This is a genomic window from Xanthomonas sp. LF07-6, from assembly GCF_034105445.1.
GTDB lineage: Bacteria > Pseudomonadota > Gammaproteobacteria > Xanthomonadales > Xanthomonadaceae > Xanthomonas_A > Xanthomonas_A sontii.
The window spans coordinates 1-56853 of sequence record NZ_JAXGGI010000005.1 but is presented as its reverse complement, the minus strand read 5'-3'; the positions used below and the strand labels follow the sequence as shown (position 1 = coordinate 56853).

At 67.9% G+C, this 56853-nt stretch carries 51 protein-coding genes and 1 pseudogene; 3 read left to right on the top strand and 49 right to left on the bottom strand.

The annotated features are described in order from the left end of the window. Positions 1-452: 452 nt before the first annotated feature. The 32 genes and pseudogenes from SLW56_RS10500 to SLW56_RS10345 all read right to left on the bottom strand — a co-directional run bounded on the left by SLW56_RS10500 (position 453) and on the right by SLW56_RS10345 (position 38498). Positions 453-2693, bottom strand: coding sequence for a methyl-accepting chemotaxis protein (locus tag SLW56_RS10500; protein ID WP_320694799.1), 2241 nt, complete (start codon positions 2691-2693; stop codon positions 453-455). A 480-nt stretch (positions 2694-3173) separates the two neighbouring features. Then, positions 3174-5177 carry a chemotaxis protein CheA gene (locus tag SLW56_RS10495; RefSeq protein ID WP_148827701.1) on the bottom strand — a complete coding sequence of 668 codons (2004 nt, stop codon included), beginning with the start codon at positions 5175-5177 and terminating at the stop codon, positions 3174-3176. A gap of 31 nt (positions 5178-5208) precedes the next feature. Beyond that, positions 5209-5574 (bottom strand): response regulator, encoded by a 366-nt coding sequence (locus tag SLW56_RS10490; protein WP_010341778.1) that lies wholly within the window; start codon positions 5572-5574, stop codon positions 5209-5211. After that, complete coding sequence (locus SLW56_RS10485) at positions 5571-5879, bottom strand: STAS domain-containing protein (RefSeq protein WP_010341777.1); 309 nt, start codon at positions 5877-5879, stop codon at positions 5571-5573. The genes SLW56_RS10490 and SLW56_RS10485 overlap by 4 nt, the downstream gene beginning before the upstream one ends. A 109-nt stretch (positions 5880-5988) precedes the next feature. Continuing rightward, positions 5989-7239 carry a chemotaxis protein CheW gene (locus SLW56_RS10480; protein ID WP_320694846.1) on the bottom strand — a complete coding sequence of 417 codons (1251 nt, stop codon included), beginning with the start codon at positions 7237-7239 and terminating at the stop codon, positions 5989-5991. A 224-nt stretch (positions 7240-7463) separates the two neighbouring features. Further along, complete coding sequence (locus tag SLW56_RS10475; protein ID WP_017910758.1) at positions 7464-8246, bottom strand: ParA family protein; 783 nt, start codon at positions 8244-8246, stop codon at positions 7464-7466. A gap of 143 nt (positions 8247-8389) precedes the next feature. Then, positions 8390-9193 (bottom strand): annotated as a pseudogene (gene motD / locus SLW56_RS10470) (flagellar motor protein MotD); the annotation flags it as partial. Between the two features lie 7 nt (positions 9194-9200). Further along, positions 9201-9941 (bottom strand): flagellar motor protein, encoded by a 741-nt coding sequence (locus tag SLW56_RS10465; RefSeq protein WP_010341770.1) that lies wholly within the window; start codon positions 9939-9941, stop codon positions 9201-9203. 358 nt (positions 9942-10299) lie between these two features. Beyond that, positions 10300-12051, bottom strand: coding sequence for a chemotaxis protein CheA (locus SLW56_RS10460; protein ID WP_320694798.1), 1752 nt, complete (start codon positions 12049-12051; stop codon positions 10300-10302). A 4-nt stretch (positions 12052-12055) separates the two neighbouring features. Continuing rightward, on the bottom strand, positions 12056-12667 hold the full coding sequence (locus SLW56_RS10455) for a protein phosphatase CheZ (protein ID WP_010341543.1): 612 nt from the start codon (positions 12665-12667) through the stop codon (positions 12056-12058). Then, positions 12668-13060, bottom strand: a complete 393-nt coding sequence (gene cheY / locus SLW56_RS10450) for a chemotaxis response regulator CheY (protein ID WP_010341542.1) — start codon at positions 13058-13060, stop codon at positions 12668-12670. A 19-nt stretch (positions 13061-13079) separates the two neighbouring features. Continuing rightward, positions 13080-13829: an RNA polymerase sigma factor FliA gene (locus SLW56_RS10445; RefSeq protein WP_010341541.1), complete on the bottom strand. Its 750-nt coding sequence runs from the start codon at positions 13827-13829 to the stop codon at positions 13080-13082. After that, the gene (locus SLW56_RS10440) at positions 13826-14710 is read right to left on the bottom strand and encodes a P-loop NTPase (RefSeq protein WP_010341540.1); all 885 of its coding nucleotides are present in this window, start codon (positions 14708-14710) and stop codon (positions 13826-13828) included. Before SLW56_RS10440 ends, SLW56_RS10445 begins: the two co-directional genes overlap by 4 nt. Beyond that, positions 14697-16322: a flagellar biosynthesis protein FlhF gene (flhF, locus tag SLW56_RS10435; RefSeq protein WP_152236971.1), complete on the bottom strand. Its 1626-nt coding sequence runs from the start codon at positions 16320-16322 to the stop codon at positions 14697-14699. Before flhF ends, SLW56_RS10440 begins: the two co-directional genes overlap by 14 nt. Positions 16323-16492: 170 nt before the next feature. Beyond that, complete coding sequence (gene flhA / locus SLW56_RS10430; protein ID WP_026143395.1) at positions 16493-18553, bottom strand: flagellar biosynthesis protein FlhA; 2061 nt, start codon at positions 18551-18553, stop codon at positions 16493-16495. A gap of 17 nt (positions 18554-18570) precedes the next feature. Beyond that, positions 18571-19701 carry a flagellar biosynthesis protein FlhB gene (gene flhB, locus SLW56_RS10425; RefSeq protein ID WP_017909010.1) on the bottom strand — a complete coding sequence of 377 codons (1131 nt, stop codon included), beginning with the start codon at positions 19699-19701 and terminating at the stop codon, positions 18571-18573. Positions 19702-19806: 105 nt separating this feature from the next. After that, complete coding sequence (locus tag SLW56_RS10420) at positions 19807-22695, bottom strand: diguanylate cyclase (RefSeq protein ID WP_320694797.1); 2889 nt, start codon at positions 22693-22695, stop codon at positions 19807-19809. A gap of 234 nt (positions 22696-22929) precedes the next feature. Next, positions 22930-23721, bottom strand: coding sequence for a flagellar biosynthetic protein FliR (gene fliR / locus SLW56_RS10415; protein WP_017909008.1), 792 nt, complete (start codon positions 23719-23721; stop codon positions 22930-22932). Positions 23722-24205: 484 nt separating this feature from the next. Continuing rightward, positions 24206-24475 carry a flagellar biosynthetic protein FliQ gene (locus SLW56_RS10410; protein WP_010343869.1) on the bottom strand — a complete coding sequence of 90 codons (270 nt, stop codon included), beginning with the start codon at positions 24473-24475 and terminating at the stop codon, positions 24206-24208. 4 nt (positions 24476-24479) lie between these two features. Then, complete coding sequence (fliP, locus tag SLW56_RS10405; protein WP_026144375.1) at positions 24480-25310, bottom strand: flagellar type III secretion system pore protein FliP; 831 nt, start codon at positions 25308-25310, stop codon at positions 24480-24482. Between the two features lie 2 nt (positions 25311-25312). After that, complete coding sequence (gene fliO / locus SLW56_RS10400; RefSeq protein ID WP_295936442.1) at positions 25313-25729, bottom strand: flagellar biosynthetic protein FliO; 417 nt, start codon at positions 25727-25729, stop codon at positions 25313-25315. Next, a complete protein-coding gene (gene fliN / locus SLW56_RS10395; RefSeq protein ID WP_223875781.1) occupies positions 25726-26001 on the bottom strand; it encodes a flagellar motor switch protein FliN in 276 nt (91 codons plus the stop codon). The genes fliO and fliN overlap by 4 nt, the downstream gene beginning before the upstream one ends. Positions 26002-26060: 59 nt before the next feature. Beyond that, on the bottom strand, positions 26061-27068 hold the full coding sequence (gene fliM, locus SLW56_RS10390; RefSeq protein ID WP_017911180.1) for a flagellar motor switch protein FliM: 1008 nt from the start codon (positions 27066-27068) through the stop codon (positions 26061-26063). Positions 27069-27081: 13 nt separating this feature from the next. Beyond that, positions 27082-27600: a flagellar basal body-associated FliL family protein gene (locus SLW56_RS10385; RefSeq protein WP_267085834.1), complete on the bottom strand. Its 519-nt coding sequence runs from the start codon at positions 27598-27600 to the stop codon at positions 27082-27084. A gap of 249 nt (positions 27601-27849) precedes the next feature. Beyond that, the gene (locus SLW56_RS10380) at positions 27850-29166 is read right to left on the bottom strand and encodes a flagellar hook-length control protein FliK (RefSeq protein WP_320694796.1); all 1317 of its coding nucleotides are present in this window, start codon (positions 29164-29166) and stop codon (positions 27850-27852) included. Further along, positions 29163-29624, bottom strand: a complete 462-nt coding sequence (gene fliJ / locus SLW56_RS10375; RefSeq protein ID WP_010341649.1) for a flagellar export protein FliJ — start codon at positions 29622-29624, stop codon at positions 29163-29165. The genes SLW56_RS10380 and fliJ overlap by 4 nt, the downstream gene beginning before the upstream one ends. 3 nt (positions 29625-29627) lie before the next feature. After that, on the bottom strand, positions 29628-31004 hold the full coding sequence (gene fliI, locus SLW56_RS10370; protein WP_017908679.1) for a flagellar protein export ATPase FliI: 1377 nt from the start codon (positions 31002-31004) through the stop codon (positions 29628-29630). Next, a complete protein-coding gene (locus SLW56_RS10365) occupies positions 31001-31624 on the bottom strand; it encodes a FliH/SctL family protein (protein ID WP_017908680.1) in 624 nt (207 codons plus the stop codon). The genes fliI and SLW56_RS10365 overlap by 4 nt, the downstream gene beginning before the upstream one ends. Then, positions 31621-32610 carry a flagellar motor switch protein FliG gene (gene fliG / locus SLW56_RS10360; RefSeq protein ID WP_017912588.1) on the bottom strand — a complete coding sequence of 330 codons (990 nt, stop codon included), beginning with the start codon at positions 32608-32610 and terminating at the stop codon, positions 31621-31623. The genes SLW56_RS10365 and fliG overlap by 4 nt, the downstream gene beginning before the upstream one ends. A 10-nt stretch (positions 32611-32620) precedes the next feature. Continuing rightward, positions 32621-34342, bottom strand: coding sequence for a flagellar basal-body MS-ring/collar protein FliF (gene fliF, locus SLW56_RS10355; RefSeq protein WP_043091960.1), 1722 nt, complete (start codon positions 34340-34342; stop codon positions 32621-32623). Positions 34343-34354: 12 nt separating this feature from the next. Next, complete coding sequence (gene fliE, locus SLW56_RS10350; RefSeq protein WP_010341655.1) at positions 34355-34717, bottom strand: flagellar hook-basal body complex protein FliE; 363 nt, start codon at positions 34715-34717, stop codon at positions 34355-34357. Between the two features lie 256 nt (positions 34718-34973). Then, positions 34974-38498, bottom strand: coding sequence for a glycosyltransferase (locus tag SLW56_RS10345; RefSeq protein WP_320694795.1), 3525 nt, complete (start codon positions 38496-38498; stop codon positions 34974-34976). Between the two features lie 673 nt (positions 38499-39171). Between SLW56_RS10345 and SLW56_RS10340 the strand changes: the two genes are divergently transcribed. From SLW56_RS10340 to SLW56_RS10330, 3 genes are all read left to right on the top strand, one after another. Then, entirely contained in the window at positions 39172-39534 is a 363-nt protein-coding gene (locus SLW56_RS10340) for a hypothetical protein (protein ID WP_148829009.1), read from the top strand. A gap of 191 nt (positions 39535-39725) precedes the next feature. Beyond that, a complete protein-coding gene (locus SLW56_RS10335; RefSeq protein WP_267085282.1) occupies positions 39726-40643 on the top strand; it encodes a hypothetical protein in 918 nt (305 codons plus the stop codon). 357 nt (positions 40644-41000) lie between these two features. After that, positions 41001-41450, top strand: coding sequence for a hypothetical protein (locus SLW56_RS10330; RefSeq protein WP_267099861.1), 450 nt, complete (start codon positions 41001-41003; stop codon positions 41448-41450). A gap of 137 nt (positions 41451-41587) precedes the next feature. On the opposite strand, the gene SLW56_RS10325 is transcribed toward SLW56_RS10330, so the two are convergent. The 17 genes from SLW56_RS10325 to fliD form a co-directional block, all read right to left on the bottom strand. Next, on the bottom strand, positions 41588-42721 hold the full coding sequence (locus SLW56_RS10325; RefSeq protein ID WP_267085284.1) for an FkbM family methyltransferase: 1134 nt from the start codon (positions 42719-42721) through the stop codon (positions 41588-41590). Positions 42722-42991: 270 nt separating this feature from the next. After that, positions 42992-43615: a UDP-3-O-(3-hydroxymyristoyl)glucosamine N-acyltransferase gene (locus SLW56_RS10320; protein ID WP_267085285.1), complete on the bottom strand. Its 624-nt coding sequence runs from the start codon at positions 43613-43615 to the stop codon at positions 42992-42994. Continuing rightward, positions 43605-44750, bottom strand: a complete 1146-nt coding sequence (locus SLW56_RS10315; protein ID WP_267085286.1) for an aromatic ring-hydroxylating dioxygenase subunit alpha — start codon at positions 44748-44750, stop codon at positions 43605-43607. The genes SLW56_RS10320 and SLW56_RS10315 overlap by 11 nt, the downstream gene beginning before the upstream one ends. A 14-nt stretch (positions 44751-44764) precedes the next feature. Next, positions 44765-45409 (bottom strand): acetyltransferase, encoded by a 645-nt coding sequence (locus SLW56_RS10310; protein ID WP_267085287.1) that lies wholly within the window; start codon positions 45407-45409, stop codon positions 44765-44767. Continuing rightward, entirely contained in the window at positions 45406-46143 is a 738-nt protein-coding gene (locus tag SLW56_RS10305) for an SDR family oxidoreductase (RefSeq protein ID WP_267085288.1), read from the bottom strand. Before SLW56_RS10305 ends, SLW56_RS10310 begins: the two co-directional genes overlap by 4 nt. Further along, positions 46140-46904 (bottom strand): SDR family oxidoreductase, encoded by a 765-nt coding sequence (locus SLW56_RS10300; RefSeq protein ID WP_148829016.1) that lies wholly within the window; start codon positions 46902-46904, stop codon positions 46140-46142. Before SLW56_RS10300 ends, SLW56_RS10305 begins: the two co-directional genes overlap by 4 nt. Further along, complete coding sequence (locus SLW56_RS10295; RefSeq protein WP_148829017.1) at positions 46901-47941, bottom strand: ketoacyl-ACP synthase III; 1041 nt, start codon at positions 47939-47941, stop codon at positions 46901-46903. Before SLW56_RS10295 ends, SLW56_RS10300 begins: the two co-directional genes overlap by 4 nt. A 1-nt stretch (position 47942) precedes the next feature. Next, on the bottom strand, positions 47943-48167 hold the full coding sequence (locus SLW56_RS10290) for an acyl carrier protein (protein ID WP_043091966.1): 225 nt from the start codon (positions 48165-48167) through the stop codon (positions 47943-47945). After that, a complete protein-coding gene (locus SLW56_RS10285) occupies positions 48164-49348 on the bottom strand; it encodes a DegT/DnrJ/EryC1/StrS family aminotransferase (RefSeq protein ID WP_295915723.1) in 1185 nt (394 codons plus the stop codon). The genes SLW56_RS10290 and SLW56_RS10285 overlap by 4 nt, the downstream gene beginning before the upstream one ends. Before the next feature lie 277 nt (positions 49349-49625). Beyond that, the gene (locus SLW56_RS10280; protein ID WP_017908532.1) at positions 49626-51110 is read right to left on the bottom strand and encodes a sigma-54 dependent transcriptional regulator; all 1485 of its coding nucleotides are present in this window, start codon (positions 51108-51110) and stop codon (positions 49626-49628) included. Further along, on the bottom strand, positions 51107-51490 hold the full coding sequence (locus SLW56_RS10275) for a response regulator transcription factor (protein ID WP_010341669.1): 384 nt from the start codon (positions 51488-51490) through the stop codon (positions 51107-51109). Before SLW56_RS10275 ends, SLW56_RS10280 begins: the two co-directional genes overlap by 4 nt. Before the next feature lie 15 nt (positions 51491-51505). Then, a complete protein-coding gene (gene rpoN, locus SLW56_RS10270; RefSeq protein WP_017916431.1) occupies positions 51506-52909 on the bottom strand; it encodes an RNA polymerase factor sigma-54 in 1404 nt (467 codons plus the stop codon). A 267-nt stretch (positions 52910-53176) separates the two neighbouring features. Further along, positions 53177-53809 carry a response regulator transcription factor gene (locus SLW56_RS10265; RefSeq protein ID WP_017908534.1) on the bottom strand — a complete coding sequence of 211 codons (633 nt, stop codon included), beginning with the start codon at positions 53807-53809 and terminating at the stop codon, positions 53177-53179. Positions 53810-53900: 91 nt separating this feature from the next. After that, entirely contained in the window at positions 53901-54479 is a 579-nt protein-coding gene (locus SLW56_RS10260; RefSeq protein WP_152236985.1) for a PilZ domain-containing protein, read from the bottom strand. Continuing rightward, positions 54476-54775, bottom strand: coding sequence for a hypothetical protein (locus SLW56_RS10255; RefSeq protein ID WP_150411152.1), 300 nt, complete (start codon positions 54773-54775; stop codon positions 54476-54478). The genes SLW56_RS10260 and SLW56_RS10255 overlap by 4 nt, the downstream gene beginning before the upstream one ends. Then, a complete protein-coding gene (gene fliS, locus SLW56_RS10250) occupies positions 54772-55191 on the bottom strand; it encodes a flagellar export chaperone FliS (protein WP_010341674.1) in 420 nt (139 codons plus the stop codon). The genes SLW56_RS10255 and fliS overlap by 4 nt, the downstream gene beginning before the upstream one ends. Before the next feature lie 148 nt (positions 55192-55339). Next, positions 55340-56662, bottom strand: coding sequence for a flagellar filament capping protein FliD (gene fliD, locus SLW56_RS10245; protein WP_017916434.1), 1323 nt, complete (start codon positions 56660-56662; stop codon positions 55340-55342). Positions 56663-56853 lie beyond the last annotated feature (191 nt).

Here is a 56853-nt window from a genome sequence, read left to right as displayed (position 1 = left end):
GACGCGTGTTGTGGCGCGCCGGAGATCCCGGGTGTAGGCAAGCTGACGAAACGGACCAAGGAACGGCAAGTCGAAGCTGCGCGCGTGCCGAAGGCAGGCGCGAAAAGGAACAGTCGTCAGGGCTGCGGTTTCCCCGTTCGGTTTTGCGACTTCAGCGATCGGCGCATGCACCGAGCGATCCCTCTGAAGCGCCGAAGGACCTCCCCAGGCCCTGTCGGCACGCACCGGTGTAGACAAAAAGCGTGCGCTCGATTTGGTATCGACAGGCGCAGGAGATTCTTGAGCGCCTCAGTGCGGTCGTGCCGGCAGTGGTTGCCGTACGCCGCGTCGATGGAGACGATGCGGGCGCCAGCCAGCCAGCCTGGCTGGCTGCCCCGCACCGACATCGCGGCATCGCCTATCGAGCGGCCGTGCAGTGCACGGCCGCGCATCGACGCGACTGGGGCGAGGACTCAGAACTCCTGCCAGTCGCTGCTGGCCGCCTGGGCAAGCGCAACGGACTGCGGCGCCGGCCGCGGCTTGCGTGGCGGCGCAGACGGCACGCTGCGTGGGGCGGGGCGGGCCGTCGACGCGACCGCGATCGATGCGATTGCCGGCAGGGTATCCAACTTGAACACGGACACCGCATCCTGCAACTGCGTGGCCTGTTCCTCCATCGAGCGCGCGGCGGCGGTGGCCTCTTCCACCAGGGCGGCATTCTGCTGGGTGGTCTCGTCCATCTGGGTGACGGTCTGGTTGACCTGCTCGATCCCCGACGCCTGCTCCTGCGAGGCCGCCGAGATCTCGCTCATGATGTCGGTGACGCGCTGTACCGAGGCCACGATCTCGGCCATGGTCTCGCCGGCCTGGCGTACCAGGGTCGAGCCATTGGCCACCTGGTCCACCGAGTCGTCGATCAAGCTCTTGATCTCCTTGGCCGCATTCGAGGAACGCTGGGCCAGGGTCCGCACCTCGCTGGCGACCACCGCGAAGCCGCGACCTTGTTCGCCGGCACGCGCCGCTTCCACCGCCGCGTTCAAGGCCAGGATATTGGTCTGGAAGGCGATGCCGTCGATCACGCCGATGATGTCGGCGATCTTCTTCGACGAGGCCTCGATGCCGCTCATGGTTTCGACCACCTGGCCGACCACGCTGCCGCCTTGCGAGGCCACCGAGGCGGCACCTGCTGCCAACTGGTTGGCCTGGCGCGCGTGCTCGGCATTCTGCTTCACCGTGGAAGTCAGCTCCTCCATCGACGCAGCGGTTTCTTCCAGGCTGGCCGCCTGCTGCTCGGTGCGGCGCGACAGGTCGTCGTTGCCGGCGGCGATTTCGGTGGCAGCGGCATTGATGCTGACCGCCGCGGTCTGGATGCGACCGACGATGCCGGTCAGTTGTTCGACGGTGGCGTTGGCGTCGTCGCGCATGGTGGCGAACACGCCGTGGAACTCGCCTTCCATGCGCGCGGTGAGGTCGCCTGCGGCGATGGCCTGCAGCAAGGCCGACAGCTTGCCCAGGTTGTGGTCGCTGACCTCCATCATCGCGTTGAGGTCCTGCACCATCAGCCGGAAATCGTGCTGGAAGTGCGCCGCATCGCCGCGGGCGCTGAAGTCGCCGGCCGCCGCCGCGGCGGCCAGACGCTTGATCTCGGTGTTGATCGCCAGCAGGCTGGCCTTGGCCGCATCCATCGACTCGTGCAGGACCGCGCGGCTGCCGGGCAGGCGCCGGGCGTCGCGGCGCAGGTCGCCGTTGGCGTATTCGTTGAGCACGCCGATGGCGTCGACGATGGCGTCCAGGTGCTCGAACATCATGGTGTTGATGCCCTTGCTCAGCTCGCCGTACACGCCCGGGAAGTCCTGCGGCATGCGGTGGGACATGTCCTTGTCGGCATGCAGTTCGATCATCAACGCGGTTTCGCTGGAGAAGCGCTGCAACTGGGTCTGCATGCGGCCCATCGCGACCAGCAGGCGGCCGGGTTCGTCGCGCGCATCGGTGGCCACGTCGTTGTCCAGGCGTCCATCGGCAATGGCTTCGGCGGCGCGGGTGGCCTGGTTCAGCGGTCCGGTCAGGCTGCGGGTGATGGTCCAGGCCAGCAGGCCACTGACGATCAGCACGGCCAGGCCGCCGCCGAGCAGCATGTTGCGGCCATCGGTCATCGCCTCGGTGGCCGTGGCATAGGCCTGCTTCATCTGCGCGTCCTGGATATCGGCGTTTTCCCGAATCTTGGCCTGCCAGGCGGCTGTGGCCGGTCGCGCCTTTTCGTTCAATAGGGCTTGCGCTTCGTCGTTGCGATTGGCCGCGCCGAGCGCAATCACCTGATCGTTGAGCTTGCCTGCGACCGCCCGTTGCGCATCGATCTCCGCACGCAGCGTGCGGATGCGCTCGCTGGTTGAAGGGAACGCATCGAGTTGCTTGCGCATCTCCATGTAGTGCGCGCGATGTTGCTTGATTTCTGCCAGTGCTTCCCGGTTGAGCTGTTCGCTGCTCACCATTGCCAAGGTGCCGAGCGCGACCAGGATGTTGGCGTTGTCGTCGAGCATGCCGTTGCTGATGCGGATCTTCTCGACGTTGATCTTGACGATATGGTCCAGCTCGTTCCGCGCCCGCGACATGGACAGCAGGCCGGCCGCGACCAGCAGGCAGGACAGCAGGATCAATAGGCCGAACGCGCCGCCGAGGCGGCGGCCCACGTTGTAGCGTTGCAAGAGCGACGTCATGTTGGAACCCCCTGAAAATGGACGAGTCACTGCGTGGTCGTTAACAGGGAAAACCGGTCGTAATGCTGGTTTCATCTGTGATGAAGTGCGTAAAACAGGCGAAAGGCATGCGGAAACATGCGTTCAAGCCACGCCAACACGGCACACGATGCGTTTTCCCCACTGCTGCAGCACGGCTTCAGCGACCGGCAGCTCCTCCGATCGCTCCCCTGAAGCGCCGGTTCCACCTCCCCAGGTGTGACCGGCACGCACATGTAGACAAAAACTGTGCGCTCAATTGGCTATCGGCAATCGCGGCGGGTTCTTTAGGGCCGCGTTGCGGTGTTTGCAGGTCGGATGGCGGGCACCTGCGTGCAGCGCGCGCCCTGTCTCTGGCGACCATGTACGCAGAGACGCGGATCTGCAGCGCGCACCGCAAACAAAAAGCCCCGGCATCGCTGCCGGGGCTCGTGTGTGGCGTGGCGCGGGAGGGCGGGGCGGTCAGGCCGCCTGCTGCACCCGCAGCGAGCGGACCAGGCCACCGATGTCCACGATCAGGGCGACGCGGCCGTCGCCGAGGATGGTGGCACCGGAGATGCCGCTGATGCGCCGGTAGTTGTTCTCGATGTTCTTGACCACCACCTGTTGCTGGCCGATCAGTTCGTCCACTTCCAGCGCCAGCTTCTGCCCGTCGGCCTCGACCACCACCACCAGCGGTTCTTCGCTCTGCTCGATGCGGCCGAAGCCGTAGGAGTCGCTGAGCGAGAGGATCGGCAGGTACTCGCCACGGACCCGCAGCACGCGGCCTTCGCCGGCCATGGTGCGGATGTCGTCGGCCTTGGGCTGCAGCGCCTCGATGACGTAGGCCAGCGGCAGGATCAGGGTTTCGCCCGACACCGCCACGGTCATGCCGTCGAGGATCGCCAGGGTCAGCGGCAGGCGGATCAGCACGCGGGTGCCGCGGCCGGATTCGCTTTCCAGCTGCACTTCGCCGCCCAGGCCCTGGATGTTGCGGCGGACCACGTCCATGCCGACGCCACGGCCGGACAGGTCGGTGACCGCGTCGGCGGTGGAGAAGCCCGGGGCGAAGATCAGGTCCCAGACCTGCGCATCGCTCGGGTTGTCCGGCACGGCGATGCCGCGTTCGGCGGCCTTGGCCAGGATGCGGTTGCGGTTGAGGCCGGCGCCGTCGTCGCTGACTTCGATGACGATGTGGCCGCCCTGGTGCGAGGCCGCCAGGGTGATGGTGCCGGTCTCGTCCTTGCCGGCGGCGCGGCGCGCCTCCGGCAGTTCCAGGCCGTGGTCGATCGAGTTGCGCACCAGGTGCACCAGCGGATCGGCGATCTTCTCGATCAGGCCCTTGTCCAGCTCGGTGCCCTCGCCGATCGTGCGCAGGCGCACCTGCTTGCCGAGGCGGGTGGAGAGGTCGCGGACCAGGCGCGGGAAGCGGCGGAACACCGCGTCCACCGGCAGCATGCGCACGCCGATCACCGCTTCCTGCAGGTCGCGGGTGTTGCGTTCGAGCAGGTCCAGGCCGGCGAACAGGCGCTCGGCCACGGCCTGGTCCAGGCCGGTGGAGACCTGCTTGAGCATGGCCTGGGTGATGACCAGTTCGCCGACCAGGTTGATCAGCGCGTCGACCTTGTCGACGCTGACGCGGATCGAGCTTTCCGCTTCGTGCGCGGCGGCGGCGTTGCCGGCCGGCGCATTCGCGGCCACGGCAGCGGCCGGGGCGGCGGTGGCGGCGGTCGGCGGCGCGGTCAGCACCGGCGCCGGCGCGGTGGCCAGGCTCGGCGGCGGCACCGGGCGGATTTCCAGCTCGCAGTCGTCGATGACCCAGGCGAAGGTGTCTTCGATCGCGCTGCGCGGGATCTTGCCGACCAGGCCCAGGTCCCAGGCCAGGTAGGCCTCGAGCGGATCGAGTTCGGCGAAGCCGGGCAGGCGCGTGCTGCGGCAGGCGACCTGCAGCGGGCCGAGGTGTTCGAGTTCGCGGATGATGCGCAGCGGGTCGTTGCCGCTCATGAACAGCGACGGCGCCGGGGTGAAGCCGATCTGCCAGGCTTCCGGCTCGGCCGGCTGGTTCGCCGCCGGGGTGGCGACGGTGGGCGCGGCCGGGCCGCCGTTCAACGCGTGCTGCAGGCGCTCGTGCACGGCCTTGACCGCGGCCGGATCGGCCGGGACGCCGTGTTCGGCTTCGCGCAGCAGGGCGCGCAGCACGTCCACCGAGCCGAGGATGGCGTCGATCGCGTGCGCTTCGACTTCGCGCTTGCCGGCGCGCAGTTCGTCGAGCAGCGTCTCCAGCACGTGGGTGAGGCCGGCCATCGCCTCGAAACCGAAGGTGGCGGCGCCGCCCTTGATCGAGTGCGCGGCGCGGAACACCGAGTTGATGGTCTCGGGGTCGCGATTGCCTTCTTCCAGCGACAGCAATCCGGCTTCCATCGCGTCCAGCCCTTCGCGGCTTTCCTCGAAGAAGGTGGCGTGGAAACGTTGCAGGTCCATGCTCATGGGGCGGGAATCCGGAAAAGGAGGGGAGGGATCAGCCCAGGACTTTCTGGACGGTGGCGATCAGCTGTTCGGGATTGAACGGCTTGACCAGCCAGCCGGTCGCACCGGCCGCCTTGCCCTCGGACTTCTTCTCCGCCGCCGACTCGGTGGTCAGCATCAGCATCGGGGTGAACTTGTAGTCCGGCAGCTGCCGCAGTTCGCGGATCAGGGTGATGCCGTCCATGTTCGGCATGTTGACGTCGGTGACCACCGCGTTGAAGCGCTGGCCCTTGGCGCGGCCCAGCGCGACCGCGCCGTCTTCGGCTTCTTCGACGGCAAAGCCGGCCGAGGTGAGGGCGAAGGAGACCATCTGGCGCATCGACGCCGAATCGTCCACTACCAAGATACGTGCGCTCATGCCGCGTTCTCCACAGATTTCAGATTGTCAGGGGTTGCAGGAAGGCCCAGCGATTCGCTGACCCCTAGCAGGCGTGCCGCGTCGCGAAAGGTGGCGTTGCAGGCCTCGAATTCGGTGCGCTTGCCGTCCTTGCGACGGGCATCGACGAATGCGCACAGCACCTGTACGGATGCGGTATGGATGCGGCGGACTTCGCCGGCGTCCAGCCGCAGCACGTCGTCCGACGCAAGGAACGCGGTCAGGCGTTGTTTCAGGTCGGCGCTGGTCTCGATACCGAGATCTTCGCCAAGGGGGACTGTGCTCATCATTGCTCCGCACCAATGGTTCTATGGCAGATAACGGCCGTGGCCTGAAAAGCTTTAGCGGCGGTTGGAAAGTGCGGCACCGTTCCCAGTTGCCGCCCGCCGGCCCGGGTCAGTGCAGCAGTTGCTCGGCGTCGAGCAGGATCATCGGCTGCTGCGCCAGCCGCGCCACGCCGCGGAACAGATGGTTGGAAATGCGGCAGATGCGGGCGTTGTCCGGCGGCTCGATCTGCTGGTCGCTGAGGCTGGCCACGTCTTCCACCGCGGACACGCGCAGGCCCAGGGTCTCGCCGTTCTCTTCCAGCACCACCACCCGGGTCTGCATGTCCATCTCGATCGGCGCCGCGCCCAGGTGCACGCCGAGGTCGAGCACCGGCACCACCTGGCCGCGCAGGTTCATGATGCCGAGCATGGCCGGCGGCGTGCCGCGCAGCGCCAGCAGCGGCACCGGCAGCACCACTTCCTGCACCTTCAGCAGTTCCAGGGCGTAGGCCTGCTCGCCGCAGCGCAGGCGCAGCCAGCGGGTGCGGCGCTCGGCCAGGCGTTCGGGGGCGATGGCCGAGCCATGCGGCACGGCCGGTGCCATGAAGGCCTGCAGGTTCGGCGGCAGCTTGGCGCCGGCGGCCTGGGCGCGGCTGGCTTCGGCGCGGCGTTCCGGCGGCACCGCCATCGGCGGACGCTTGACCGCGCGCGCGGCGGCGGCATCGTCTTCGGCGGCCAGATCGCGCGGCACGGCGGCACGCTGCCGCTCCATCGCCGCGACCGCATCCAGGTCGGCTTGGCGCTCGGCCTGCTGGGCCGGCGTCAGCGCGGCGGGCGCCGGTGCTGCTTGCGACATGATGCCGGCCAGGGCCGGATCGGAGTCGGCTTCGGCCAGGACCGCGGCGGCGATTTCTTCGGGCGTCGGACCGGCGGGCGCGGGTGCCAGCGCCTGCTGCGACATGATGCCGGCCAGGGCCGGATCGGAATCGGCTTCGGCCAGGACTGCGGCGGCGATTTGTTCGGGGGTCGGGCCGGTCGGGGCAGGCGCCAGCGCCTGCTGCGACATGATGCCGGCCAGGGCCGGATCGGAATCGGCTTCGGCCAGGACCGCGGCGGCAATCTGTTCGGGCGTCGGACCAGCCGGCGCGGGCGCCAGCGCCTGCTGCGACATGATGCCGGCCAGGGCCGGATCGGCATCGGCTTCGGCCAGGACCGCGGCGGCGATCTGTTCGGGCGTCGGACCGGCCGGTGCGGGCGCCAGCGCCTGCTGCGACATGATGCCGGCCAGGGCCGGATCGGAATCGGCTTCGGCCAGGACCGCGGCGGCGATCTGTTCGGGGGTCGGGCCGGCCGGTGCGGGCGCGAGCGCCTGCTGCGACATGATGCCGGCCAGGGCCGGATCGGAGTCGGCTTCGGCCAGGACCGCGGCAGCGATCTGCTCCGGGGTCGGTCCGGCAGCGGCCGGGGCGGGCGCCGTCGTCGCGGCGTCCGCTTGCACGTCGGCGACCGCGACCGGCGCGGGGCTCGGCGGCACGGCCTTCTGCTCCTCGGCGATCACGTCGTGGAGCAGGCCTTCCAGATAATCGTCGATGATCCCGGGGGTGCTCATGCGGCTTGCTCCATCGGCGTGGCGTCGCTGGCGATCAGCCATTCCAGCGCGCGGCGGTAGGCGGCCAGGCCGCGGCCCGGGTAGTCGCCCGGCACGCCGGCCACCGTCAGCGCCTTGACGTTGCAGATCTTGGTGTCGACCGGGATGGCGTCTTCCCACACCCGCTCGCCGTAGCTGTCCTGCATCTGCCGCAAGGTCTCGTTGCCGGCGCGGGTGCGCTTGTCGAACAGGGTCGGCAGGATCGACGCGGGCAGCGGCCGGCGCCGCGAGCGCTCGACCATGTCCACGGTGCGGACCATGCTGGCCAGGCCGTGCAGGGCCAGGGGCTCGGCCTGGGTCGGGATGATCACGCGGTCGGCCGCCGCCAGCGCGTTGATCATCAGCAGGCCCAGGGTCGGCGGGCAGTCGAGCAGGATGTAGTCGTGCTGGCCGGCGTGGCGGGCCATGGCCTGCTGCAGCGCCAGGCCCAGGCCGGGCTGGTTGGCGCTGCGCCGTTCCAGCGTGGCCAGCGCGGTCTGCCCGCAGACGAAGCTCAGACGCTCGACCGCGGTGTCGCGGGCCAGCGCGGCGAGTTCGCCCGGCGGGGTCGCGAACAGGTCGAGCACGCCCGGCGGCTGCGGTTCCTGCGGCACGTCGAAGGCCCGGGTCAGCGAGGCGTGCGGATCGAGATCGAGCATCAGCACGCGGTGCCCGAGCATGGCCAGCCCACGGCCCAGGGCCAGCGTGGTGGTGGTCTTGCCCACGCCACCTTTCTGGTTGGCGATCGCCCAGATGCGCATCAGTTGACTCCTTCAATGGCAGGTACTGCGCGGGGGCCGCCGGCGTTGCCGGGGGCCGCCGCGGCGGGGGGTGTCGGGGTGGCCGGTGCGGCGCCGGCGCTCAAACGATCGGAGGCCGACGGCGTCGCATCGCCGCTGTCGCCGGAGTCGGCCAGGATCACCAGCACCACGCGGCGGTTGGCGTTGCGGCCTGCCGGCGTGTCGTTGCTGGCGCGCGGGCGGAACTGGCCGTAGCCGATCATCGACAGCCGCGAGGGCTGCAGGCCCTGGTCGGCGAACAGGTGGACCACGCTGGCCGCGCGCGCCGCCGACAGTTCCCAGTTCGAGGGGAACTGCGCGGTGGCGATCGGGGTGTTGTCGGTGTAGCCCTCCACGCGCACCCCGTTGGGCACGCCGGACAGCACCTGCGCCAGTTCGGACAGGGTGGCGCGCGCGCTCTGGTCGAGCGCGGCCGAGCCGGAGCCGAACAGGATGTCGCTGTTGATCTCCACTTCGATCCACAGCCCGGCGCGGCGCACGGTGATCAGCTTCTTCTGGATCAGCGGCGCCAGCGCGGCGCCGAGGCGATCGGCGATGCTGTCGAGCTGGCGCTGCGCGCGTCGCAGCTGCTGCGCGTCGCGCAGGTCGTCGCCGCGCTGCGCGTTGCCCGAGGGCAGGCGGTTGGGATCGGGCAGGGTCAGCGCCGGGCTGGACTTGATCGGGGTCGGCCGCTCGCCGCCCTGGCCCTGCAGCGCGTGGTCGCCGACCTGCACCGGACGCAGGGTCGTCGGGGTGCCGCCGAACGCGGCGCTCATCGCGTCGGCCATGACCCGGTACTTGGCTTCGTTGATCGTGGACAGCGCGTACATCACCACGAAGAAGGCGAGCAGCAACGTCATCAGGTCGGCATAGGGGATGGCCCATGCCTCGTGGTTGGCGTGCTCGTCGTGGGAGTGCTTGCGGGCCATTCGGAACTCAATGCAAGAATCCGGCCAGTTTCGATTCGATGTTGCGCGGGTTCTCGCCCTGGGCGATGGCGATCAACCCTTCGATGATCATTTCGCGCTCGCCGCAGCTGTGCTTGATCACGCTCTTGAGCTTGGCGGCCATCGGCAGGAACAGCAGGTTGGCCGAGGCGATGCCGTAGATGGTGGCGGTGAACGCGGCGGCGATGCCGTGGCCGAGCTTGCTCGGGTCGGCCAGGTTCTTCATCACCGCGATCAGGCCCAGCACTGCGCCGATGATGCCCAGGGTCGGTGCGTAGATGCCCATGCCCTCGAACACCTTGGCCGCGGCCAGGTCGCAATGTTCCTGGCCTTCCAGGTCGATCTCCAGCATGTGCCGGATCGCTTCCGGCTCCACGCCGTCCACCAGCATCTGCAGGCCCTTGCGCACGAACGGATCCTGCTGCTGCGGCACCTGGTTCTCCAGCCCGAGCAGGCCCTGGCGGCGCGCGATGTTGCTCCATTCCACGATCTGCTTGAGCAACGCCTGGCGGTCGCTCGGCGGCGGCCACAGGATCCACTTGGCGATCTGGAACGCACGGCGGAACACGGACGGCGGGGTGTGCACCAGGATCGCCGCGACGGTGCCGACGATCACGATGACGAACGCAGCCGGCGACCACAGCGCCGAAATGCCGGCGCCCTTGAGGATGCTGCCGCCGATGAGCGACAGAATCGCCAACAGCAGGCCGATGAGACTGAGCTTGTCCATGCAGGAGGTATCGGCCAGGGGGCTTGGGACTTGATGGGTTGGCGGCCGGGAATGGGGAATGGGGAATGGGGAATCGATGAAGCCGGGATTCGGGAATGGGGATTCGGGAATCGCAAAAGCGCGCGCACGCCAACCGCTCATCCCGGCTCTATCGCGTCGCGGCTGAAGCCGCTCCCACATTGGGGAGTGAGGTACACGGGAGCTGCTGTTGCGATTCCCGAATCCCCATTCCCGAATCCCAGCCTCACCGCGTCGCGGCTAAAGCCGCTTCTACGGCGGAATCAGGGGAAAACGAAGCGCCAGGGAACCCGCTCTTACGATTCCCCATTCCCCATTCCCCATTCCCCAATCCCGGCCTTCAGGCCTTCAAGCCATCCACATCCAGGATCAGCGCCAGGCGGCCGTCGCCGATGAGGGTGGCGCCGGCGTAGCCGGGCAGGCCGCGCAGCGAGCGCGGCAGCGGCTTGATCACCACTTCCTCGCGGCCGCGGACCTGGTCCACGACCAGGCCCATGCGCGATTCGCCGGCCTGCAGCACCACCACGGTGAGCAGCGGCAGTTGCGGGGCGTCGATGTTGAGCCACTGGCGCAGGTCCACCAGCGGCAGGGTGTGCGACTGCCGGTCGAGCACGGCGCGGCCGTCGAACCAGCCCAGCGAGCGGCGCGGGGCGTGCAGCACTTCCACCACGCGCGCCAGCGGCAGCGCGTAGACGGTATCGCCGGCCTGCACCAGCAGGGTCGGCAGGATCGCCAGGGTCAGCGGCACGCGGATCAGGAAGCGGCTGCCGCGGCCCAGTTCCGACTGGATCTGGATCTGCCCGCTGAGTTCGCGGATGCGCGACTGCACCACGTCCATGCCGACGCCGCGGCCGGAGATGTCGGTGACTTCGGATTTGGTCGAGAAGCCGGGCAGGAACACCAGGTGCAGGCATTCCTCGGTGGTCAGGCGGGCGGCGGCCTCGGGGTCGATCAGGCCCTTCTCGCGGGCCTTGGCGCGCAGCCGTTCCGGGTCGATGCCGGCGCCGTCGTCCTGCACCTCGATGCTGACGTAGTCGCCTTCCTGCTGCGCCGATAGGCGCACGTGGCCGCCGCGCGGCTTGCCGGTGGCTTCGCGCAGCGCCGGGGCCTCGATGCCGTGGTCGATCGCGTTGCGCACCAGGTGCACCAGCGGATCGGCCAGCGCCTCGACCAGGTTGCGGTCCAGTTCGGTGTCGGCGCCGATCAGTTCCAGCTCCACTTCCTTGTTGAGCGAGCGGGCGACGTCGCGCGCCACCTTGGGGAAGCGCGAGAACACCTTGCCGACCGGCTGCATGCGCGTGCGCATCACCGCCGACTGCAGGCGCGCGGTGGCGATGTCCAGGCTGCTGACCGCGCGGTCCAGTTCCTCGTCGCGCAGGCGCACGCGTAGGGTCTTGAGGCGGTTGCGCGAGAGCACCAGTTCGCCGATCAGGTTGACGATCGCGTCCAGGCGCTTGGTGTCCACGCGCACGGTGTGCTCGGGCTCGGCGGCCTTGACCGGGGCGGCCGCGGCCTTGGGCGCGGCGCTGGGCGCGCGCGGCGCCGGCTGCAGCGCCTGCGGCGTGGCCGTCGGCGGCGCATCGCCGTGCAACTGGTCCAGCAGCGCCTCGAATTCGTCGTCGCTGATCAGGTCTCCCGCGGCCGCCGCGGTGGCCGGGACGGCGGCGGGCGCAGGCGCGGCGCTCTTCGCGGGTGCCGGTGCCGGCGCGTCGTCGCCGTGCGCGTCGAACTGCGCGATCAGCTCCGGCGGCGCGCGCGGCGGCTCCTGGCCGCTGCCGAAGGCATCGAGCATCGACTGCAGGTAGTCCAGCGACTGCTGCGCGGCGTCGAAGTGTCGCGCCTGCAGGGTGGCCTGGCCGGCGCGGGCCATGCCCAGGGTTTCCTCCGCGGCGTGGCACAGCTCCACCATGGCGTTGATCGCCAGGAAGCCGGCGCCGCCCTTGAGCGTGTGGAAGCCGCGGAACACGGCGTTGAGCTGGCCGCTGTCCTCGGGCGCCTGCTCCAGCGACACCAGTTGCTCGCCGAGCCGGTCCAGGATCTCCTGGGCCTCGATGATGAAGTCGGCAGCGATGTCGTCGGGTACGGCGCTCATAGCGTTACAGTCCCAGGCCCGAGAGCAGGTCGTCGGCGTCGTGCTGCGACACGCCGTGGCGGTCCAGGCCGGGCAGGGCCGGGCCGGCCAGGCTGCCGTCGGCCTTCTTGTTTTCTTCCTTCGGCGGCAGACCCAGCGCGCCGAAGCCTTCGTGCACGCGGCGCACGATGCCGGCGACGCGACGGATGATCTGCCCGGTCAGGTCCTGGAAGCTCTGCGCCAGGGCCATTTCGGTGAGGTTGTGGCGGATCTTGTCGAGGATCTCGCTCTGGTCGCCGCTGAGGCCGCCGGCGGCGAGCTGGTCGGCCAGCGCACGGCATTCCTCGGCCAGGTCCAGGGTGCGGTGGCTGGCCTGTTCGGTCATCTCCACCACGTGGTCCAGGCGCGAGCAGGCGTCGTCCAGCTCGCCGGCCTCGCTGGGCACCACCGGCAGTTCGCCGAGCGCCTGCCCCAGGTCGCGTGCGAGCCGGCTCAGGCCCTGCATCATCGGCCGCGTGCGCCAGGCGGCGAGGGTGTCGATCTCCCTGCGCCAGCCGGCCTCGTCGCCGTTTTCCAGCGCGTCCAGCGCGCCTTGCAGGCGTTCGATCAGGGCGGTACGTTCGGCGGTGGCTTCCATTTAGGCGGTCGCTCCCAGGCGTTCGAAGATCTTGCCCAGCTTCTCCTGCAGCGTCTGCGCGGTGAACGGCTTGATGATGTAGCCGTTCACGCCGCACTGCGCGGCCTCGATGATCTGCTCGCGCTTGGCCTCTGCCGTGACCATCAGCACCGGCAGGTGCTTGAGCTTGTCGTCGGCGCGGATGTTGCGCAGCAGATCGATGCCGGTCATGCCCGGCATGTTCCAGTCGGTGACCACGAACTCGAACGGCGCCGAGCGCAGCGCGGCCAGGGCGCTGTTGCCGTCTTCGGCCTCGGCGGTATTGGTGAAGCCCAGATCGCCGAGCAGATTCTTGACGATGCGTCGCATCGTCGAGAAATCGTCCACGATCAAAATCCGCATGTTCTTGTTCACCACTGACTCCTAAGGGTTCCTATTCTTCGTCTTCCAGACCGGCATCGGCGACCTCGAACGCCTTCAGGCGTCCGCGCAACCGTACCGTGGCCTGGCCATGGATCTGACACACGCGCGACTCGCTGACCCCGAGCACCGCGCCGATTTCCTTGAGGTTCAATTCCTGCTCGTAGTACAGCGACAGCACCAACTGCTCGCGTTCGGGCAACTGCGCGATGGCCTTGCCCAGCTCGCGGCCGAATTCGCTGCGCTCGAGCATCTGCTGCGGATTGGGTCCGCCCTTGGCGATGGTATCCAGCTCGCCATGGTCCTCGATGCGCGACTCCAGGCTCAGCACCTGGCCGCGGGCGGCATCTTCCATCAAACGCAGGTATTCGGGAAGCGGCATGTCCATCGCCGCGGCCACTTCGTTGGCGGCGGCGGCGCGGCCGGTGCTCTGTTCGATCTTGCGGATCGCCGAGGCGGCGTCGCGGGCGCGGCGGTGCACCGAGCGCGGCACCCAGTCGCCGCGGCGGATCTCGTCGATCATCGCGCCGCGGATGCGGATCGAGGCGTAGGTCTCGAACGAGGCGCCCTGTTCGGCGTCGTAGCTGCGCGAGGCCTCGATCAGGCCGATCATGCCGGCCTGGATCAGGTCGTCGATCTCGACGCTGGCCGGCAGCCGCGCCGCCAGGTGGTGGGCGATGCGCCGGACCAGGTCCGAGTGCTGGGTGATGTAGTCGTTGGCGCTGTTGCGCTGGACGGCGCGGTAGTGGGCGGCGGCGTTCATGCGGCCACCCCGCGCTGGATGATGCGCTCGACGAAGAACTCGACGTTGCCGCGCGGGGCGGTCGGCGCCTGCCAGCGTGCGGTGCGCCGGGCGATCTCGCTGATCGCCTGCGCCGACGGGCTGGACGGGTAGGCCTTGACCACCGGCTGCTGGCGCTGCACCGACAGGCGCAGCCAGTCGTCCTGCGGCACGCAGCCCAGGTAGTTCAGCGACACGTCGCCGAGGAACTTCTCGCAGACCCGGCTGAGCTTGTCGTACAGCAGGCGGCCTTCGTTGAGGTCGCGGACCATGTTGGCGACGATCTGCACCCGGTCCACGCCGCGCTCGCGCGAGAGGACCTTGATCAGGGCGTAGGCGTCGGTGATCGAGGCCGGCTCGTCGCAGACCACCACCACCGCGTCCTGCGCGGCCTGGCAGAAGGTCAGCACGCTGTCGGTGATGCCGGCGGCGGTGTCGACGATCATCACGTCCAGCTCGCGCTGCAGCTCGGAGAACACGTTGACCAGGCCCACGTGCTGGGCCGGCGGCAGCTCGGCCATGTAGCGGCGGCCGGAGGCGGCGGGCACCACCATGAGCCCGTTGGGCATGTCGATCAGCACCTCTTCCAGGGTGCAGCGCCCGGCGACCAGGTCGGCCACGGTGAACTTGGGGGTCAGCCCGAGCAGCACGTCGACGTTGGCCAGGCCCAGGTCGGCGTCCAGCAGCAGGGTGCGCTTGCCCATGTCGGCCAGCGCCATGGACAGGTTCACCGAGATGTTGGTCTTGCCCACGCCGCCCTTGCCGCCGGTCACGGCGATGGTGCGCACCGGACCCAGCGGTTCGCTGCGCGTCGCCGACAGGGGGAAGGCATTGGTCAGATTGACGTAGTCACGCGACGGCATGGGTCTGCTCCGGAGTACAGGGCTTATCGGCAGCGCGCCGCAAATCTTCAAGGCGCAATACCAGGCTGGCGGCGTTGGCGCGGTGCAGGTCGTCCGGCACACGCTGTCCATCGGTCACCCAGGTGATGGGGAGGCGGTGGTCCACGACCACCGACAAGGCACTGCCGAACCGCCCGGTCTCGTCCAACTTGGTCAGGATGACCCCCTGTGGGTCGGCGCCGGCGAACCGGCGCACCACCTCGTCCAGGTCGGAGAAATGGGCGTTGGCGGGGAGGACCAGCAAGGATCGGACCACCCGCGAGGCGCGCAGCCAGTGCAGCTGGGCGGCCAGGGCGCGGTCGCGCTGGCCCATGCCGGCGGTGTCGATCAGCACCAGCTTGTAGTCGGCCAGGCGCTCCAGCAGCTGCTGCAGCGCGGCGTCGCTGTCGGCCTCGTGCACGGCGATGCCGAGCTGGCGGCCGTAGCTGTGCAGCTGTTCGCGGCCGCCGACGCGGATGGTGTCGGTGGTGACCAGGGCCACGTCGCGGGCGGCATGGCGCTCCAGGAAGCGCGAGGCCAGCTTGGCGATGGTGGTGGTCTTGCCGGCGCCGGTCGGGCCGATCAGGGCGATCACGCCGCCTTCCTCGAGCGGGTCCAGCGCGGCGATCGGCAGGCGCTTGGACAGCAGGCCCAGCATCAGCCCGCGGCCGCGGTGCAGCTCCAGGTCGGCGGGGATCTGCATGACCACGTCGCGGGTGATGCCGCTGTCGAAGCCGTAGTCGTCCATCAGCTCCAGCGCCTGGGCGCGGACCGGCGAGCCGCGCAGGCGCTCGTCGGTGAGGCGGTTCATCTCGCGCTCGATCATCTGCCGCATCAGCGACAGTTCGTCGCGCAGCTGCGTCAATTGTTCGTCGTTCTGCGGGGCGGGGAAGGTCGGCACTGCCGCCAGCGCCGCGGCCGCCGGGATCCCGGCAGCGGCCGGCGCATCGGCGGTCGCGACGGGCGCGGCCGGGGCCGGGCTCGCCACCGGGGTCAGCGCCACCGCGGGCACGTCGTCGCGCCAGGCCGGCACGGCCTCGGCGGCCGGCGCCGCGGTGGCGGCGGCGAACGGACTGGGCATGGGCACGCTGATCGGGGCGTTGCGGAACACGTCCTCGGGGATGCTGAACTCGGCGCGGCCGGTGACCGGCGCTGCGGCCTTGGCCGGGGCGGCCTGGCGTGCGGCGGCAGCAGGGGCGGCCGCGGCGGGCATCGCCGAGGCGGCCAGCGCCGCCGGCTGGGTCAGCGGCCGTGCCGGGGAAGCGGCCGGGGCGGCCGGCGCGGCACTGCCGCGGCGCTCGCTGATCGCGGCCATCATCGCCATCGCCGGGCTGGCGGCGGCGTCGCCGCGTGCGGCACGCGGGGCCGCAGCGGCCGGCGCCTGGCTCGCCGCGGCGGCGCGCGGCGCCTCGTCCGGGCGCACCGCATCCAGCGCCCGCTGCACCAGGGCCTCGTCGTAGTTGCTGGCGGCCACGATCTCGATGCCCTCGTCGGTACGCCGGTTGGACAGGATCACCGCATCCGGCCCGTGCTCGTCGCGCACCATCCGGAAGGCGGTGCGCATGTCGGGGGCGACAAAGCGTTTGATCTTCATGGGTGGGAGCCGGGAATGGGGAATGGGGAATGGGGAATGGATGCGTGATCGGTGCCGATACGTGGCGGGCCGCGGTGTCGTGTCCGGTTTTTCGTGATCGTGTTCATTGCTCTCTCCGCTGCCGGGGCAAGGGTGCGATTCCCCATTCCCTGTTCCCGTTTCCCGTCATCTCAACTGATCGTGCCCACCAGCTTCAGCCGCTTGTCCTCCGGCACTTCGCTGTAGGACAGGACCGACAGCGCGGGGACGCTGTGGCGGACCAGGCGGGCGAGGGCGGCGCGGACCTGCGCCGGCACCAGCACCACCGCCGGTTCGTTGCGCGCCTCCTGCTTGCTCACGCAGTCCGCCAGACTTTGGTGCAAGCGTTCGGCCAGTCCGGGTTCCAGCGCCGCGCCGTTGCCCTGGGTAGAGTCCTGCAAGACGCGTTCCAATTGCGGGGCCAGGGTGAACACCGGCAGTTCCGGGGCCATGCCGGCGATCTCCTGGACGATGAACCGGCCCAGGGCGTTGCGCACCGCGGCGGTGAGCGCGCCGGGTTCCTGACTCTGCGGGGCGTGCTCGACCAGGGCCTCGACGATCTTGCGCAACTGCCGCACCGGGATCTTCTCGATGAGCAGGTTCTGCAGCACCCGCACCACCACCGACAGCGGCAGCGCCTTGGGGGTGAGGTCCTCGACCAGCTTGGGCGCGCTCTTGGCCAGGGTCGCCAGCAGCTGCTGCACTTCCTCGTGGCCGAGCAGTTCCGGGGCGTGCTCGCGGATCAGGTGCGAGAGGTGGGTGGCGATCACCGTGGCCGGGTCGACCACGGTATAGCCCATGGTCTCGGCCTGGGCGCGCAGATGCGGCTGGATCCAGATCGCATCCAGGCCGAACGCGGGGTCCTTGCCGGGGATGCCGTCGATCTTGCCGAGCGCGCCGCCCGGGTCCAGCGCCAGTTCGCGGTCCGGGTGGATGTCGGCGGTGGCCACCGGCACGCCGTGCACCAGCAGGCGGTAGGCGTTGGCCGGCAGTTCCAGGTTGTCGCGGATGTGCACCGGCGGCACCAGGAAACCGATGTCCTGGGTCAGCTTGCGGCGCACGCCCTTGATCCGCGCCATCAACTCGCCGCCCTGGGTCTTGTCCACCAGCGGGATCAACCGGTAGCCGACCTCCAGGCCCAGCGGGTCGATCGGACGCAGTTCGTCCCAGCCCAGTTCGGCATTGGCCTGAGCGGCGGCCGCGGCCTGCGGCGCCGCCTCGGCCGCGGCCGGCGGCGGCAGCAGGCTGCGCTTCCACATCTTCCAGGCCAGCAGGCCCAGGATCAGCGCCAGCGTCAAGAAAGCGACGTTGGGCATGCCCGGGATCAGGCCGACCAGGCCCAGGATCGCCGCCGCCACCGCCAGCGCCTTATGCTGGCCGAACACCTGGCCCATCATCGAGGCGCCCATGTCCTGCGAGCGCGAGGCGCGGGTGACCAGCATCGCCACCGCCGAGGACACCAGCAGCGCCGGCAGCTGCGCGACCAGGCCGTCGCCGATCGACAGCAGGGTGTAGGTGGAGGCGGCCTGCGCCACCGGCATGCCGTGCTGCAGCACGCCGACCGCCATGCCGCCGATCAGGTTGATGAACAGGATCAGGATGCCGGCGATGGCGTCGCCGCGGATGAACTTGCTGGCGCCGTCCATCGAGCCGTAGAAGTCCGCTTCCTCGCGCACTTCCTCGCGGCGGGCCTTGGCTTCCTCGCGGGTCAGCAGACCGGCGTTGAGGTCGGCGTCGATCGCCATCTGCTTGCCGGGCATGGCGTCGAGGATGAAGCGCGCGGTCACTTCCGACACGCGCCCGGCGCCCTTGGTGATGACCACGAAGTTGATGATGGTCAGGATCGCGAACACCACGATGCCGACCGCATAGTTGCCGCCGATCACGAATTCGCCGAAGGCCTCGATCACCTTGCCGGCGGCGCCGTGGCCGCCCTGGCCGTTGATCAGGATCACGCGGGTGGAGGCCACGTTCAGCGCCAGGCGCAGCATCGTGGTCATCAGCAGCACGATCGGGAAGATGCTGAACTCCAGCGGCCGCTTCACGTACACCACCGCCAGCAGCACCATCAGCGAGATGGCGATGTTGAAGGTGAACAGGGCGTCCAGCACCGGTGCGGCCAGCGGCACCACCACCATCGCCAGCATCAGCAACACGATCACCGGGGCGCCGAGCCCGTGCTTGATCATGTCCATGACTTTGCGCGTGTTCATCTGCGCGGCAGGCTGACTCATGGCTGGCTCCCCGGGGCGAATTCATCCACTTCCAGCGGCGGCAACGGCGGCATCGGCCCGCTGCGCCAGGCGCGCAGCGTGTAGACGTACGAGAGGACCTGCGCCACCGCGGAATACAGTCTCACGGGAATTTCCTTGCCGAGTTGGCCTTCCCTATACAAGGCGCGTGCCAAAGGCGGCGCCGAGATCACCGCCACGCGATGCTGCTCGCCGACCTCGCGGATGCGGAAGGCGATCTCGTCCACGCCCTTGGCCACCACGGTGGGGGCGCGCATGCGCCCGCTCTCGTACTTCAGCGCCACCGCATAGTGGGTGGGGTTGACCACCACCACGTCGGCCTTGGGCACGGCTTCCATCATCCGCCGCTGCGACATCTGCATCTGCATCTGGCGGATGCGGCCCTTCACCTCGGGGCTGCCGTCGTTTTCCTTCATTTCCCGGCGCACTTCCTCGCGGGTCATCTTCAGTTTGCGGATGTAATTCCACTTCTGATAGGGCGCGTCGATCGCCGCCAGCAGCGCCAGCGCGCCGGCGGTGTACAGCAGCAGCCGCAGGGTGAAGCCCAGGCCGTGGCCGATGGCCTGCTCCAGCGGCTGCAGCAGCAGGCCGCGCAGGAAGTCGGTGCTGCCCCACAGGCACAGCATCGCGGCGCCGCCGACGAAGCCCATGCGCAGGATCGACTTGAGCAGTTCGACGATGGTCTCGGCGCCGTACATGCGGCTCAGCCCGTTCATCGGGTTGAGCCGGTCGAACTTGGGCATCAGCGCCTGGCCGGAGAAGCGCAGGGTGCCCATCAGCACCGGCGCGGCGAAGCTGGCCGCCAGGCAGATGCCGACCAGCGGCAGCACCACCCAGAGCAGGTTCAGCAGCAAGTCGCCGAAATGGCCGAACATCGCCTGCGGATGCTCGCGCAGCGACAGGTCCGGGCGCAGCGCCTGTTTCAGCCAGGCCACCGCACCGGCGGCCATGGAGGTGGACAGGCCCATCAGGGCGAAGACGCCGGCGCTGAACACCGCGGCGGTCGCCAGTTCGCGCGAATGCGGGATGTTGCCCTGTTCGCGGGCTTCGCGCAGACGTTTGTCTGTTGGCTGTTCTGTGCGCTCTGCGCCTTCTTCGCTCTCGGACATCGGGGGTGCGCTCGGCCAGGATCGACCCTGCGCACTGCAAGGACCGTGCCGGTCCCTGGCCCGGATTCCGGGCGCTGCCGCCGCGCCCCTCGGCCGCGGCGGCGGCTAGGCGAGTTGCAGCTCGACCCGGTCGCGGCCCAGCCGCTTGGCCTGGTACAGCGCCGCGTCGGCGCGCGCCAGCAGGTGCTGCAGCGGTTCGCCCGGTCGATACCAGGCCACGCCGATCGAGGCGGTGATCGCCAACTGCCGCTCGCCGATGCGCAGCGGCTGCCCGGCGATGGTGGCGCGCAGGGCCTGCAGCCGCTCGCCGCAGCTAGGCGGCAAGCCGGGCAGCACGGCCAGCAGTTCCTCGCCGCCGTAGCGGCCGACCAGGTCGGCGTCGCGCAGGTTGGCGCCCAGGCGCCGCGCCACCTCGATCAGCACCGCGTCGCCCGCCAGGTGGCCGTGTTCGTCGTTGATCCGCTTGAAGTGGTCGAGGTCGATCATCGCCACTGCCAGCGGGGTCTGCTCGGCGTCGCTGCGGCGCATCTGCGCCGCCAGCGCCTCGAGGATGCCGGCGCGGTTGAGCAGGCCGGTGAGGGCGTCGTGCGAGGCCTTCACCGCCAGTGCGGCGCGGGCGATCTCCAGTTCGCGCTTGTCGTGTTCCAGCTCCTCGGTGCGCAGCGCCACCAGTTCGGCCAGTTCGCGCTGGCGCTGGTGCAGGCGGCGTTCGCGCCAGTGCAGCAGGGCCACCGCCAGGCCGCCGCCGAGCACCAGGTACAGCGCGATCATCGGCTGGCTGCGCCACCACACCGGCGCCACCGAGAACGCCACCCGCAGCGGCGCCGAGGCGCTGCGCCGGTAGGCGTCCAGCAACTGCACCTCCAGCACGTAGTGACCCGGCGCCAGCGGCGGTTGCTCGAACTCGAAGTTGGGCGTGTGCAGCCAGCGGGTGTGTGCGCCCTCGAAGCGATAGCGGAAGCTGATGCGGTTGCGCTCGTCGTACAGGTCCGGCGAGCCGACCGCGATATGCAGCGGATCCTCGCTCCAGCGCAGGCGCGCGCCCGCGGCGATGGCGGCGCCGGCACGGCTGAACTCCTTGAGCGCCAGCCTTGGCGCCTGCGCCGGGAACAGCCGCGCCGGATCCAGCAGGTGGGTGACGCCACGGCTGCTGCCCAGCCATACCGAGCCGTCGTGGTCTTCCAGGAAGGCCGATTCGGACATGTCGTTCCAGAGCAGCCCCTGCGCCTGCGTCAGCCGCGACCAGGCGCGTCCGTCGTAGACGTCCACGCCCTGGTTGTGGCTGATCCAGATCCATCCGTTGCGGGTGCGGCGCAGGCTGTACAGCTGCAGGCCGCTCAACTGCGCATCGGCCGGCTGCAGGTACAGGGTGTCGCCGTCGAGCCGCCCTTGCCAGGCACCGGGGCCATACAGGCTGGCCCAGGCCTGGCCATCGTCCAGGACCAGCAGCTTGCTGAGCACGGGTTGCGCCGGCGCACCATCCACGACCAGCCGGATCGGCGTCCAGGTCTCGCCACGCAGTCGGAACACGCCGGTCATGCCCACCGCCAGCACGCTGCCGTCGCCACGCTGCTGGATGTCCGAATATTCGCCACCGGGCAGCGCCTGCACCTTCTGCGGCACCGCGTCGGCGTCGGCCGCCGCCAGCAGATACACCCCGCGGTTGCTGAGGATCCACACCCGGCCGCTCGCATCCACGAACAGCTGTTTGGCGATGCCGTCCAGCGGCGGGTAGGCGCGCAGCAGCCGGCCCTGCGCGTCGTATCGGCGCAGCGCACCGACCGAGCCGATGCTCCACAGCGTGCCGTCCGCGGCGCGTTGCAGGCCGATCATCTGCGTGCCGTGGTCGCTGGGCCAGCGCTGGAAGCGGCCATCCTCGCGCAGGCGGTCGATGCCGCCCTCGTTACCGACCAGCAGGTCGCCGCGCTGGGTGCGCTGGATGCTCCAGGTCGGCGCCCGACTGATGCCCTGCGACACATCCCAGTTCTCGATCCAGCCGTAGCCGTTCCAGCGCAGCACGCCTTCGCCATCCATGCTCAGCCACAGGTCGCCGGCCTGGTCGAAGTGCATGGCGACGATGCTGCCCTCGGGCAGGCCGTTGCGACGGTCGAAACTGCGCCAGCGCCCCTGTTCCCAGCGCGCCAGGCCCTGGTTGGTCCGCACCAGCACCCGGTGCTGCGGGTCCAGCAGGATCGGCGTGCGCCAGGTCACCAGGGCCGGTCCGTCCAGCCCGGGGGGTGTCTGCTCCTGGAAGCGCGTCGCGCCGGCCTGCAGCCGCATCACCTTACGGCTGCCGACGACCCACAGGTTCCCGTCGCGGTCGCGCACCGCATTGCGCCAGAATTCTGCGGGCAGGCCCTGGGCCTGGTCGTAGCGGGTGGCGCGACCGTCGGCATCGATCCGGCACAAGGCCTTGGCGCAGCCCAGCCACAGTGTGTCGTCGACGACGAACAGGTCGTGGATGTCGGCCAGCTCCGGTTGCCGCGCCAGCGTCGCCGCATCGAACAGGGGCTGCAGTTCCCATCCCTTCGCATCGGCCTTGCGCACCGCGCGCAACAGGCGGCGGTCGTCCAGCACCACCGTGCCCCAGGCCGGCGCGGCCAGGCGCGGGCGGTTGAGCGGGCGATGCGAGGGCAGGCTGCCGTGCTCCAGCGGCATCCAGCCGGCCGGCGAGCCATCGTCCACGTAGATCGCATCGAAGGTGGCCACCCACAGCCGCCGCTGGGCGTCCTCGGCGGCATCGGAGATGTAATGGCCGCCGTGGCCCTGCAGCTTCACTTGCTGGAACTGGTCGCCGTCGAAGGCATACAGGCCGCTTTCGCTGCAGACCAGCAGGCTGCCGTCGCGACGCTGCAGCAGACAGGTGCCGGCCAGGCCGAGCAGGCCCTGGTCCTGCGCATAGTGCCGCAACGGGATCACCTGGGCCTGTGTCGCCCCGGTGCAGGTCAGTGCCGACAGCAGCAGCCACAGCGGCCCCCACAGGCATCGACCCATGACCGTGCGCATGCGCGCTCAGCCGCCGCCGCACCGCCGTGGGACACGGCGATGGCAGGCACGAGCGGGCGCTGGCAGGCGATAGGGCATGGCGTACGGCGAGCGATGGAAGGAAGGACGGACCGCGGCGATCGACGGGATCCGGGACGGTCGGCGCTGCCGCCGCCCATCCTGGCCCGCCAACGGTAGCCTGCCGTCGGTATCGGCCGCGTCGCGGCGCAGCTTGAGCGCCGGCTAGGCGGTCAGCGCGCGCGCGGCATTGAAGGCGGCATCGAACAGCCGCTGCACCGGCGCCCCCATCTCGCCGACCAGCACCGCCAGCAGCGCCAGGCCCAGCACCACCGCCACCGGCAGGCCGAGCTGGATCGGGTTCAGCGACGGCGCCGCCTTGGCCAGCGCGCCGAAGGCCAGGTTCACCGCCATCATCGCCACCATGACCGGCAGCGCCAGGGTCACCGCCCCGCGCATGATGCTCATGAAGAAGTTCGGCGCCACCGAGGCCATGGCCTGCGCATCGGGCAGCGCGGTACCGATCGGCAGCGCCTTGTAGCTGTCCACCAGCAGCGACACCACCGCCAGATGCCCGTTGGCGGTGAAGAACATCATGCCGAAGGCCAGGTAGAACCACTGGCCGATCACCGGCGAGTTGACCCCGCGCAGCGGATCGGCCATCTGCGCGAAGCCCAGGCCGGTGCTCTGAGACACCAGTTCCCCGGCCATCGCCCCGGCCTCGAAGATCATCCGCAGCATGAAGCCCATGCTGGCCCCCACCGCGAGCTCCCGCGCCACGCTGAGCACCACCGCGGCATTGAACCCGTCCCAATCCGGCACCGGCGGCAGGATCGGCGCCAGCGCAATCGCCAGCGTCCCGGCCAGGATCACCCGCACCCGCCCCGGCACCGCCTTGCTCCCGACCATCGGCATCACCGTCAACATCGCCCCGATCCGCAGCATCGTCCACAGCACCGCCCCGATCATCGCGAACGCCCGCGACCCATCGACGACCATTTGCGTGGCGGCATCCATCAGCCCGAGACCCCGGCAGACATCACGAAGGAACGGCCAGCACCAATCGCGCAGCGCGAGCGGCTTGCAGCCGAAGACGGACCAGCGAGTCCGCGAACAACAACGTGCACCGCCCGACCGGCACCCAAGACAACGCCCCGATGGCCGCAGCTATCGCTTTTGCCGTTGCCGTTGCCATTGCGGTTGTTTTGCTCTTGCTCCACCGGGTCCCCTCCGCAGCGGCGGAGCTGGCGGGTCAAACCCCCCGGAGGGGGGCGGCGCACAGGGATGTGCGCCGTTTTCGGCCGGGGCACGATGCCCCGTCCGAAAATCCCGTCAGCGGAGCGGACCCGCGCAGCGGGCGCTGCGGCGGGGTGTGCTTTCTTTTGGTTACTTTTCTTTGCACAAGCAAAGAAAAGTGACTCGCCGCCAGGCGAAAGCTTTTGCCGTTTCCCAGACAAAAGCGATCCACTCGCGAGAAGGTGGCTCAGAGCAGCCATCCCAGCTACCCAATCAAATGCGGAATACGCTGAAACAGCATCGTCGTGTACTCCACCAGATGCGCCAGCAACATACTCCCCGTCGCAAACAACATCGCCGTCAACGCCACCACCTTCGCGATGAACGCAATGGTCGGCTCATTGAGCTGCGTCGCCGCCTGGAACACACCGATCACCACACCCACCGCCAACATCGCCAGCAACAACGGCCCCGCCACCCACAACACCGTGATCAACCCGCCACGCAACTCCGTCAGCGCCAGTTCCGGACTCATGGCCTCAGACCCCGTTGAAACTGGCGGCCAGCGTGCCGACCGTCAGCACCCAGCCATCGACCAGCACGAACAGCAGAATCTTGAACGGCGCCGAGATCAGCATCGGCGACATCATCATCATGCCCATCGACATCAGCACGCTGGCCACCACCAGATCGATGATCACGAACGGGATGAAGATCAGAAAGCCGATCTCGAACGCCGTCTTCAGCTCGCTGGTCACGAACGAGGCCACCAGCACCTGGAACGGCACCGCATCCGGGCCGCTGTAGGTGCCGTTGCCGGCCATGCCGGCGAAGGTCATCAGGTCGGTCTCGCGCACCTGCGCCAGCATGAACGCGCGCAGCGGCTGCGTGGTCAGCGTCCACGCCGTCTGGAAATCGATCTGGCCGTTGAGATACGGGCTCATGCCCTGGCCCCAGGCCTTTTCCCACACCGGCATCATCACCAACGCGGTCAGGAACAGCGCCAGGCCCATCAGCACCTGGTTGGACGGCGTCTGCCCGGTGCCCAGCGCCTGCCGCAGCAGGCCGAGCACGATGGTGATGCGGGTGAAGGCGGTCAGCACCAGCAGCAGCGACGGCAGCAGGGTGATGGCCGTCATCAGCAGCAGCGTCTGCAGCGGCAGGCTCACCGGCTGCGCGCCGATCTTGCCGACGTTGACCTCCGGCAGCGAGGGCAGGGTGGGCGCGGCGTTCTGCGGATTCTGCGCGGTCGGCGTGGCGGCGGGCGCCTGCGCGGCCTGCGCCCAGGCAAAGGCGGGCAGCAGGCTCAGCGTCAGCAGGATCAGCAGCAGGCGCAGCCGGCGGGCGTTGCGGTTCCAGAAAAACGGCATGGTCATTTGTCCTTGCGCAGCTTCTGCGCCAGAAGCTGGGCGAAATCGGGAAGCTGCTTGAACGGCTTGATCGAGGTCAGGGTCGGCGCGGGCGCCTGCGGCAGCGGCTCGGGCAGCTGATGCAAGGTGCGTACCCCGCCGGGCGAGACGCCGAGCAGCAGCTGTTCGCCGTTGACCTCGACCACCACCACCCGCTCCTTGGCGCCGACCGCCAGGCTGGCGACCACGCGCAGGCCTTGCGCCGGGCGGAAGCCGCTGCCGGGCAGGCGCTTGAGCACCCAGGCCATGGCCAGGATCAGGCCCAGCACCAGCAGCAGCGCGAACACCGCGCCGAGCAGGCTGGGCGCCGACGGTGCCGCGTTGCCGACGCCCGAGCCGTGCTTGGCGGTCTGCGTGGCGACGGCGAGCAGCAGGCTCACCGCAGTCTCCGGATGCGCTCGCTGGGGCTGACCACGTCGGTCAGGCGCACGCCGAAGCGGTCGTTGATGGTCACCACCTCGCCGTGCGCGATCAGGGTGCCGTTGACGTAGACGTCCAGCGGTTCGCCGGCGCCGCGCTCCAGTTCCACCACCGAACCCTGATTGAGCTGCAGCAGGTTGCGGATCGGAATGCGGCTGCGGCCGACTTCCAGCGACAGCGTCACCGGCACGTCCAGGATCACGTCCAGGTTCAGGTCGTTGGACTCGGCCATGGCGTCCGGCTGCAGGCTGTCGAACTGGGCCGGCGCCGGCTGGGTGGGATCGGTCTGGGTCATGGCAGGTCTTCCTGGGGAGCGGGGCGGCGGCGCAGCGCGCCGGGGGGATGGGTGGCGGTGATCTTCACCGCGTTCTGGCCGTGCGAGATGCCGAACTCGCCGGTGAACACCGGGATGTTCTCCACGCACAGCGGCACCTGCTTGGGCAGGTCGATCGGCAGCACGTCGCCGATCTTCAGCCGGGTCAGCTCGCGCAGGCTCATCTGCTTCTGCGCCAGCACGCTGGAAATGGTGACCTCCGAGCCGAACAGCTGCTCGCGCAGCATGATGTTCCAGCTCTCGTCGCGGTCCACGCGGTCGCTCTGGATGCCGGCGTCGAGCAGTTCGCGGATCGGCTCCAGCATCGAGTACGGCAGGGTCACGTGGATCTCGCCGCCGCCGCCTTCCAGCTCCACGTGGAAGCGGCTGACCACCACGTACTCGCGCGGGGTGACGATGTTGGCGAAGTGCGGGTTGACCTCGGAATTGAGGTACTCGAACTCCACTTCCATCACCGGCGCCCAGGCTTCGGCCAGGTCGGCGAAGGTCTGCTTGAGCATCAGCTGGATCACCCGCATCTCGGTGGGGGTGAACTCGCGGCCCTCGATGCGGGTGGGGTAACGGCCGTCGCCGCCGAAGAAGTTGTCGACCACGGTGAACACCAGGGTCGGCTCGAACACGATCAGGCCGGTGCCGCGCAGCGGCTTGAACTTGATCAGGTTCAGGTTGCTCGGCACGTACAGCGAGTGCATGTAGTCGTTGAACTTGATCAGGTCGATGCCGCGCACCGACAGGTCGGCCGAGCGCCGGATCAGGTTGAACAGGCCGATCCGCCACAGGCGCGCGAAGCGCTCGTTGACCATCTCCAGGGTCGGCATGCGCCCACGGATGATCCGGTCCTGGCTGGAGAAGTCGTAGTTGCGCGCCTCGCCCGGCTCGGCCGGCGCCGGCTCGGTGTCCACCACGCCCGCGTCGACGCCGTGCAGCAGGGCATCGATCTCGTCTTGGGAGAGCAGGTCGGTCATCGCGGCAGCGCCTTTACTGGGTGACGAAGCTGGTGAACAGGAGTTCTTCCACGCACTTCTTGCCGGTCTCGGCGGTCATCAGCTTCTGCGCGTCGGCCAGCGCCGCGGCCTGCAGCTTCTTGCGCCCATCGATGTTGGCGATGTCCTGCGCCTGCACCTGCGAGAACAGCATCAGCAGGTGCGCACGGATCGCCGGGGCGTTCTCGGTGATCAGCTTCAGTTCTTCCGGGTCGCGGGTCATCAGCTGCACTTCCAGCTGCAGGTAATGCGGGCCGTCTTCCGCGCCGCCGTTGAGATTGACCACGAACGCCGGGTCCATCGCGAAGTACTGCGCCGGCTTGGGGATCTCGGCGGTCTTTTCCTCGGCCTTGGCGTGGCCGCCCTCGGGCTTCTTCAGGAAGAAGAACGCGCCGGCACCGCCGCCGCCCAGCACCAGCACCGCCGCGACGACGATGATCAGCAGCTTCTTCTTCGACTTGCCGCCTTCCGGGGCGTCCTTGGTGTCTTTCTTGGATTTGTCGGCGGCTGACACTGAGCGGGCTCCTGAAGGGGGTCTGCCCCTGAGGATGCAATCGCCGTGCCGAAACCGGGCGCCTGGCGCGCCGGGTGTTTGACGGCGCCGCCGCGCGCCATGCCGGCGCGGGCCGAGACCGTTGTGGGAGAGGGGATCGGGCCTAGCGGAGGGGCCTCAACCCCGCCGTATCCTTCCGACGAACGTCGAGGCCGAGACCCGTTCCACTCCCTCGATCGCCGTGAAGGGGCGGTGGCGCGCCCCGGATCGTCAGGCGTAGGCGTCGAGCAGACCGCGTTGGCGCAACACCACTGCCGGAATCCCGACGCTGCCGGACAGGTCGTCGGCGAGCTCGCCGACGCTGCGGCCGCCGCCCTGCGGCGTGCCCTGCGCATTGGCCTGCTGTTGCTGCGGCTGCTGCTGGCCGACGTCGGCCTGGCCGAGCTGGAAGCCGTGCTGGCCGAGCATGTCGCGCAGGCGCGGCAGGCTGTTCTCGAGGGCCTGGCGCACGTCGGCCTGGTTGCTGCTGAAGCTGGCGTTGACCTGGTCGCCGGTCATGTGCAGGCGCACTTCGACCGGGCCGAGCTCGGCCGGATTGAGCTTGATGTGGGCGTGGCCGATCTTCTGGTCGGCCAGCCAGCTGATGCGCGCGCCCAGTTCCTCGTCGAACTGGTTGCCGTGCAGGTTCGGGGTCGGCGTGGGCGAGCCGGTGAACGGCTGCGGATCGGCCAGCCGCGCCGTGGCGTGCAGCGGGGCCGCCGCCGCGGTCGGCACGATCGCGCTGGGGTCGGTGGCGGGCGCGGCGTCGCCGCTCTCGCCACTCTTGCCGCCGGCCGCGGCGGCGATGGCGGCCAGCGCCGCCAACGGCGCCGCGGTGTCGGCGCCGCCGGCCTTGTCGGCGGACCCGGCCTGCGCCAACAGCATCGCGCCGAAGCCGCCGGCCGCGGAGGCCGGGGCGGTGCCGGCCGTCGCGCCAGTGCCGGCGGTGGCGGCAGTCGGATCGGTGGCGCCGGCCGCGGTCTGGGCCGCGGCGTCGCCGCCGAGCAGGGCGCCCACGCCGTTGGCCACGGCGCCGGCGACGCCGACCGCCAGCCCCGCCGCCGCACCCAGCGGGGTCGCGGTGGCCGCCGGCAGCACCGCCGCGCCGATCGCCGGCAGCAGGCCCAGGCCGATGCCGGCCAGCCCGGCCGGCGGCCAGGCGCTGTCGTCGGGCTTGGCGTCCTCGTGCTTGTCTTCGGTCTTGGCCTTGCCCTTGTCGCTGCCCGAGGCCTTGGTCTCGGTGCTGCTCTTCTCGGCGTCCTGGGCGACCTTGTCGCCGGCCTGCGCGGTGCGCGCGGGGTCGCTGGCGGTGTCGTCCGCGGCGGCCGGACGCTTGTCCGCTTGGTCCTTGCCGGCGTTCTGCGCCGGCTTGGGCGTCTCGCGGGCGGCGGGCTTGGGCGCGGTGGTACGCGCCGAGCCGCCGCCGCCGAGCAGCTTGGCGAAGTCCTTGTCCTTGCCGCCGGCGCGGTCGGTGCCCTGCGTGTCGTTGCCGCCGCCGATCTGGCTGGCGCGGCCACTGCCGCCCAGCGCGGAAAGCGCGTTGTTCATCGTCCGTCTCCGTCATCGTGTTCGTCGGCGGTGGCCGCCAGGCGCGCGCGGCGCGCGCCCAGGTCGTCCATCTCGCGCTGGCTGCGGCGGTCGTCGACCTTGCGTTCCTGCGCGCGGTAGCTGGCCGCGAGCTGTTCCAGCACCTGCTTGTCGCGGCTGGCCAGCAGCAGCCGGCTGCGCTCCATCTCCACCTTTTCGCGGTTGCGGTCCACGGTCTGGCACTGCTGCTGCACCGCGCTCTCCAGCCGGTCCAGGAAGGCGCGGCGGTTGGCCAGTTGCGCCAGGCTGGTCGCCGCCATCTGGCTGTTGGCGTACTCCTCGGCGTAGCGGCGCAGTTCCTCCAGCCGCGACTCGTGGGTGGCCAGGGCGCGCTGGCGCTCGGCGAGATCGCGCGCGACCTCGTCTTCGTGCTGCTGGGCGCGGCGGAGCAGGGGATCGAGACGTTGCGATTGCATCATGGCTTAGTTCTCGCGGTCGACCAGGCGCTTGAGGGCGGCCTGGCTGTGGGGCAGATCTGCGGCTTTGGCGACGTCCTGTCCGAGGAATTCCATGATCTCCGGCCAGCGCTCCAGCGCTTCGTCCACGGCCGGATCGTTGCCGCGCTGGTAGGCGCCGATGGTGATCAGGTCGCGGTTGGCCGAGTACGCGGCCACCAGCCGCTTCAGCGAGCGGATGCGCATCCGCCACGGCTCGTCGGCGATGTCCTGGACCACGCGGCTGACCGAGGACTCGACGTCGATGGCCGGGTACAGGCCGCTGTCGGCGACGCGCCGCGACAGCAGGATGTGGCCGTCGAGGATGGCGCGCGCGGCATCGGCGATCGGGTCCTGCGGATCGTCGCCTTCGGTGAGCACGGTGTAGAAGGCGGTGATCGAGCCGCGGCCCTTGGCGCCGTTGCCGGCGCGTTCGACCAGCGCCGGCAGCTTGGCGAACACCGACGGCGGATAACCGCGGGTCGTCGGCGGCTCGCCCACCGACAGGCCGATCTCGCGCTGGGCCTGGGCGAAGCGGGTCAGCGAGTCCATCAGCAGCAGCACGTTCAGGCCCTGGTCGCGGAACCACTCGGCGATGGCAGTGGCGCGGTATGCGCCGTGCAGGCGCGCCAGCGGCGGGCGGTCGGCCGGGGCGGCGACCACCACGGCGCGGCGCAGGCCTTCCTCGCCCAGGGTGGTCTCGACGAAATCGCGCACTTCGCGGCCGCGTTCGCCGATCAGCCCGACCACGATCACGTCGGCGGCGGTGTAGCGGGTCATCATGCCCAGCAGGGTGGACTTGCCGACACCGGAGCCGGCGAACAGGCCCACGCGCTGGCCGCGGCCGATCGGCAGCAGCGCGTTGATCGCGCGCACGCCCACGTCCAGCGGGGTGGTGATCGGTTCGCGCGCCAGCGGGTTGATCGACACGCCGGCCATGCCCACCGAGCCTTCGGCGCGGATCGGGCCCTTGCCGTCCAGCGGCACGCCGTCCGAGTCGATCACCCGGCCGAGCAGGCCTTCGCCCACTTCGACGCCGCCGCGGCGGTGCAGCGGCACCACCCGCGCGTTGGGCAGCAGGCCGTGGGTTTCGGCGCTGGGCATCAGCGAGGTGCGGTCGCCGGAGAAGCCGACCACTTCCGCGTCGACCCAGCCGCCGTCGACCTCGACCTTGCAGGTGGCGCCCATCGGCGCCTCGCAACCGACCGCTTCCAGGGTCAGGCCGACCGCGCGGCGCAGGATGCCTTCGCGGATCAGGCCGCGGCCGGCGGCCACGTCCAGATCGAGCTTGCCGAGGCGGCCGGCCAGGCGCAGGTTGCGCGCATCCAGCCAGTCGGCGGGGTGGGTGCCGGACAGCGCGCTCACAGGCCCGCTCCGGACTTGCGCATCACCGTTTCCAGGGCCGCGCGCAGGCGCGCCTCCAGGGTGCCGTCGATGCGCACCGATTCGGCGTGCACGCGCAGGTCGCCGCGGCTCAGGCTCAGGTCCGGCACCAGCCGGATGCCCTGATCCATCAGCGTCAGCAGCGGGGTCAGCGCGGCGATGTCGTCCGGGTGCAGGCGCACCTCGACGTCGCGGCGCGCGCCGCCGACCGCGTCCAGCGCCTCGGCGACCAGTTCCGACAGCAGCACCGGGTCGGCCTGGTAGGCGCGGCCGACCAGGCTGCCGGCGATGCGCACGGCCAGCTCGCCGAGCGCGCCGACCACCTCGTTCTCCAGCCGCGCCAGCGGCCGCGAGAAGTTGTCCAGGATGCCTTCGATCTGCGCGGTGAGGCGGCGGATCTCGGCCTGGCCCTGGGCCAGGCCCTCGGCGTGGCCGCGTTCGAAGCCTTCGTGCTGGGCCGCGGCCTCGATCGCCTGGATCTCCTCCAGGCTCGGCGGACGCAGCACCGGCTCGTCCGGCAGCGCGTCTTCGTAGGGCAGCGCCGCCAGCGCGGACGGGGCATCGAGTTCCGGCGCCAGCCAGCGCACCACGTTGCCGTTCATACCATGGCCTCCGCACCGCTACCGCCCAGGCTGATCACGCCTTCGTCGGCCAGGCGCCGCACGATCGCCAGGATCTCCTTCTGCGCGGCTTCCACATCGGACAGGCGCACCGGGCCGCGCGCTTCCATGTCTTCCAGCAGGATCTCGGCGGCGCGCTGGGACATGTTCTTGGTGATCTTGTCGCGCACCTTGATGTCGGCGCCGCGCAGGGCCAGGCCGAGACGGTCGCCGCTGACTTCGCGCAGCATGGTCTGCAGGCCGCGGTCGTCCAGCTCCACCAGGTTGTCGAACACGAACATCAGGTCCTGGATGCGGCTGCCCAGGTCGGCGTCGATCTTGCTGATCGCCGACAGCACGCCCTGGTCCGAGCCGCTGTCCAGGAAGTTGAGGATGTTGGCCGCGACCTTGACCCCGCCCACGTTGGACGACTTCAGGTTCTGGTTGCCGGAGAACTGCCGCTCCATGATCTCGTTGAGCTCGTTGAGCGCGTGCGGCGGGATGCCGTCGAGGGTGGCGATGCGCATCAGCACGTCGGCGCGGGTGCGCTCGGGCAGCAGCTTCAGCGCCTCGGCGGCCTGGTCGCTGTCCAGGTGCGCCATCACGATGGCGATGATCTGCGGATGCTCGTTGCGCACCAGGTCGGCGATGGAGCGCGGGTCCATCCACTTCAGGGTGTCCAGGCCGGTGGTGTTGCGGCCCAGCAGGATGCGGTCGATCAGGCTGCCGGCCTTGTCGGCGCCCAGCGCCTGCACCAGCACGTTGCGGATGTAGTCGTCGGCGCCCACGCCCAGCGAGGTCTTGCTGCCCAGCTCGGCGTTGAACTCCTCCATGACCTTCTCGACCTGGTCGCGCGAGATGCCGCTCAGCGTCGCCATGGCGATGCCGATCTTCTGCACCTCCTTGGGGTCCATGTGCTTGAGCACCTCGGCCGCGTCGGCCTCGCCGAGCGACAGCAGCAGCACGGCGGCGCGCTGGGTGCCATTCATTGCGTTCGCATCAGGCTTCACTGGCGACCCATCCCTTCACGACCTGCGCCACGCGCTTGGAATCCTGTTTGACCGCTTCGCGGGCCTGACGCAACCGTTCCTCGTAGGCGTCGGGCAGGGCGATGGCGGGGTTGCCGCCAGCGCCGCCGCTGAGGCTGGCGGTGTCCTCGCCCAGCGACGGCAGCAGCGGGTTGTCGTCGTCGAGCATCGACAGCTTGGCGTCGCGCGGCTCGTTGCCGTCGCGGTCGTGGCCCACCGACGCGGCCGGCGCGGGACCGGCGATCTGGCGCAGCGCCGGGCGCAGCACGCCGAACAGCAGCGCCAGCACCACCGCCGCACCCAGCACCAGGCGCGCGACGTTCATCACACGCGGATCTTCCCACCAACCGGGCTTGTCGGCCGCTTCCGGGGCCTGGCGGACGAACGGGGCGTTCATCACCGAGACGGTGTCGCCGCGCTCGGCGTTGAAGCCCACCGCCTGCTTGACCAGGCCTTCGATGCGGGTCAGCTCGGCGGCGCTGAGCGCCTGCTCGGTCATCTTGCCCTTGGCGCCCGGCCGCATCACGTGGTCCACCAGCACCGCCACCGAGACGCGCTTGATCCGCCCGGCCGGCTGCCGGGTGTGCTGCAGGGTGCGGTCCAGCTCGTAGTTGCGGGTGGCGCTCTTGGAGCTTTCGGTCGGGGTCGCGGCGGCGGCCTGCTGGGTGCCGGCGGTGCCCGCGGCGGGCGGGGCGCCGGTGGCGCCCGGCTGGCCCGGCGCGCTGCCCGGCGAGTTGCTGGTCGCGCCGGGCGCGCCCTGCGGACCGCTGGTGCTGGTGCTGCTGTCGCTGACCTGCTCGCTGCGCAGTTTCGGCGGGTCGCCGTTGTACAGTTCGCGCGCTTCCTCGACCACCGAGAAGTCCATGTCCACGTTCACTTCCGGGTTGACCCGGCCCGGGCCGGTCATCGGCTCCAGCAGTTCGCGGATGCGCTGGTTGTAGGCGCTTTCCTGGCGGCGCACCTGGTCGAACTGGGCGGCGTTGAGCGCGGCATCGCTGTTGGGGTCGGCGATGGTCAGCATGCGCCCGCTCTGGTCGACCACGGTGACGCGGTCCGGCGCCAGGTCGGGGATGCTGGAGGCGACCATGTTGACGATCGCATCGACCTGGTTGCGTTCCAGGGTGGTGCCGCCGCGCAGTTCCAGCACCACCGAGGCGCTGGCGGCCTCGCGCTGGCGGGTGAACGCGCTCGGCTTGGGGATGGCCAGGTGCACCCGCGCCTCGCGCACCGGGCGCAGGCTGGCGATGGTGCGCGCCAGTTCGGTTTCCAGGGCGTGCTGGTAGCGCGCGTTCTCCACGAACTGGCTGACCCCGAAGCCGGGATCCTTCTCCATCACCTCGAAGCCCATGTTGCCATTGTCGGTCAGGCCGGCGCCGGCCAGCTTCAGGCGCGCGTCGTACAGCTTGTCCTCCGGCACGGTGATCGCGCCGGTGGCCTGGTCGAGCTTGAACGGGATCTGCGCGGTGCGCAGCAGGTCGGTGGCCTCGGCCGTGCCCTTCTCGTCCAGGCCGGTGTACAGGGGAGTGTAGGCCGGCTTCTGCGACCAGAAGAACACGAACAGGCCGGCGGCCACGGCCACCGCGATCATCGCCATCAGGCCGATGCGCCGGGTGAGCTGCAGGCTCTGCAGGCGGTCGAACCAGGCCCCGGCCTTCTCGCTGTTGAATGTGTCTTTGCTGATCGCAAGCGCCATCGTCTTCTACCCTTACAGCGGCATGTTCATCACGTCCTGGTACGCCTGGACGAGTCGGTTGCGGACTTCCACGGTAGCGCGAAACGCCACCTGGGACTGTTGCGCGGCCAGCATCACCTTGGCCAGGTCGGCGCTGGGGTCGCCCAGTTCGAAGGCCTTGGCGAGGTCGCCGGACTTCTGCTGGGCCTCGTTCACGCCGCCGATCGCGTTGCGCAGGGTCTCGGTGAAGCTCGGGCCCTGCACGCCCTGGCTGCCGCCCAGGCCTTCGATCGCATTGCTGCGGCCGACATCGCCCACCCGCGTCTGCGCCGCCTGGCCGACCTGGCCCTGGTAGCTGCGGATCTGCGAAAGAATGGAGCTGATGGAGTCGCTCATACGGTGAAGTCCCTGCCGGGAGACGGCTTGCCCGTATGCAATGCAAGCGGTGTGCCGAAACGGCACTCACGTGTTGCGCAGCCTCCGGACAGGCGTGCGCGGGGAAGGCCGGCACCCGGTGACGGGTTCCTGGCGCCGGCGGCACGGCCGGCACGGACCGCGCGCCGACAAGGTGTCGGCAGGTTGACGCCGTGCGCCGCGTCACGGTCGGACGCGGGCGCCGCGCGGCGACCTCAAGGCCGGCGAGGGGACCGACTCAGTCCGGCAGCCAGGCCGCCCGCCACTCCTGCAGATTGGCGCCCTGCAGCAACCAGTCGCGCTGCACCGTCGCGCGCAGGGCAGTGCCGGCCGCGGCCCGCGCGTCGGCATCGGCCAGGTGCGCGCGGATCGCATTGACCCAGTCGCGAAAGCGGTTCTTGACCAGGCTGACCGGCAACCCGCCGTCGCGGTAGGGCGGCAGGTCGCTGGCCACCACCGGATAGCCGCAGGCGCCGTACTCGAGCAGGCGCAGGTTGCTCTTGCAGCGGTTGAACAGGTTGTCTTCCAGCGGCGCCAGCGCCAGGTCCAGGCCCAGTGCGGCCAGCGCCTGCGGATAGCGGGCGAAGTCCACGCCCGCGTGCACCTCGTGCACATGCCGGCGCAGCCGCTCAGGGCACAGGCCCATGAACACCCAGTGCACCTCGCCGGCCAGCGCCTGCACCACGTCGGCGATCAGTTCCAGGTCGCCGGTGTGGCTGAGCCCGCCGGCCCAGCCGACCCGCGGCTTGGCCGAGGCGGATGCCGCCGGCGGCGCCAGCGCGCCCCACAGCTGCGGCTCCAGCCGGTTGCGTACCACGCGGATGTCGCCGTGCAGGCCGGCCAGCGCCTCGGCCAGGTCCGGCGTGGAGACGGTGACCCGGTCCACCAGCGTGGCGGCGCGCCGCAGCGAGCGCAGCACGTCCTTGGGCATGTGCTCGCGATGCGCGCTCTTCAGCGGCAGGTTCGGCAGGTAGTCGTCCAGCTCGTAGACCATGAAGGCAGGGCCGAACCGGCGCATGCGCTCCATCCGCGCCAGTTCCGCATCGCCGACCCGGCGCTGCAGCACCACCACGTCGGCGCCGATGCGCTGCAACTCCACCGGATCGAGCAGGCGCGCGTAGTACAGGCCGTCGATCTGCGCGGCCGCGGCCAGCGCCTGGAATGGCTGGATCACCCGGTACTGGCCGCTGCCGAAGGTGTCGCCGGGATGGGCCAGCACCCGCGGCAGCGGTTTCCAGGCCAGCGGCTGCCAGGAGAATTCGGACTCGGTCAACTGGAAACCGCCGGGCTGGTCCAGGCCCAGGCTGGGCGAATACGCCGGATCCTGCGCCAGCGCCGGCAGCCAGCGCTGCAGCAGCGCCTCGTCGGCCACCTCGCTGCGCGTGGCCGAGGCTGGTTGCAGCAGCAGCGCCTGCGGCGTCCACACGGTCCAGGCGCCCGTCGCCGCGGCGCGCAGGCACAGGTCCACGTCGGCGCCGCCGGCGGCGAAGCCGGCCGCGTCGAAGCCGGACAGGTGTTCGAACAGCGCCCGCCGCACCAGCAGGCAATGCGTCGACACTGCGCTATAGCGGTGTGCCACCTGCAGCCGGCCCATGTAGCCCGGCTGCGCCATCGCCTCGCCGGCGAAGGCGTGGCCGGCGCCGGCCAGCAGGCCCGGCAGCAGGCCGGCATGGGTGATGCGGCCGTCGGCGGACACGCCCTTGGCGCCGACGATGCCGACTTCGGGCCGCTGCGCGTGGTTCATCAGCGCGTGCAGCCAGCCGTCCTGCACCGCGGCGCTGTCGGCGTCCAGGAACAAGAGGTACTCGCCTTGCGCCTGGGTGGCGGCGAGGTTGTGCGCCTCGGCCTGGCAGACCCGCTGTTCCAGCGCGAACACGCGGATGCGGCCGTTGCCCAGCTCGGCCACGGCCTGCATCCACGCGGTGATCTCCGGGGCGTGGCTGGCGTTGTCCACCAGCAGCAGTTCGTAGGCGGGGTAGGCGGTCTGTTCGAGCAGGCTGACCACCGCGCGCTGCAACGCCGGCAGATTGTCCTGTGCCAGCAGCACGATCGAGACCGGCGGTTGCGCGGGGTGGCCGTAGTCGATGCGGAACAGGCCGCCCGGCAACGGCTCGACCGTGGCCTGCGGATAGCCGCGGGCCTGCAGGTGCGCGGCGATCGCGCGCTGGCGCGCCGGGCCGTCGGCCTCGGCGCTGGCCGGCGTGGCGACCAGCAATGGCTCGGGCAGGTGTGCGATGCCGTCGCCGCCGTCGCGCAGGAACAGGCGCAGGATCAGGTCCAGTTCGCTGGCGCCGTCGTAGGCCTGATCGAAGCCGCCCAGCGCCTGCACCGCGGCGCGGCGGAACACCCAGTGCCCGGCGGTGGCCAGCGGATTGCCCAGCAGCAGGTCGAGGTCCGGGTCGGGCCGCAGCAGCGGCGCCAGGGTGTCCGCGTCCACGGCCAGCCATTCGTCCGCATACAGTGCGTTGCACTGCGGCTGCTGTGCCAGTTCCAGCAGCAGCCGCAGCAGGCCGCCGGCGTAGAACCGGGTGCCCGCGACCACGCGCAGGCACCAGTCGCTGCCCGGCGAGGCATCCAGTGCGGCGGACAGCGCCGCCGCATCGGCCGCGGCCGGCAGCGGTGGCAGGATCCGGACCCGCGGGTCGGGCCACGCGGGGAGGGAGGCGTCGCCCAGCACCAGCGCCTGCACCTGCGCGAACGGCGTGCCCTCCAGCAGCAGGCTGTCCAGCGTGGCGTCCAGCGCGGCACGGTCGGCGCCGCGTGCGTCGACCAGCACGGCGAGCCGCGGCGCGCCGCCGAGGGCGTCCAGGCGCGCGTCGAGAAGGTCGCGTTGCGCCGGCGTCACCGTCCGCCGCGCCTGCCAGTCGTGCAGCGTCGCCTGTACGCAGACCCGCGCGTAGGCGTCCTGGATCGCCTGCAGCAGGTCCACCGGCGTGCCGGGGCCGCCGCCCAGCGGCGTCACCGTGACCTGGCGGACGTCGCCATCGCCGCGGTACCAGCCCATCGCGCGCACGCCCTGGCGGAAGTTGGCATGGCCCTGGTCGCCGATGCCGGGCTGGTCGCGGCCTGCCTGGCTGTATTGCTCTTCCGATACCCGGAACCGGGTCAAGGGCTTCGCCAGCAGTGCCAGATGGCCGCGGTGCAGCAGCTTGGCGTACAGCGCCAGATCGCCGACCCAGTTGATGACCTTGCCGGCCAGCGTCATCAGCTCGTCGCCGATCTCCAGCAGGTCGCTGCGCCGGCACAGCACGCAGCTGGGCTCGCCGACGAAGTTGATGGTGTGGTCGGCCAGGAACGACAGCAACTCCGGCCCGTCCAGCAGCACGTCGTCGGCGAACGGGAAGGCGGTGGCCGGGATGTCCTCCAGCGGCGCGCCGTGGCTGTCGATGCGCTGGCGGCGCGAGGACGCCAGCAGGACGTCCGGTGCACTCTGCATCGCCGTGACCAGCGCGGCGACGCAGTCCGGCGCCAGCACGTCGTCGTCGTGCAGGAACTTCACGTACTCGCCCTGGGCCAGGGCGATGGCGCGCGCGGTGCTGCCGAGTTCGCCCAGGCGGCTGGGGTTGCGTTCGTAGCGGATCGGGAACCGCGCCAAGCCACGCTTTCGCTCCACCACCACGGCGATCGTGCCGTCGGGGTTGTCGTCGCAGATGACCAGTTCCAGCGCCGGATAGGTCTGGGCCAGCACGCTGTCGAGCGCCTGCTCGAAGTAGCGGAGCTTGTAGGCCGGCATGACCACGCTGACCAGGGGCGGGTGGGGCATGAACGATGGACCGTGTCAGGAGAGGGCAGGTTCGGTCGCGAGCGAGGTCGCGATCAAGTGGGGCAGTTTCCCGATCATGCAATAAGCGTGCCGATGGATGTCGGCCCGGTGAAACGAAGGAAAGCGAGCTGGCGGGACCTGAGTTGAAGAACGTGAAGCAGTGCTTCAAAGAGAAGACCGCTGAGCCCCGCCAATCGACCGACGACCAGGCGTCATAAGGAATCGTCGGCATAAGTGGCTTTGCGTCATCTCATAAGCCGGGATGACATGTCAGCAACAGCGAGCTGCGACATTGAGGTCGCTCAGACCGCAATTGAACACTCACGATTCGATGCAGTCGCAGGATTTGATCCTCCAACTCCCTACAGTGTCTACACGGCATGCGGTGGGAGTTAAAAGGATCACAAAAAGGCATCACATGGGCGAGCTTATCCCAGCTACGAGCGTGAGCGTAATGATTCTTTGGGCTGAAAAACAACCTTCATGAAAAGGGTTGAGAGTTGGTGGCTGCTATGCTTTTCATCCTGCCTGTAGTGATTTTACTGGAGTTCTAACGACAATTTATATATGAATTTGTCCGGGCAAATTGATTCCATACAAGGAGAGTGATCAGATGATTTAGCGCGTACGGAAATAAATTTTACTGACATAAATCACACTCAAGGAGATTGCTATGGAAGCTGTCAAGATTGGTGCATTTTCGCGCTGCGTATTTCCGAATGGGAATGTGGTGCAAATTGTGCAGCCGTCGCAGAATAAGAACGGAATCTATCTGCGGACCGCAGGTATTCAGCCAGGGCATGGATGGGTGAACCTCTATGCCTCGGCGACGCCACCTCCTGGTCCGGGAGATATCGATACGCCAATTATTTTTGCGGGAAATGGATCCGCTCGTGCCGGTGAGCGTTCTCAGGTCCTCCTTCAATATCCTTTGTTTATCCCATCCGGCCTTGGCTTGTGGGTTAGTAGCGGAAGTTTCCTCGATGGTGCGGCTGCTGATGGTGCGTTCTTTGCGACGTGGGATCTGCTTAGTTAGCAAATGGGGATATAAGTGCATTAATTCCCCTGTTTGTCACAATGAAGAGCGGATCTGTTGATTGTTTGAAAATTGTGAATTAGGGTTGCTGCGACAAGCAGCAGCCAAAGCCAAGGAATTCGAAAATCATCATTGTGACTGCTGCGTTTTTGGCCGAAAAACTTCGTAACTAAATGTCAAGGAATTTATTTATGTCGAATGCAATCTCAGGTGCCAATATCTACGTGAAAGCTGGTACGCGTGCGGATTTTGACGCTGCTGCGACGGCCGGTGAACTTGCGGCCCGTGAGCCATATTTCATCAGTGATGAAGGGCGGTTCGCGATGGGTACTAGCGCGAATGGCTACGTTACTTATGCCGTTGCATTGACTCAGGATTTGTCTTTGTATGTCTCCAATGCCGGCAGTGACTCCAATGATGGGCTGAGCGCTGCGACGGCATTCCAGACCATTCAACATGCTGTAGATGTCGCGCGGACTCGTTATTCGCTATGCGGCTATACAGTGTTTATCAATGTCGCAGACGGAACCTATGTAGAAAACGTTGTGGTCGGCAATGTGGCCGGTGGCTTCGTTCGGTTTGTAGGCAGCACGTCTGCGATTTGGCGCAATACTGCGGGATGGATCCTTACGGTGACTGATGCCAGCAGGGTAGTCGTGTCTGGTTTTACTTTTGGCGGCGGGGCAACAGTAAACGGTATAGTCATTGGGAACAGAGCGTCTTGTAGTTTTTTGGGTGGTCACGTGTTTGCAGCAGTCACCGGTTCACAAATCACAGTAGCGACCAATGGGGTCTGCTACGTGTCAGGTAATTATAGTATTACTGGCGGTGGTACCACCCATTATGGGGTGTACGATGGCGGTCAACTGATCCTTGGTAGTATCACTGTTAACTTGACAGGTACGCCGAATTTTACTATCGCCTTCGCTGACATTGGCCGGGTTGGTGGCATAAATGGCGGCGACAACACATTTACATTCTCTGGAGCTGCTACAGGATCGCGGTATAAGGTCTATGTAAACGGCGGTGTTTGGGTGAATGGAAAAGGACAAAATGTGTTTCCGGGAAATTCGGCTGGAACTGTAAATACAGGTGGTAGTTATTATTGATATTTAGTCCCTGTGAGGGGTATTCGTACATGCTGGCGATATTAGTCCAGGTTTCGCACGCCTTGACGAAAATCGCTGGCATGTATCAACGAGGCGATGCCAGTACGATTCCAGCCTGGTGTCATAATGCTTTAACTTGACGTGGTCGCTCGTGGCCAGATGGTAGAGCTTCCGCGTCTATGCAGTTGACTAAGGTTGCGCTGTGAGTCCATCTGTACAGAGGTTGCGCGGTAGTATTGCTAGATCCAAATAGGACTGCGGGTTAAATAATGAAAATTCGCAGCAATCCGGACTCGTAAAGTCACGAGGCTGTGCTGCCGTATTTATTTTTACTTATCTAAAAATATGGGGGCAACTATGATCATGCTTAAAACTTTTGTATTCACGGTGCTCGCTCTGGCAGCAGGTTCCTCGCAAGCATGGACGATGGTGTATGCCACGGACGCCAATGGAAACGTCTCAGCCGGCTCGTTGCAAACGCTGCGTACGGCTGTCGACAATGGTGCGGATGTCAAGGTCCTGGTAACAGCACCTACTCAAAATCCTTATCACACATGGGGTGTGCTTTGCACGAATACTTCCATGAAGCTCGACTCTTCGCAGGCAGTGGTTTGCGTCGGACATGACGATTATGCGATGAATATTGCCATGGGCAGCCAGTTTGGTGAGCCCAGTAATCCGCCTTTTTCAGCCCATTTTCTTATCAACACCTCAGGGGAATATGCTGAGGCTGATATGAGGCTTGGGAGCGGCGATGTCGTTGCGAAGTCGAAGTATGTCTATGCAATGCGCTGGTATGTCAACTGACGGCAGGTTGAATGAATTTTATTTAATACTGATTTTTGATTGAATTTTTGATCGGAATTGAAGGCGCGGCGGCATCTCTAAAGAGATGCCGCCGCGTTCTCTCGATGCGGCGGGAGTCTTGCCATTTCCTATTTGTGTCATTCCACGTAAAGCACGGTGTCGTAGAAGTATAGCGAGTACTGGCGCAGGCGCAGCCTGGCGTCCGGCAGGATCCGATCCAATTCGGCGACGATGTCTAGTAGGTCAAGCGCGTGGTGATAGCCGGTAATGGCCATACGCGGACGGCAGCGCCGGATCAGCTCGGTGGCGCCGCGCAATACCTTGGCCTCTGCGCCTTCCACATCCATCTTCAGGACGCTGACGTGTTCGACCAGGTCGTCCAAACGCACGCAGTCCACGCGCGCGTCGCCGTGTCCGTCTAACCGGCTGCCCATGGTGCCCTGGGCATCGAACGCCATGGTCCCGGCGACATCGGCGACCGCCGCGTTGTACAGGGTGGTGCGACCGCCGTCTTCTCCCAATCCATGCTGCAGCGCAGCGAAGTTGGCCGGATCCGGCTCAAACGCGTGGATGGCCGCATAGTCGTGTCGCGCCGCAGCCCGAAACTTCTTCACCGTGTCGCCGCGATACGCGCCGATGTCCACGTAGTGTTCGTCTGCGCCGATTCGCAGCGGATGCTCCACAGCCGAATACACTGAGTAGTACTCCTGCTCCACGGGGCAGAGCACGTCCAGCAGTGGCCGTCGGTCCCCGTCCATGCGCATCCGCAGCACCGCATCCAGCGTGCGAACGCTCAGCCCGTCGGCGAAGCGCGTGCGCAGGGCCTCGAACCGTGCGGCATGCGCCAGGGTCTGCTCCCGGGTCACCCGCCCGGTCTGATACACCAGCGGCATTTCCAGTGCGTACATCAGCTGCGGCAGATCGATGCCGCGGCCATGGCTCAGCCGCTGTAGTTGATCGAAGTGCAGCCAAGAGGCTGGCATGTACGCACAGTTGATCGTGGGTAACCCGGCCAAATCCGGATCGCGTAGGAACGCGCTGGTCGGCCGCACGTCGTCGAAACCCGCATTGGCGATGCGGCGTTCGTGTAGCAGATCGTCGAGAGCCACGATGCGAGTGCCGGGCGCGCGCTCGGCGAGCAGGGCGGCCGCACGGGCCGCAAAGAGGCTGCCGATGCTGGAGCTGGGAGCCAGGAAAATTGCGCCGCCGGCGCGCTTGCAGTCGTCGATCAGGTCCACTTCGCGCTGAAGCGCGACCACAGAGTCGTTCATGGGCTCACTCAAAAAGGGTGCGCTCACAGGCGCACATGTTGGGAAGACAGAGCAACGGGTGTCGCATCACTAGGGGCCACAGACTACGGCGCGAAGCACCCATCTTCGATCGTAGCGAAGCGCGCTAGGTGGGCGCCGTGCATACATCCCAGCCCTAAGTCACCGCATGACGCGTGCTCTAGCGGTGGTCCACGAAGCAACGCAGCCGCTTCGATTGCGCTGTGCAGCAAATCGCTCAGTATCGGGATTCGCGGATGCTAGCGTAGCGGTTTACTTGCCGTAGACGTGGATGGGTTCGTCGTAGCGGCTGTCAAACACGGTTCTTGGGGGGATGTCGTGACGGTACACTTGCGGCCACCCGAGTTCGCAGCCTCTGCCCACCTTGATTCCATGCTGCAGGATGACGCCACAGTGCAGCGTGCAATGGCTGCCGAGTTCGACGTTATGCGCCAGATGGACACCGTTGTCGAGCCAGCACGAAGATTTGATGCGGCTGCCGTAGCCGACGTGCGCACCGGACAGGATCACGGTGTTGTAGTCGATCTTGCAGTCAGGATCGACCACGGTGGCGGGACCGATGAAGCTGTTCGGTCCGATGCTGGTGCCTTTGTCGACGACCGCGGTCGGATGCACGAATGGATCCATGCGCCACCCACGTTCCATCACCGCCTGCATCAGTTCCATGCGTTTGAAGTTTCCGAAGCGTTGATCGAATGCCACGAAAACCCCACCGTTGTCCGCGGCAATAACGTCGAGAGCGGAAAAGTCGAAACGGTAGTCGGGGCCCTGTGGAACCTCCAGCCGTTGCAATGGCTGATCGGGCCGGGCCTGCTGCCACATGCGGAAAACCAGATCGAGAAAGGGGCCACCACCCACGATCCACTTAGATCCCATCGTCCTTCTCCATCATGGTGGTGTACCAGCGCTCGATCAGCCGATTGAACGCCTCATAGTCGCCTTGCTGAGGCACTGGCGCATCCGTGTGCAGCGCCGCCTGAACTTGTTCCATGATCTCGATGTCTTCGCCGACGACTAGCTTGCTGCCGTGCATCTGTGCGAGCAGCACCTGGTGCGATCCGGCATAGGCTTGTCTTTTTCGTGCCGTGAACCAGTAGATTTCGACATCCGTCTGGTTTGCCGAGATCGGAATGTGATTTTCCAGCGTGAACGAGTGCCCGCCGTTGGCACTGGCGATGTGCATGTTCGGGAACGTCAGCCAGTTGTAGTAGACATCCTGATCGCCCCAGCGGTCCACTCTCTCGTGCCACCCGAAGTGCTTCATGCCATGAATGGCGGCGTCGGCGCCGCCGGTGCTGAATCGCGACATTTCCTTTCGCAGTCCGGCGACGGATGTGTCGGCCAGCGGCAACTTGGTTTCTTCCAGCAGCGCGCGGTCGACGTGTGCGACGAAGTCGACGGTCTTGGCAAGGCTTTTGGGGTGAACGAAGCGAGGGTGATTGGCGTCGCGCAAGTTTTCGTACGCCAGTTTCCAGTTGAAGCGGCCATGCCACGTGGTCACCATCACTTCGGTATCGTAGGCATTGGAGCTGCTCTCAAGCGACATCAAGAAGTCTGGAGAAAACTGCGATTCGAAAGGCAGGGGGGAGTCGTCGACGTTGACGAACAACAGGTTCCCCACCTCGCGCAGCGAGAACTCGCGTAGCTTCATGCTGCGTTTTTCCGCGTCGCTGAAGCCGTACACTGCCTCGCAATCGGGAATGTTGGCGACACAGCCATCCGCATCGTACTTCCAGGCATGGTAAGGGCATACCAACGGCCGCCTTCCCACTGCCGCGGTCTGCAGCATCGCGCTTCGGTGTAGACAGACGTTCTCGAACGCACGCAGCCTCCCCTGGAAATTCTGGATGACGACCGGCACTCCGCCGATCTTGCGGGTGATGAAGCAGTTGTTCTCGGGAAGCAGCGTTTTCAGGCCAGCGAAGATCCACAGCTTGCGAAAGATCTTGCGTTGCTCGAGCGCGAAGATGTCCTGGGACAGGTAGTAGCGTGGCTGCATTCGTGAAAGCATCGGGGCAGGGTCTCTCAAGAATCTTTGCTAAAGATCAGCTTCGCAGGATTGCCGAACACGCTTGCACCGTCGGGGACGTCCTTCACTACAACCGATCCTGCGCCGATGATGGCGCCATCGCCGATTCGGATGCCAGGCAGAATGGTGGCATGCGGATGCACCGTGGCGTAGTCGCCAATGGATGCGCCTCCACCGACGAACGTCATCGCTCCGATCTGGGCATAACGCCCCACCTGCACGTCGTGCCCGAGCATGGTGTTGGCGTGGATGTTGACGAAATCGCCCAGCCGTACGTTGGGGCTGAGCTGAACACGATGGCAGAGAATGCAACCCACGCCGATATGGACCTGCGGACTAAGGAAGGCCCCGGTAATGATCGGAATGAACTCTGCGCTTTTTTCCAGTAGCGGTGTTGCATACCGCTCGCGGGCGTGTGGATCTCCAATCGCGCAGACGAAGCGTTGTTCCGGGAATGGATGGTGCGCGGCGGGCTCGCCTACGATGGGCAATTTGCAATCGGTGCCATCGAGAACATGTGGGCGGGTATCCAGGAAGCCCTGCGGCTGCCATTTCGTTCCGCAGTCCGGGTCGCCAAGCATCTGCGCCAGCACTTCGCGTCCCCAGCCACCTGCGCCGATGATGAGTACCGGGTGGGTCACAGGATGGACCCGCCATCCATGACCAGGCTCGTTCCAGTCACCCAACGGCTCGCGTCCGCTAGCAGATACACCGCTGCATTGGCCACGTCCTGGGGCTCGCCCAGTCCTAACGGATGCCTGGATTTCTGCGCTTCGAGTTGTTCCGTGCTCCACATGGGCGTGGCGACTGCGGATGGAGAAATCCCGTTGACGCGAATTCGGCGCTTGGCCTGCTCCAGCGCCAGGCATTTGATGATGCCGATCAGGCCGGCCTTCATGGCCGAGTAGGGGCCGACGCCACGTGTCCCAAGATGCGCCGCGGTGGACAGCATGAACACGATCGAGCCTTGCGGGACGATGGCATTGGCCTGGAGCAGGCGTTGAGTAAGCATCACTGGCGCCAGAAAATTGGTCGTGTAGATGTCGGTCATCGCGGCCTCGGTCAGTTGCCTGATCGGGCAATGCTTTTGCACGGCTGCACAATGCACAACGCCGTGGATGGCCTCGCCCGCCTCGCGTACCAGCGTTTCGCGCTGGTCGGAGTGGGTCAGGTCGGCGACGAAGCGAAGATGGCCATCGCCTTCAAGTTGGCCCAATGTCTCGTCGAGACGTTCCGCGTTGCGCCCGGTGAGGACCATGCGTGCGCCGCGTCTGGCGCAGGCGATGGCGATCTGCCGTCCCAGACCGGAGGACGCGCCGGTTACCAGAATGGTCTTTTCATGGAGCGAGAATGCAGCGAGCGTCGGATTCTTCATGCGTAGATGTCCATGGGGACGGTCAGGCCGCCATCGACGATGAAGTAGTTGCGGGTGATCCAGCGGCTTGCGTCGGCTAGAAAGAAGACTGCCGCATACGCGACGTCTTCCGGTTCCCCCATGTCCAATGGCGTCAGCTTGAACAGACCTTCCATGTTGCCTCCACTGCCCTGAAGTCCTTCCAGCAATGGCGTGCGAACGTATCCAGGCGCAATGCAGTTGGCGCGGATGCCGTGCTTGCCGACCTCCTGGGCAAGCGATCGCACCATGCCGAGCAGGGCGCTTTTGCTGGAGGCGTAAGCGCTGCTGGCCATGGGGCCGATATGCGAAGCCACCGATGAGATGAACACGAGGGACCCGCCGGCGGCGATACGCTTCTTCGCCAGTAACCCCCGCGTCAACAGGGTAGGTGCGAATGTATTGCTTGAAAAGGTGTCTTCTAGGTGCGAACGATTGATCAATCGCACCGGTACCAAGCGAGAAATCCCGGCCGCGTTGACCACACCATGCAGGAGGCCGCACTCGGCCACCAGTCGATCGATGTCCTCTTGCCGGTCCAGATCCGCCTGGATCGATGCATGCCCGCCAGCAGGCATATCGTCCAGCGTGGATGCGAGCCGGTCCTGGTGTCTTCCCGTAATGAGGACCTGTGCGCCCATCTGCGCGCAGCAGAGGGCGACCTGGCGGCCGATGCCGGAGGAGGCACCGGTGACCAGGATGCGCTTGCCTTCGAGCGAGAATGGATCGGTCACGGGACTCACGACTCGATGAGATCCGGAAACACCGCGCCGTCGATATCGACCAGGCAGCTTCCCCAGGAGAGGCCGATGCCGAAGCCGCACAACAGCACGCGCTTGCCGCCTTCTTCCAGTTCTCTGTTGATCCGCGCGGTCATGGTCACCGGCAGCGAGGCGCCGCTGGTGTTGCCGAAATCGTGCAGGGTGGAGGGCACCTTTTCCGGCGGCAGGCCGAGCTTCTTGCGGATGGTCTCGTTGATCATCCGGTTGGCCTGGTGGAACACGAAGTAATCGACCTCGTCCTTGGACACGCCGCTGTAGTCGAGCAGCTTCTGCACCGCCGGCGGCACCCGCTGGGTGGAGAAGCTCAGTACCGCCACGCCGTCCAGTTGCAGGTCGGTACCACGGTGCCAGCGGTCGTGCTCGTCGGCTCGGTACGGGATCAGGTGCTGCACTCCGACCGGTTCGCGGTGGCCGCCGACCGGCAGGATGATCGCGCGGTAACCGCTGCCATCGCTATTGAGGTCGAAGTGCATCGGCGCGGCGTCGGCACTGAATTCCAGTGCGGTGGCGGTACCGGAGTCGGAGAAGATCGGGTCCTCGAGGTTGGCACTGCGGTCGCCGACCAGCAGCAAGCCTTTCTTGACGCCGCCAGCGGCGATCATCGAGCCGAGCAGGTTGATGCCGAACGGGTAGGCCGAGCAGCCCAGGTTGACGTCGAAGGCGATGGTGGCGTGCGACAGGCCCAGGCGGTCCTGCAGGATGATCGCCGTGGCCGGGATCGGGTAGTCCGGCGACTGGGTGACCACGATCAACGCATCGACCTCCTCACGCTGCCACTGCAGGCGCTCCAGCAGTACCTGCGCCGCGTCGAAGGCCAGATCGGAGAAGCACTGCCATTCGGCGGCCATGCGCCGCGTCTCGATGCCGATATTGCGCACCAGCCGCTCGCGCTCGGAGCGGATCTGCGGCCGGCAATCGGTGAGATTGGAGACGACGCGCTTGGGAACGCAGGTCGCCATGCCGGCGAAGCGTACGTTACGCAGCGTGGAGGTCGGCATGTTACGCCCCTGTCAGCTTGTACAGATCGCCCAGGGTGACCACGGCGGCCAGGTGCTCGCCGGTGATGGTCTTGCCGTAGTCCGTATCGAACATCACGATCACACCCAGTGCGGCCAGCGAATCCCATTCCGGCAGTTCGCGCAGCACCGTATCCATGTTCACCTCGACCGGATTCTGAAAATCGGTCGCGGACAGGAAATTCTCGATAAACGTCTCTTGGCTCATGCTGCGGGTTCCACGGGTTGGGCGAAGGAGGGAGGGGCGGTGATGCTAGCGGAAGAGGAAGGGCGCGCGGGCATGACGCCGCCCGCCGCGGCGATCAGGTCGACGATGGCGTCCACCTGCTCGGCCGCCAGTCCGGGAAAGATCGGCAGGCACAGCACGCGCTCGGCCATCTGTCGCGCCACCGGCAGGCCGGCCGGCGCGGAGGAGGGCAGGCCGCGGTACATCGGGAAGTCGCTGATCAATGGATAGAAATAGCGGCGCACCAGGATGTCGTGGCTGCGTAGCAGCCGGTGCAGTTCATCGCGCACCAGCGGGAAGGCGTCCTCGACCAGGATCGGGAACGAGGCGTAGTTGGACAGTCCCGGTTCCCGCGGCGCCAGGCAGCGGATCCCCGGCACCTGCGCCAGGCGCCGACGGTACTGCGCGTCGATCGCCCCGCGCTGCGCCAGTGCGTCGTCGATGTGCTGCAGTTGCAGCAGCCCGAAGGCGGCGTTGATCTCGCTCATCTTGCCGTTGATGCCGGTGGCCACCACCGTGGTTTCGTCGACGAAGCCGAAGTTCTTCAGGCGGCTGATGCGCTGGTAGGTCTTGGCGTCCGGGCAGACAATGGCGCCGCCCTCGAAGGTGTTGAACACCTTGGTGGCGTGGAAGCTGAGCACGCTGAGGTCGCCGTGGCGCAGGATCGAGCCGCCGGCGTCCTTGACCCCGAACGCATGCGCGGCGTCGTAGATGACCTTGAGGTTGTAGGTATCGGCGATGCGCTCGATCGCGGCGGTGTCGCAAGGCGTGCCATAGCAGTGCACCGGCATGATCGCGGTGGTGTGCGGGGTGATCGCCGCCTCGATCTTGAGCGGATCCAGGTTCATGGTTTGCGGATCGATGTCCACGAACACCGGCTTGATGCCGCGCCACAGCAGCGAATGCGCAGTGGCGACGAACGAGTACGGCGTGGTGATCACCTCGCCGGTGATGCGCAGCGCCTGCAGCGCGGTCAGCAGCGCCAGGGTGCCGTTGGTCAGCAGCGCCAGGTGGTTGACGCCCAGATACTCGGCCAGCGCCTTCTCCAGTGAGCGGTGCATGTCGCCGCCGTTGGTCAGGATGCGGCTGCGCCAGATCTGCTCCAGGTAGGGGACGAACGCCTCCAGGGGCGGCAGCAGCGGACTGGTGACGGGGATGGACATGGGACCTGCCTGGCGACGGGTGGAAGTCCCCGGTGCGGAACGCGCCGCCCGGTGCTGTGGAAACGTGAAGCAAGCCACATGCCAAAGGTGCCTGTCCACTGTCGGCGGTGCCGATCGGGATGCAGTGCAGGCGAAACCTGGCTTGGCCGCCGCGAGCGAGCGCGCTGCGACAGCGCCCGCGTCGGGCAGGCAGGTGACGAGGAAAGGGAAGAGGGCGTGGCGTTCCGAGGGACAAGGGGCGCGTCGGGTGCGGCCGCACCCGACACCGTGCGCCGGCTCAGCTCGCCAGTTCGGTCTGGTCGCGGTCGATGCCGTACTTGCGCAGCTTCTCGACCAGGGTGGTGCGCCGCAGGCCCAGCAGCTGCGCCGCATGCGCAACCACGCCCTGGGTGCGCTCCAGCGCCTCGTTGATCAGCGCCAGCTCGATGTTGGCCATGTGCCCGCGCAGGTCCAGGCCGCTTTCCGGCAGCGTCGCCGCGGCCTGGGCCGGCGCATCCGCGTCCGTCCCCGGCTTGCCGCCGACGTGCAGGTCGACCACGTTGGGCACCCGCCGCGGATCCGTTGCGATCGGCGCCGGCGGGGCCGAGACGTCGATGGACGATGCGAAGTCGCCACGATAGCGCGCCGGCAGGTCCTGCACCCGCACCAGGCCGCCCGGGTGCAGCACCGCCAGGCGCTCGACCAGATTGGTCAGCTCGCGCACGTTGCCCGGCCACTCGTAGCTGCGCAGCGCCTGCAAGGCCTCTTCGGAGAAGCGCACTTCGCCGCGCCCGGTCCGCGCCAGTTGCGCGGCGATGGTGTGCACCAGCGCCGGCAGGTCGTCGCTGCGTTCGCGCAGCGCCGGCATCTCGATCGGGAACACGTTGAGCCGGTAGAACAGGTCCTCGCGGAACTGGTTGCCGGCGATGCGTTCTTCAAGGTTGCGGTGGGTCGCGGCGATCACCCGCACGTTGCAGCGGATGGTGACGTTGCCGCCGACCCGCTCGAAGCTGCGCTCCTGCAGGACGCGCAACAACTTGACCTGCATCGGCAGGCTCATGTCGCCGATCTCGTCGAGCAGCAGGGTGCCCCCCTCGGCCATCTCGAAACGGCCCTTGCGCGCGCTCAGCGCGCCGGTGAACGATCCCTTTTCGTGGCCGAACAGTTCGCTTTCCAGCAGATCCGGCGGAATTGCGCCGCAGTTGATCGCCACGAACGGACCGTCGCGGCGCGGCGACTGCTGATGGATCGCCCGCGCCACCACTTCCTTGCCGGTGCCGGACTCGCCCAATACCAGCACGGTGGTGTCGAAGGCGGCGACCTGGTCGATCAGCCGGCGCAGGCGGGTCACCGCCGCGCTGGTACCGGTCGGGCCGTTGTCCTGCGCGGCACCGGCCTGGTGCTCGGCGTCCAGGCGCTTGAGGCTGGCGCGGCGCAGCAGGGTTTCCAGTTGCGCGTGGCGCAGCGGCGCTTCCAGCTGCCACACGTTGGCTTCGTGCAGGCCATGGCGCTGCGCGAAGGCCTGCGCATCGCCGTTGAGCAGCAGCACCGGCGGCGGCAGCGAACTGCGCGCCACCCAGCCGAAGAAGGCATCGGCCTGGTCCTGGTCGTCGAGCCCGCCGACCAGGATTGCCATCCACTCGGTCTGCCGATGCCGGCCGGGCTGGACGTCGGCCACGTCGGTGACCCAGCGCGGGTTGAGGTCCATGAATTCGAGCAGGCTGACGGTCCGCTCCGCGCGCACCGCGTCGTCATCGATCACCAGGATCCGCGATTCGCTCATGCCGGCACTCCTTCGGTCCGAAGCCCCTCCAGGATCGGCATCACTTCCTGGATGTAGGACAGCTTGCTGACGAAGTTGTCGGCACCGGCGCGCATGGCGTGCTCGCGGTGCTCGGCATCGTCGAAATGGCTGGCGATCACGATGTAGGGCGCCTGATCCTGGGTCTTGATCAGGCGCGTGGCCTGCAGACCGCCCATCTCGGGCATGGCCAGGTCCATCAGCACCACCTGCGGGCGCAACGACTCGGACCGCTCGATGGCCTCCAGGCCATTGGCGGCGCTGCCGATCACTTCCATCCAGTCGAGCTTGCGGAAGTGGCGCATGGCGGCGTTGATGAAACCTTCGTGGTCGTCGACCAGAAGCACGGACAGTTTGTTCATATGCGTCGTTTTTCCTTAGCCCGCACGGGCCAGCAGCGGTTTGCTGCCGCGGCGGCGTTCGCGTGCGGGAGCGATGTCCAATTGTTCACGATACTTGGCGACAGTGCGCCTTGCCACGTTCACGCCCTGTCGCGACAGCAGCCCGGCGATGGCCTCGTCGGCCAGCGGCCGCCCCGCCGGCTCGGATTCGATCAGGCGCCGGACCATGGCGCGCACCGCCTGGCCGGACACCGCCGCGCCTTCCAGGCGCACGGCGAAGAAGTGCTTCAGCTCGAACGTGCCGCGCGGGGTCTGCAGGTACTTGCCGGTGGTGATGCGGGAAATGGTCGACTCGTGCATGCCGATCGCCTCGGCCACTTCCTTCAGGGTCAGCGGCGCCATCGCTTCCTCGCCCTTGACCAGGAACGCCGACTGGCGCTCGACGATGGCGCGGGTGGTGCGCAGCAGGGTCTCGTAGCGCATCGACAGGCCGCGGGTCAGCCAGCGCGCTTCCTGCAGCATTTCGCGCAGCGGCTGCGCGGCGTCGCCGGCCTCGGCCAGGGCGCGCTCGTGCATCGGGTTGACGGTGACGCGGTGGGTGGTGGCCGGGTTCAGCGCGACACGCCAGGTGCCGTCGGCGTGCCAGGCGACCACGTCCGGCAGGACATGGCCCAGATCCTGCGGCTGCAGGCTGTCGCCGGGGCGCGGCTGCAGCGACAGGATCAGCCGCACCGCCTCGCGCACGTCGTCGGTCTCGGCGTCGAGCTGGCGACCGAGCAGGGCGTAGTCGTGGCTGGCGAGCAGGTCGAGGTCGCCGGCGAGGATGCGCCCGGCCAGGTGGCGGCCGGGCACGCGGCCGGGCAGGTCGCTCAGCTGCGCCTGCAGGCACTCGCGCAGGTCGCAGGCGCCGAGGCCACCCGGGTCGCCATGCAGCAGGCGCTGGCGGACGGCTTCGGCCTGCGCCACCGACAGGCCCAGCCGGGCGCTGGCCAGTTGCTGCAGGGTGTCGAGCGGGCCATCCAGGTAGCCGGCATCGTCGCAGTGTTCCAGCCAGAACGCGGCCGCCGCCAGTTCCGCCGCCGGCAGTTCCAGGGCCAGCCGCTGCAGCACGCGCAGGTGCGGATCGGTGGACTCGCCCGCGGCGATGCGCTGCATGCGATCGTCTTCGCCATCGTTCCAGCCAGCGGCCGGGATGTCCCACATCGAGGATTCGGGCAGTTCGTCGAATGCCGCGGTTTCCAGCGCGGCGTCCTCATGCTTGACCACCGGCTCGATCACGCCCTCGGGCTCTTCCAGCTCGAGCAATGGATTGGTCTCCAGTGCGCGGCGGATTTCCAGTTCCAGTTGCATGCCATCGAGCTGCAGCAGCCGGATCGACTGCAGCAGTTGCGGGGTCAGATGCAGTTGCTGGCCCAGTTGGGCGGAAACGGTCGGCTTCATGCGGACTTCCTCGGTTCGGCGCCAACCCTCTGGCGCCCGTGGAACGCATAGTGCTTGTCGCCCGACGGTAACAGAATCGGGGTGTTCCTGAGTAGGGTAGTCAAATTCCCGACAGGGTGTCAGGGATTTCCCGACATGCGGCGCGTGGGCGCCGGACAGTCGACGGCGAAATGCCTGATGCAACGGGGTCCGGCGGAAGCGTCACGCCTGCTGACCGATTAAGGCAAGCGCCATGCCAATGTCCCGTGTCGGGATGCCGTCCCCAGTTCAGCTCAGCTCGCCCTGATGGCGTGCGGCCAGCAGGACCAGATCGTTGGCGCGGCGGCAGCCCAGCGATTCCATCATCCGCGCGCGGTGGGTCTCGACGGTCTTGACGCTGATGCCCAGGTCCGAGGCGATTTCCTTGTTGCTCTGGCCGCGGCCGATCTGGCGCAGGATCTCGCGCTGTCGCGGCGACAGTGCGGCGATGCCGACCGGGCGCTCGCGGCCGAGCATCGGCGCGATCATCTTGGAGGAGATCTGCGGGCTCAGGAACACCTGGTTGGCGCTGGCCGCGCGCAACGCCAGCTCCAGCTCCAGCGGGGCGGCGTCCTTGACCACGAAGCCGGTGGCGCCGCGGTCCAGCGCATCGCGCACATGCACCGGGTCGTCGTGCATCGACATCATCACCACCCGGGTCTTGGGCGAGCTGTGCAGCACGTCGGTGAGCGCGTCCAGGCCGCTGCGCCCCGGCAGGGACAGATCCATCAGCACCAGGTCGGGGCGGTGCAGGGTGGCCAGGTCCACGGCCTGTTGCGCGTTGCTGGCCTCGGCGACCACGTCGACGTCCGCAAACGTCTGCAGCAGCCGGCTCAGGCCGGCGCGTACCAGGGTGTGATCGTCGACGATGATGACTCGCACGGTGCAGGTCCTTCTATTCAGAGCCGCACATTAGCCGAGCCGCCCGCCGCCGCCAACCTCGCCGCGGCGGTCCGGGGGGCGGTGTGCTGGCTCAGCGCGCGCGCCGGCTGTCGGCGATCTGCCGGCGGTGCAGCCGGAACAGGTGGCGTTCCAGGGCCTCTTGCAGGCCTGGCGGCTGTGTCTCGAACCGTAGCCAAAGTTGCACGACGCCCGCGGTGGCGGCCTCGGCCAGCACCCGCACCGGCAGTTCCAGGTGGTCCGGGAGCCAGTCCGAGGGCTGCAGGCGCAGCAGGCCGGCGGCGCCGGCCGCGGCGCCCGAGCGCGCGCCCAGCTCCAGCCGCACGCCCCGGCGCGACCAGCACAGCGGCCGCAGCGGCAGGGCATCCTCGTGCTGGCGGGCCAGCCGGCCCAGCAGCACCAGCATCAGGTCGAGCTTGGCCTCCATCCTCTGGGTCTGCGCGGTGGACTCGCTGCGGTCGTCGCTGCCATCCTCGCCACGCAGATCCTCGATCTGCGCCAGGCTGCGCAACAGCGCTTCGCCGGCAGCGAGCCGGCCGGCGCCGTTGCCCAGGCGGAAATCCGCCGGCAGCGCCAGTTCGCAACTGAGGGTGTCGTGGAACAGCTCGGCGTCGGCCGGGTGCTGCGCCGCGCCGTCCGAGCCGGTGTTCATCCCAGCAGTCCGGCCTGCGAGTAGAGCCGCGCGGCGTGGCTGGACTGGCGGCTGCTGCGCAGCCAGGCCGCGGCATGGTCGCGCTCCATGCGCATCTGCGCGGTCACCGCCTGCTGCAGGGCCAGCAACGGCTTCAACGCCTCGCGCGAGCGGTCGGCGCCGTCCTGTTGCAGATACGCCTGCAGGTGCCGCGCGTGGTCGGCGACCATGGCCTGGGCCAGCGCGTAGTCGTCGCCACGCAGGACCTCGCGCAACTCGTGCAGGTCGTTGTGCAGGTCGGCGAGCTGGATGCTCACGACGCGTTCGCCGTGGCCAGTTCGCGCTGCTGCGCGGGAATGGCGGCCCAGGCCGCGTCGATCTCGCTGAGCAGTTCCAGCGCTTCGGTCAGCGCGGCGTCGTCGTTGTGCAGGTTGGCTTCGGTCAGGCGGTGCATCACGTAGTCGTAGAGCGCCGACAGATTGCCGGCGATCTCGCCGCCGGCCTCGTGGTCGAGCGAGCCGTTGAGATGGCCGACGATGGCGCAGGCCTCGCCGATCGCCTTGCCCTTGCGTGCCTGGTCGCCCTGCGCGAGGCAGGCCTGGGCCTGGCGGATGCGCTGGCAGGCGCCGGCGAACAGCATGGCGACCAGCTTGTGCGGATCGGCATCGGTGACGCTGGTGGAAATGCCCATCTTGCGATATTGCTCGGCGTACTGGCGGCTGGAACCGTACATGGAAAACTCCTCGGGTGGATCGGCTGGCCTCCGCGCCGCGCCGGTGAGCGGCGACGCTGCGGTTGCTGCGGCCAATCCGTAATGACTGTCGATACTCTTTCTATCGGCCGCGACGCGTCTCGACTTGAGCCGCGCGGCCGCCTGTGCGTCATTTGAACTGCTTGGCCAAACCGTCGCTCACGCTCTGCATTTGCGTCACCAGCGTCTCCATCGCCGTGAAGCGCGCGGTGTACTGGTCGCTCAGCGCTTGCATGCGCTTGTCGAGATCGCCGAGTTGGTCGGTCAGGTCGGCGATGTGCTTGTTGATCGCGTCGGTCCGCTGGGTCAGCGTGCCGCTGGTGCTGTCCAGGTTGCTCTTCAGCAGCGTGCTCATGCCGGTACCGAAACTGCCGTTGTTGCCGAGCAGGGTCTTGGCCGCCGACGGATCGGCGGCCGCCGCGGTGTCGAACTTGGCGCTGTCGAAGCTCATCACCCCGTCCTTGTCGATGGTCACGCCCATCGCCATCAGGCCGCTCACGTTGTCGCTGACCAGCCGGCGCAGCGACTGCTGCAGGCCGCGCACCATCGCATCGCCGGTCATCGGCGAGGCCTTCTTGTTGGTGGCGTCGTAGGCGCTGGACGACTTGAGCACGCTGTTGGCGGAGTTGTAGGCGCTGACCAGGGCAGTCAGATTGGCCTTCAGCGGGGTGTTGTCGTTGGTGATGTTGAGATTGAAGCTGGTGCCGGCCACGGCCTTGGTGAGATTGATGGCCACGCCGGGCACCAGATCGGCGATGGTGTTGCTGCTGGAGGTGCGCTGGAAGCCGTCCACCTTCACCACCGCGTCGGCGGCGGCGATGGTCTGGGTCAGCCCGCCGTTGTTGCCGGGCGGGTAGGTGAGCTTGGCCAGGCCGCCGTCGCCACCGGACGTGGTAATGGTCAGGGCGCCCTTGGTGCCGGTGTCGACCGCGTTGAGCACCAGATGGTCGCCATCGTCGGCGGTGACCACGCTGGCGGTCACGCCGGCACCGTTGGCGGCCTTGTTGATGAAGGCGGCCACGTCGCTGAGCTTGCTGCCGGCATCGACGTTGATGTTGAGCGTGGTGCTGCCATAGGCGATGGTCAGGGTGCCGCCACCGACGACGGCGCCGCTGGCGTAGGCCGACGAGGTCAGTTTCTGCGACTGCGCCAGTTTCACCACCTCGATGCCGTATTTGCCGGCGTTGGCGCTGGAGGTCACGGTGGCGGTATAGCCGGCGCCGTCGTCGATGGTCGCCTTGTAGGCGCCCTTGTCGGCGCTGTCGGACACCGTGCTCATCGCCGTCTGCAGGTTGGACAGCGCGCTCTTGATCGTGCTCAAGGACGACAGTTGCGCGCTGGAGGCGGTACCGTCGCGGTTGATCCGGTCTTCCTGCGGCTGGCGTTCCTTCGCCACCAGTTTGGCGACGAAGCTGGGAATGTCCAGGCCTGAGCCGATTCCAGTGGTGGACATGGTGGCGGTCCTTGAGGTGGCCGGCACGCGGTGCGCCAGCGGCTGAGGGGAGTATCGGCGCGCGGGAGCGCTTCTTGAGCGTCGTCCGCGCGCCAGTGCGGCTCCGGTGGTGATGCAAATCCTGTGCCGGCTCCGCATGCGTCAAAAAAAAGCCCCTCCTTGCGGAGGGGCCCGGTGGTGCGTTGCGGCTG

Excerpts from the sequence above, each read along its gene's own strand:
- SLW56_RS10500 (WP_320694799.1), bottom strand. The coding sequence starts at position 2,693 with ATGACGTCGCTCTTGCAACGCTACAACGTGGGCCGCCGCCTCGGCGGC.
- SLW56_RS10495 (WP_148827701.1), bottom strand. The coding sequence starts at position 5,177 with ATGAGCATGGACCTGCAACGTTTCCACGCCACCTTCTTCGAGGAAAGC.
- SLW56_RS10490 (WP_010341778.1), bottom strand. The coding sequence starts at position 5,574 with ATGAGCGCACGTATCTTGGTAGTGGACGATTCGGCGTCGATGCGCCAG.
- SLW56_RS10485 (WP_010341777.1), bottom strand. The coding sequence starts at position 5,879 with ATGAGCACAGTCCCCCTTGGCGAAGATCTCGGTATCGAGACCAGCGCC.
- SLW56_RS10480 (WP_320694846.1), bottom strand. The coding sequence starts at position 7,239 with ATGTCGCAGCAGGCGCTCGCGCCCGCACCGGCCGGCCCGACCCCCGAA.
- SLW56_RS10475 (WP_017910758.1), bottom strand. The coding sequence starts at position 8,246 with ATGCGCATCTGGGCGATCGCCAACCAGAAAGGTGGCGTGGGCAAGACC.
- SLW56_RS10465 (WP_010341770.1), bottom strand. The coding sequence starts at position 9,941 with ATGGACAAGCTCAGTCTCATCGGCCTGCTGTTGGCGATTCTGTCGCTC.
- SLW56_RS10460 (WP_320694798.1), bottom strand. The coding sequence starts at position 12,051 with ATGAGCGCCGTACCCGACGACATCGCTGCCGACTTCATCATCGAGGCC.
- SLW56_RS10455 (WP_010341543.1), bottom strand. The coding sequence starts at position 12,667 with ATGGAAGCCACCGCCGAACGTACCGCCCTGATCGAACGCCTGCAAGGC.
- SLW56_RS10445 (WP_010341541.1), bottom strand. The coding sequence starts at position 13,829 with ATGAACGCCGCCGCCCACTACCGCGCCGTCCAGCGCAACAGCGCCAAC.
- SLW56_RS10440 (WP_010341540.1), bottom strand. The coding sequence starts at position 14,710 with ATGCCGTCGCGTGACTACGTCAATCTGACCAATGCCTTCCCCCTGTCG.
- flhF (WP_152236971.1), bottom strand. The coding sequence starts at position 16,322 with ATGAAGATCAAACGCTTTGTCGCCCCCGACATGCGCACCGCCTTCCGG.
- flhA (WP_026143395.1), bottom strand. The coding sequence starts at position 18,553 with ATGAACACGCGCAAAGTCATGGACATGATCAAGCACGGGCTCGGCGCC.
- flhB (WP_017909010.1), bottom strand. The coding sequence starts at position 19,701 with ATGTCCGAGAGCGAAGAAGGCGCAGAGCGCACAGAACAGCCAACAGAC.
- SLW56_RS10420 (WP_320694797.1), bottom strand. The coding sequence starts at position 22,695 with ATGGGTCGATGCCTGTGGGGGCCGCTGTGGCTGCTGCTGTCGGCACTG.
- fliR (WP_017909008.1), bottom strand. The coding sequence starts at position 23,721 with ATGGATGCCGCCACGCAAATGGTCGTCGATGGGTCGCGGGCGTTCGCG.
- SLW56_RS10410 (WP_010343869.1), bottom strand. The coding sequence starts at position 24,475 with ATGAGTCCGGAACTGGCGCTGACGGAGTTGCGTGGCGGGTTGATCACG.
- fliP (WP_026144375.1), bottom strand. The coding sequence starts at position 25,310 with ATGCCGTTTTTCTGGAACCGCAACGCCCGCCGGCTGCGCCTGCTGCTG.
- fliN (WP_223875781.1), bottom strand. The coding sequence starts at position 26,001 with ATGGCCGAGTCCAACGACCTGAACCTGGACGTGATCCTGGACGTGCCG.
- fliM (WP_017911180.1), bottom strand. The coding sequence starts at position 27,068 with ATGACCGACCTGCTCTCCCAAGACGAGATCGATGCCCTGCTGCACGGC.
- SLW56_RS10380 (WP_320694796.1), bottom strand. The coding sequence starts at position 29,166 with ATGAACAACGCGCTTTCCGCGCTGGGCGGCAGTGGCCGCGCCAGCCAG.
- fliJ (WP_010341649.1), bottom strand. The coding sequence starts at position 29,624 with ATGATGCAATCGCAACGTCTCGATCCCCTGCTCCGCCGCGCCCAGCAG.
- SLW56_RS10365 (WP_017908680.1), bottom strand. The coding sequence starts at position 31,624 with ATGAACGGCAACGTGGTGCGCTGGCTGGCGCCGGAACTCGATGCCCCG.
- fliG (WP_017912588.1), bottom strand. The coding sequence starts at position 32,610 with ATGAATGGCACCCAGCGCGCCGCCGTGCTGCTGCTGTCGCTCGGCGAG.
- fliF (WP_043091960.1), bottom strand. The coding sequence starts at position 34,342 with ATGGCGCTTGCGATCAGCAAAGACACATTCAACAGCGAGAAGGCCGGG.
- fliE (WP_010341655.1), bottom strand. The coding sequence starts at position 34,717 with ATGAGCGACTCCATCAGCTCCATTCTTTCGCAGATCCGCAGCTACCAG.
- SLW56_RS10345 (WP_320694795.1), bottom strand. The coding sequence starts at position 38,498 with ATGCCCCACCCGCCCCTGGTCAGCGTGGTCATGCCGGCCTACAAGCTC.
- SLW56_RS10340 (WP_148829009.1), top strand. The coding sequence starts at position 39,172 with ATGGAAGCTGTCAAGATTGGTGCATTTTCGCGCTGCGTATTTCCGAAT.
- SLW56_RS10335 (WP_267085282.1), top strand. The coding sequence starts at position 39,726 with ATGTCGAATGCAATCTCAGGTGCCAATATCTACGTGAAAGCTGGTACG.
- SLW56_RS10330 (WP_267099861.1), top strand. The coding sequence starts at position 41,001 with ATGATCATGCTTAAAACTTTTGTATTCACGGTGCTCGCTCTGGCAGCA.
- SLW56_RS10325 (WP_267085284.1), bottom strand. The coding sequence starts at position 42,721 with ATGAACGACTCTGTGGTCGCGCTTCAGCGCGAAGTGGACCTGATCGAC.
- SLW56_RS10320 (WP_267085285.1), bottom strand. The coding sequence starts at position 43,615 with ATGGGATCTAAGTGGATCGTGGGTGGTGGCCCCTTTCTCGATCTGGTT.
- SLW56_RS10315 (WP_267085286.1), bottom strand. The coding sequence starts at position 44,750 with ATGCTTTCACGAATGCAGCCACGCTACTACCTGTCCCAGGACATCTTC.
- SLW56_RS10305 (WP_267085288.1), bottom strand. The coding sequence starts at position 46,143 with ATGAAGAATCCGACGCTCGCTGCATTCTCGCTCCATGAAAAGACCATT.
- SLW56_RS10295 (WP_148829017.1), bottom strand. The coding sequence starts at position 47,941 with ATGCCGACCTCCACGCTGCGTAACGTACGCTTCGCCGGCATGGCGACC.
- SLW56_RS10290 (WP_043091966.1), bottom strand. The coding sequence starts at position 48,167 with ATGAGCCAAGAGACGTTTATCGAGAATTTCCTGTCCGCGACCGATTTT.
- SLW56_RS10285 (WP_295915723.1), bottom strand. The coding sequence starts at position 49,348 with ATGTCCATCCCCGTCACCAGTCCGCTGCTGCCGCCCCTGGAGGCGTTC.
- SLW56_RS10280 (WP_017908532.1), bottom strand. The coding sequence starts at position 51,110 with ATGAGCGAATCGCGGATCCTGGTGATCGATGACGACGCGGTGCGCGCG.
- SLW56_RS10275 (WP_010341669.1), bottom strand. The coding sequence starts at position 51,490 with ATGAACAAACTGTCCGTGCTTCTGGTCGACGACCACGAAGGTTTCATC.
- rpoN (WP_017916431.1), bottom strand. The coding sequence starts at position 52,909 with ATGAAGCCGACCGTTTCCGCCCAACTGGGCCAGCAACTGCATCTGACC.
- SLW56_RS10260 (WP_152236985.1), bottom strand. The coding sequence starts at position 54,479 with ATGAACACCGGCTCGGACGGCGCGGCGCAGCACCCGGCCGACGCCGAG.
- fliS (WP_010341674.1), bottom strand. The coding sequence starts at position 55,191 with ATGTACGGTTCCAGCCGCCAGTACGCCGAGCAATATCGCAAGATGGGC.
- fliD (WP_017916434.1), bottom strand. The coding sequence starts at position 56,662 with ATGTCCACCACTGGAATCGGCTCAGGCCTGGACATTCCCAGCTTCGTC.